Annotated in this window: 58 protein-coding genes, 1 tRNA gene and 2 pseudogenes (2 of these 61 cut by a window edge); 30 read left to right on the plus strand and 31 right to left on the minus strand. The window is 67.4% G+C overall.

Annotated elements, in window-relative coordinates:
* Positions 1-170 carry the start of a flavin reductase family protein gene (locus KXC42_RS02740; RefSeq protein ID WP_006551933.1) on the minus strand. The gene continues 349 nt to the left of window position 1, outside the view, so 170 of the gene's 519 nt are visible here — the first part of the coding sequence; the start codon lies at positions 168-170; the stop codon falls past the left edge of the window.
* Positions 171-426: 256 nt separating this feature from the next.
* On the opposite strand from KXC42_RS02740, the gene KXC42_RS02745 reads away from it, so the two are divergent.
* The gene (locus KXC42_RS02745; protein WP_373922192.1) at positions 427-1023 is read left to right on the plus strand and encodes a TetR family transcriptional regulator; all 597 of its coding nucleotides are present in this window, start codon (positions 427-429) and stop codon (positions 1021-1023) included.
* 70 nt (positions 1024-1093) lie between these two features.
* Here KXC42_RS02745 and KXC42_RS02750 read toward each other — a convergent pair whose 3' ends face one another.
* Genes KXC42_RS02750 through KXC42_RS02775 form a run of 6 tightly spaced genes read right to left on the minus strand, consistent with a single transcriptional unit; the run spans position 1094 to position 6044 of the window.
* The gene (locus tag KXC42_RS02750) at positions 1094-2224 is read right to left on the minus strand and encodes an acyl-CoA dehydrogenase family protein (protein ID WP_039585801.1); all 1131 of its coding nucleotides are present in this window, start codon (positions 2222-2224) and stop codon (positions 1094-1096) included.
* Between the two features lies 1 nt (position 2225).
* Positions 2226-3458 carry an acyl-CoA dehydrogenase family protein gene (locus KXC42_RS02755; RefSeq protein WP_033096888.1) on the minus strand — a complete coding sequence of 411 codons (1233 nt, stop codon included), beginning with the start codon at positions 3456-3458 and terminating at the stop codon, positions 2226-2228.
* A 39-nt stretch (positions 3459-3497) separates the two neighbouring features.
* Positions 3498-4682 carry a lipid-transfer protein gene (locus tag KXC42_RS02760; protein WP_033096887.1) on the minus strand — a complete coding sequence of 395 codons (1185 nt, stop codon included), beginning with the start codon at positions 4680-4682 and terminating at the stop codon, positions 3498-3500.
* On the minus strand, positions 4679-5089 hold the full coding sequence (locus tag KXC42_RS02765) for a MaoC/PaaZ C-terminal domain-containing protein (protein WP_200359366.1): 411 nt from the start codon (positions 5087-5089) through the stop codon (positions 4679-4681). Before KXC42_RS02765 ends, KXC42_RS02760 begins: the two co-directional genes overlap by 4 nt.
* Positions 5086-5493: a Zn-ribbon domain-containing OB-fold protein gene (locus tag KXC42_RS02770; protein WP_064061698.1), complete on the minus strand. Its 408-nt coding sequence runs from the start codon at positions 5491-5493 to the stop codon at positions 5086-5088. The genes KXC42_RS02765 and KXC42_RS02770 overlap by 4 nt, the downstream gene beginning before the upstream one ends.
* The gene (locus KXC42_RS02775) at positions 5490-6044 is read right to left on the minus strand and encodes a MaoC family dehydratase N-terminal domain-containing protein (RefSeq protein ID WP_064061699.1); all 555 of its coding nucleotides are present in this window, start codon (positions 6042-6044) and stop codon (positions 5490-5492) included. Before KXC42_RS02775 ends, KXC42_RS02770 begins: the two co-directional genes overlap by 4 nt.
* Before the next feature lie 194 nt (positions 6045-6238).
* Between KXC42_RS02775 and KXC42_RS02780 the strand changes: the two genes are divergently transcribed.
* On the plus strand, positions 6239-7015 hold the full coding sequence (locus KXC42_RS02780) for an SDR family oxidoreductase (RefSeq protein WP_006551924.1): 777 nt from the start codon (positions 6239-6241) through the stop codon (positions 7013-7015).
* Positions 7012-7926, plus strand: a complete 915-nt coding sequence (locus KXC42_RS02785) for an SDR family oxidoreductase (RefSeq protein ID WP_006551923.1) — start codon at positions 7012-7014, stop codon at positions 7924-7926. The genes KXC42_RS02780 and KXC42_RS02785 overlap by 4 nt, the downstream gene beginning before the upstream one ends.
* Positions 7927-7984: 58 nt before the next feature.
* Here the strand turns inward: KXC42_RS02785 and KXC42_RS02790 are convergent, their stop codons facing one another.
* From KXC42_RS02790 to KXC42_RS02800, 3 genes are all read right to left on the minus strand, one after another.
* Positions 7985-8644 (minus strand): GNAT family N-acetyltransferase, encoded by a 660-nt coding sequence (locus tag KXC42_RS02790; RefSeq protein ID WP_006551922.1) that lies wholly within the window; start codon positions 8642-8644, stop codon positions 7985-7987.
* A 90-nt stretch (positions 8645-8734) separates the two neighbouring features.
* Positions 8735-9208: a nitroreductase family deazaflavin-dependent oxidoreductase gene (locus KXC42_RS02795; RefSeq protein ID WP_006551921.1), complete on the minus strand. Its 474-nt coding sequence runs from the start codon at positions 9206-9208 to the stop codon at positions 8735-8737.
* Position 9209: 1 nt separating this feature from the next.
* The gene (locus tag KXC42_RS02800; protein WP_033096885.1) at positions 9210-10373 is read right to left on the minus strand and encodes a steroid 3-ketoacyl-CoA thiolase; all 1164 of its coding nucleotides are present in this window, start codon (positions 10371-10373) and stop codon (positions 9210-9212) included.
* A gap of 180 nt (positions 10374-10553) precedes the next feature.
* Between KXC42_RS02800 and KXC42_RS02805 the strand changes: the two genes are divergently transcribed.
* Positions 10554-11807 (plus strand): cytochrome P450, encoded by a 1254-nt coding sequence (locus tag KXC42_RS02805; protein ID WP_033096884.1) that lies wholly within the window; start codon positions 10554-10556, stop codon positions 11805-11807.
* An 82-nt stretch (positions 11808-11889) separates the two neighbouring features.
* Here KXC42_RS02805 and KXC42_RS02810 read toward each other — a convergent pair whose 3' ends face one another.
* Genes KXC42_RS02810 through KXC42_RS02840 form a run of 7 tightly spaced genes read right to left on the minus strand, consistent with a single transcriptional unit; the run spans position 11890 to position 18319 of the window.
* Positions 11890-13155: a hypothetical protein gene (locus KXC42_RS02810; RefSeq protein ID WP_064061701.1), complete on the minus strand. Its 1266-nt coding sequence runs from the start codon at positions 13153-13155 to the stop codon at positions 11890-11892.
* Between the two features lie 60 nt (positions 13156-13215).
* Positions 13216-13788 carry an NTP transferase domain-containing protein gene (locus tag KXC42_RS02815; RefSeq protein WP_016931884.1) on the minus strand — a complete coding sequence of 191 codons (573 nt, stop codon included), beginning with the start codon at positions 13786-13788 and terminating at the stop codon, positions 13216-13218.
* A 9-nt stretch (positions 13789-13797) separates the two neighbouring features.
* A complete protein-coding gene (locus KXC42_RS02820) occupies positions 13798-14211 on the minus strand; it encodes a nuclear transport factor 2 family protein (RefSeq protein ID WP_219129898.1) in 414 nt (137 codons plus the stop codon).
* Entirely contained in the window at positions 14208-15089 is an 882-nt protein-coding gene (locus KXC42_RS02825; RefSeq protein WP_006551915.1) for a TIGR03619 family F420-dependent LLM class oxidoreductase, read from the minus strand. Before KXC42_RS02825 ends, KXC42_RS02820 begins: the two co-directional genes overlap by 4 nt.
* Positions 15090-15097: 8 nt before the next feature.
* Positions 15098-16273 (minus strand): thiolase domain-containing protein, encoded by a 1176-nt coding sequence (locus tag KXC42_RS02830; protein ID WP_006551914.1) that lies wholly within the window; start codon positions 16271-16273, stop codon positions 15098-15100.
* A complete protein-coding gene (locus tag KXC42_RS02835; protein ID WP_006551913.1) occupies positions 16273-17334 on the minus strand; it encodes a thiolase domain-containing protein in 1062 nt (353 codons plus the stop codon). Before KXC42_RS02835 ends, KXC42_RS02830 begins: the two co-directional genes overlap by 1 nt.
* A 13-nt stretch (positions 17335-17347) precedes the next feature.
* The gene (locus KXC42_RS02840) at positions 17348-18319 is read right to left on the minus strand and encodes a Zn-ribbon domain-containing OB-fold protein (RefSeq protein ID WP_219129899.1); all 972 of its coding nucleotides are present in this window, start codon (positions 18317-18319) and stop codon (positions 17348-17350) included.
* 90 nt (positions 18320-18409) lie between these two features.
* On the opposite strand from KXC42_RS02840, the gene KXC42_RS02845 reads away from it, so the two are divergent.
* A complete protein-coding gene (locus tag KXC42_RS02845) occupies positions 18410-19447 on the plus strand; it encodes an LLM class F420-dependent oxidoreductase (protein ID WP_039585819.1) in 1038 nt (345 codons plus the stop codon).
* 75 nt (positions 19448-19522) lie between these two features.
* Here KXC42_RS02845 and KXC42_RS02850 read toward each other — a convergent pair whose 3' ends face one another.
* Entirely contained in the window at positions 19523-21052 is a 1530-nt protein-coding gene (locus tag KXC42_RS02850) for an AMP-binding protein (protein ID WP_006551910.1), read from the minus strand.
* Between the two features lie 141 nt (positions 21053-21193).
* Entirely contained in the window at positions 21194-22081 is an 888-nt protein-coding gene (locus KXC42_RS02855) for a crotonase/enoyl-CoA hydratase family protein (RefSeq protein ID WP_232333431.1), read from the minus strand.
* Positions 22082-22126: 45 nt separating this feature from the next.
* Between KXC42_RS02855 and KXC42_RS02860 the strand changes: the two genes are divergently transcribed.
* From KXC42_RS02860 to KXC42_RS02875, 4 genes and pseudogenes are all read left to right on the plus strand, one after another.
* The gene (locus tag KXC42_RS02860) at positions 22127-23794 is read left to right on the plus strand and encodes an acyl-CoA synthetase (RefSeq protein ID WP_019290099.1); all 1668 of its coding nucleotides are present in this window, start codon (positions 22127-22129) and stop codon (positions 23792-23794) included.
* A gap of 8 nt (positions 23795-23802) precedes the next feature.
* On the plus strand, positions 23803-24915 hold the full coding sequence (locus KXC42_RS02865; RefSeq protein WP_019290098.1) for a nitronate monooxygenase family protein: 1113 nt from the start codon (positions 23803-23805) through the stop codon (positions 24913-24915).
* A 275-nt stretch (positions 24916-25190) separates the two neighbouring features.
* A complete protein-coding gene (locus KXC42_RS02870; protein WP_094979489.1) occupies positions 25191-26411 on the plus strand; it encodes a CaiB/BaiF CoA-transferase family protein in 1221 nt (406 codons plus the stop codon).
* A gap of 93 nt (positions 26412-26504) precedes the next feature.
* A pseudogene (locus KXC42_RS02875) lies at positions 26505-26732 on the plus strand (nitronate monooxygenase); the annotation flags it as partial.
* Here the strand turns inward: KXC42_RS02875 and KXC42_RS02880 are convergent.
* The 4 genes from KXC42_RS02880 to KXC42_RS02895 form a co-directional block, all read right to left on the minus strand.
* Positions 26698-27219, minus strand: a complete 522-nt coding sequence (locus KXC42_RS02880) for a DUF3253 domain-containing protein (protein WP_039585826.1) — start codon at positions 27217-27219, stop codon at positions 26698-26700. The pseudogene KXC42_RS02875 and the gene KXC42_RS02880 overlap by 35 nt on opposite strands.
* A gap of 118 nt (positions 27220-27337) precedes the next feature.
* Positions 27338-28972, minus strand: coding sequence for a long-chain-fatty-acid--CoA ligase (locus KXC42_RS02885; protein ID WP_219129900.1), 1635 nt, complete (start codon positions 28970-28972; stop codon positions 27338-27340).
* Between the two features lie 4 nt (positions 28973-28976).
* Positions 28977-30092, minus strand: coding sequence for an acyl-CoA dehydrogenase family protein (locus KXC42_RS02890; protein WP_019290094.1), 1116 nt, complete (start codon positions 30090-30092; stop codon positions 28977-28979).
* 15 nt (positions 30093-30107) lie between these two features.
* Entirely contained in the window at positions 30108-31292 is a 1185-nt protein-coding gene (locus tag KXC42_RS02895; RefSeq protein ID WP_006551901.1) for an acyl-CoA dehydrogenase family protein, read from the minus strand.
* A 132-nt stretch (positions 31293-31424) separates the two neighbouring features.
* Between KXC42_RS02895 and KXC42_RS02900 the strand changes: the two genes are divergently transcribed.
* The 12 genes from KXC42_RS02900 (at position 31425) to KXC42_RS02955 (ending at position 43121) form a co-directional block, all read left to right on the plus strand.
* Entirely contained in the window at positions 31425-31610 is a 186-nt protein-coding gene (locus tag KXC42_RS02900) for a ferredoxin (protein ID WP_006551900.1), read from the plus strand.
* A gap of 133 nt (positions 31611-31743) precedes the next feature.
* A complete protein-coding gene (locus tag KXC42_RS02905) occupies positions 31744-32670 on the plus strand; it encodes a 3-oxoacyl-ACP reductase (RefSeq protein ID WP_006551899.1) in 927 nt (308 codons plus the stop codon).
* 469 nt (positions 32671-33139) lie between these two features.
* Complete coding sequence (locus KXC42_RS02910; protein ID WP_006551898.1) at positions 33140-33904, plus strand: ABC transporter permease; 765 nt, start codon at positions 33140-33142, stop codon at positions 33902-33904.
* Positions 33905-33920: 16 nt separating this feature from the next.
* Positions 33921-34769: an ABC transporter permease gene (locus tag KXC42_RS02915; protein ID WP_024102955.1), complete on the plus strand. Its 849-nt coding sequence runs from the start codon at positions 33921-33923 to the stop codon at positions 34767-34769.
* 10 nt (positions 34770-34779) lie between these two features.
* A complete protein-coding gene (locus KXC42_RS02920; protein WP_039585834.1) occupies positions 34780-35958 on the plus strand; it encodes an MCE family protein in 1179 nt (392 codons plus the stop codon).
* A 2-nt stretch (positions 35959-35960) separates the two neighbouring features.
* Positions 35961-36980: an MCE family protein gene (locus tag KXC42_RS02925; protein WP_024102956.1), complete on the plus strand. Its 1020-nt coding sequence runs from the start codon at positions 35961-35963 to the stop codon at positions 36978-36980.
* Complete coding sequence (locus KXC42_RS02930) at positions 36977-38035, plus strand: MCE family protein (RefSeq protein ID WP_019290089.1); 1059 nt, start codon at positions 36977-36979, stop codon at positions 38033-38035. The genes KXC42_RS02925 and KXC42_RS02930 overlap by 4 nt, the downstream gene beginning before the upstream one ends.
* The gene (locus KXC42_RS02935; RefSeq protein WP_019290088.1) at positions 38032-39360 is read left to right on the plus strand and encodes an MCE family protein; all 1329 of its coding nucleotides are present in this window, start codon (positions 38032-38034) and stop codon (positions 39358-39360) included. Before KXC42_RS02930 ends, KXC42_RS02935 begins: the two co-directional genes overlap by 4 nt.
* Entirely contained in the window at positions 39357-40574 is a 1218-nt protein-coding gene (locus KXC42_RS02940; protein ID WP_024102958.1) for an MCE family protein, read from the plus strand. Before KXC42_RS02935 ends, KXC42_RS02940 begins: the two co-directional genes overlap by 4 nt.
* Entirely contained in the window at positions 40571-41983 is a 1413-nt protein-coding gene (locus KXC42_RS02945) for an MCE family protein (RefSeq protein ID WP_219129901.1), read from the plus strand. Before KXC42_RS02940 ends, KXC42_RS02945 begins: the two co-directional genes overlap by 4 nt.
* On the plus strand, positions 41983-42495 hold the full coding sequence (locus KXC42_RS02950) for a hypothetical protein (protein WP_019290085.1): 513 nt from the start codon (positions 41983-41985) through the stop codon (positions 42493-42495). The genes KXC42_RS02945 and KXC42_RS02950 overlap by 1 nt, the downstream gene beginning before the upstream one ends.
* Positions 42492-43121 carry a twin-arginine translocation pathway signal gene (locus KXC42_RS02955; RefSeq protein ID WP_219129902.1) on the plus strand — a complete coding sequence of 210 codons (630 nt, stop codon included), beginning with the start codon at positions 42492-42494 and terminating at the stop codon, positions 43119-43121. The genes KXC42_RS02950 and KXC42_RS02955 overlap by 4 nt, the downstream gene beginning before the upstream one ends.
* A gap of 10 nt (positions 43122-43131) precedes the next feature.
* Here the strand turns inward: KXC42_RS02955 and KXC42_RS02960 are convergent, their stop codons facing one another.
* Both KXC42_RS02960 and KXC42_RS02965 read right to left on the minus strand, forming a co-directional pair.
* The gene (locus KXC42_RS02960; RefSeq protein WP_006551888.1) at positions 43132-44643 is read right to left on the minus strand and encodes a trehalose-6-phosphate synthase; all 1512 of its coding nucleotides are present in this window, start codon (positions 44641-44643) and stop codon (positions 43132-43134) included.
* Between the two features lie 85 nt (positions 44644-44728).
* Positions 44729-44938 carry a hypothetical protein gene (locus tag KXC42_RS02965; RefSeq protein ID WP_016692417.1) on the minus strand — a complete coding sequence of 70 codons (210 nt, stop codon included), beginning with the start codon at positions 44936-44938 and terminating at the stop codon, positions 44729-44731.
* A gap of 195 nt (positions 44939-45133) precedes the next feature.
* Between KXC42_RS02965 and KXC42_RS02970 the strand changes: the two genes are divergently transcribed.
* From KXC42_RS02970 to KXC42_RS02980, 3 genes are all read left to right on the plus strand, one after another.
* The gene (locus tag KXC42_RS02970; RefSeq protein WP_006551886.1) at positions 45134-45934 is read left to right on the plus strand and encodes an alpha/beta fold hydrolase; all 801 of its coding nucleotides are present in this window, start codon (positions 45134-45136) and stop codon (positions 45932-45934) included.
* A gap of 234 nt (positions 45935-46168) precedes the next feature.
* Positions 46169-47560 (plus strand): lysine N(6)-hydroxylase/L-ornithine N(5)-oxygenase family protein, encoded by a 1392-nt coding sequence (locus tag KXC42_RS02975; protein WP_219129903.1) that lies wholly within the window; start codon positions 46169-46171, stop codon positions 47558-47560.
* On the plus strand, positions 47557-47793 hold the full coding sequence (locus KXC42_RS02980; protein ID WP_006551884.1) for an MbtH family protein: 237 nt from the start codon (positions 47557-47559) through the stop codon (positions 47791-47793). Before KXC42_RS02975 ends, KXC42_RS02980 begins: the two co-directional genes overlap by 4 nt.
* Before the next feature lie 351 nt (positions 47794-48144).
* Here the strand turns inward: KXC42_RS02980 and KXC42_RS02985 are convergent.
* Positions 48145-49542: pseudogene (locus tag KXC42_RS02985) on the minus strand (threonine/serine exporter ThrE family protein); the annotation flags it as partial.
* Positions 49543-49687: 145 nt separating this feature from the next.
* Between KXC42_RS02985 and KXC42_RS02990 the strand changes: the two are divergent.
* Positions 49688-49762, plus strand: a tRNA-Thr gene (locus tag KXC42_RS02990).
* 32 nt (positions 49763-49794) lie between these two features.
* Here the strand turns inward: KXC42_RS02990 and KXC42_RS02995 are convergent.
* The 4 genes from KXC42_RS02995 to KXC42_RS03010 all read right to left on the minus strand — a co-directional run bounded on the left by KXC42_RS02995 (position 49795) and on the right by KXC42_RS03010 (position 51403).
* Positions 49795-50082, minus strand: a complete 288-nt coding sequence (locus tag KXC42_RS02995) for a hypothetical protein (protein ID WP_006551882.1) — start codon at positions 50080-50082, stop codon at positions 49795-49797.
* An 85-nt stretch (positions 50083-50167) separates the two neighbouring features.
* Positions 50168-50383 (minus strand): hypothetical protein, encoded by a 216-nt coding sequence (locus KXC42_RS03000; RefSeq protein WP_219129905.1) that lies wholly within the window; start codon positions 50381-50383, stop codon positions 50168-50170.
* Between the two features lie 122 nt (positions 50384-50505).
* Positions 50506-50748 (minus strand): hypothetical protein, encoded by a 243-nt coding sequence (locus tag KXC42_RS03005; protein WP_024102965.1) that lies wholly within the window; start codon positions 50746-50748, stop codon positions 50506-50508.
* 181 nt (positions 50749-50929) lie between these two features.
* Positions 50930-51403, minus strand: coding sequence for a general stress protein (locus tag KXC42_RS03010; protein WP_006551879.1), 474 nt, complete (start codon positions 51401-51403; stop codon positions 50930-50932).
* Between the two features lie 134 nt (positions 51404-51537).
* Here KXC42_RS03010 and KXC42_RS03015 point away from each other — a divergent pair, with 134 nt between their 5' ends.
* On the plus strand, positions 51538-52149 hold the full coding sequence (locus tag KXC42_RS03015) for a TetR/AcrR family transcriptional regulator (protein ID WP_219129906.1): 612 nt from the start codon (positions 51538-51540) through the stop codon (positions 52147-52149).
* A gap of 72 nt (positions 52150-52221) precedes the next feature.
* Positions 52222-53091 (plus strand): ribokinase, encoded by an 870-nt coding sequence (locus KXC42_RS03020; RefSeq protein WP_219129907.1) that lies wholly within the window; start codon positions 52222-52224, stop codon positions 53089-53091.
* A gap of 117 nt (positions 53092-53208) precedes the next feature.
* Here KXC42_RS03020 and KXC42_RS03025 read toward each other — a convergent pair whose 3' ends face one another.
* Positions 53209-53757, minus strand: a complete 549-nt coding sequence (locus KXC42_RS03025; RefSeq protein WP_257606016.1) for a TetR/AcrR family transcriptional regulator — start codon at positions 53755-53757, stop codon at positions 53209-53211.
* A gap of 37 nt (positions 53758-53794) precedes the next feature.
* Here KXC42_RS03025 and KXC42_RS03030 point away from each other — a divergent pair, with 37 nt between their 5' ends.
* The 3 genes from KXC42_RS03030 to KXC42_RS03040 form a co-directional block, all read left to right on the plus strand.
* Positions 53795-54490: a 1-acyl-sn-glycerol-3-phosphate acyltransferase gene (locus KXC42_RS03030; RefSeq protein WP_219129908.1), complete on the plus strand. Its 696-nt coding sequence runs from the start codon at positions 53795-53797 to the stop codon at positions 54488-54490.
* 50 nt (positions 54491-54540) lie between these two features.
* Positions 54541-55423 (plus strand): IS5 family transposase gene (locus tag KXC42_RS03035; protein WP_257606017.1). Its coding sequence is split into 2 segments (ribosomal slippage): positions 54541-54870 and positions 54872-55423, totalling 882 coding nucleotides; the frame shifts between segments, so codons are not numbered across the junction.
* Positions 55424-55497: 74 nt separating this feature from the next.
* Positions 55498-55924, plus strand: partial view of an IS701 family transposase gene (locus KXC42_RS03040; protein ID WP_039584526.1) — the 5' portion only. It continues 830 nt past the right edge of the window; 427 of the gene's 1257 nt are visible here — the first part of the coding sequence; the start codon lies at positions 55498-55500; its stop codon lies off the right edge, out of view.

Genomic DNA, 55924 nt, shown 5'->3' on the forward strand with positions numbered 1-55924 from the left:
AGCGAGACCGACGCGAACGACTGGCATGCGAAGCCGGTGGGCCCGTCCTCGTCGAGACCGGTCACGACGGTGACGCCGCTCGCGAACCGTCCCATGGCACGTCGCATCTCGTCGGGGCCCGGCAGTTCGATCCTGTGGTCGGTGTCGCGGGTCGGTATCCGGGTCTGCATGTGGCTCACTCCGATTCGATCGTGGAGGTCGACTCCGACCGTCCTTCTCCGACTCCGACGTTACGGCCCGAGAAAGTCGGGACGGACCGGCTTCTCGCTCAGTGGACGCTCGGATCCGATGCCGTCCCAGCACGACGTCCGGTGCCCGTGCTCCCACCGTTCGGGACCGTGGACGATCCGCGATGCGACAATCTGCCGGGCGGTTCGGTGCAGAATCGACGGGTCGTCATCGTGGAAAGGGGGACCGGTGCCCAGAATCGGTAAGGCGCGGGACGGAGCCGAGCCGACCTCGGTCGAACAACGGCGACGCCATGTGCGGATCCTCGAGGCTGCAGCGCGGCTGGGGTCCGAGCACGAATTGGCCCGCGTGCAGATGACCGAGGTGGCGAAGAACGCCGAGGTCGCGATCGGCACCCTGTACCGGTACTTTCCGTCGAAGACGCACCTGTTCGTGGCGTTGCTGCTCCACCGGCTCGAGCTCGGCGCCGACCGGTTGCCCGAACGGAAACCGGGGACGAGCGCGCGCGAGGCGATCACCGAGACGCTCGTCGAGATGACCCGCCGGTTCGTCGACCGACCACGCCTGGCCTCCGCGATGTTGCTGTCCAACAGCACCGCCCCGGCCTCGGTGGTTCCGGACTCCACCGAGGTGAGGCGGACGTTCCACCGAATCCTGTTCGAGAGGGCAGGCCTCGACGAGCCGACAGAGGAGGATCGCAACGCCGTGCGGCTGCTGTCGATGTTGTGGTCCGGACTGCTGGTGACCTATCTCAACGGCGGAGCGACCCTCGAGGAGACCGAGGCCGATGTGCGGAGGAGCTGCGACCTGCTGCTCGCGCACCTGTCGGAGTAGGGCACCGGAAACGACGCGAGTCCCCCTCCGCGGTCTGCGGAGAAGGACTCACGTCATCGGTGCGAGAAGACTATCCGGCCGCACCGATCGGGGGTGCGGTGTCCAGGACGTCCCCGAGGGCAGCTGCCGTCGCGTCGGCGCCGCCGAAGGTGAACGCAAGCTGCCGGCCCCACAGGAAGTAGCGGTGGATGGGGTAGTCGATGTCGGCGCCGATGCCGCCGTGCAGGTGCTGGCCGGTCAAGCCCACCCGCACACCGCCGCGGGACGCCCACCACTTGGCGACCAGGGCCGCGGAGTCGGCTTCGTCCTCGCGTCCGACGTCGATCAACCACGCGGCCTTCCGCACCGTGAGTCGGATCGCTTCGGTGTCGAGGTAGGCATCGGCCGCGCGCAATGCGACAGCCTGATTCGTCGACAGCGGGCGGCCGAACTGTACGCGCGCGGACGTGTACTTCGCCGTTGCCCGCAGCGTCTCCTCGCACACCCCGAGCTGAACGGCTGCCAGAGCGATGCGGATACGACGACGGGTCCAGGTCGCGATCTCCTCACCGTCACCGGGCAGGACGTCCTCGGCTCCGATGTGCACGTCCGTGAAGCGCACCGCGGCTTCGGCGCCACGTCCGGTCACGGCGACCGGGACGGCCTCGACGCCGGTCGCGTCCACCGGTGCGACCACCACGGCGACCGAGTCGTCGTCGCAGCGGACCGGGACGACGACGCCGGCGATGATGGGAGCCCACGGAACTGACGGAATCTCACCGCTGATGACGAGATCGTCGCCCTTGCGGATCGCTGTCACCGTGGGGCTCGCGCCGGGGGTGTCGTCGAATGCGCCGGTCAGGACGACCGACCCGTCGATGAGCTTCGGAACGTAACGCTCGACCTGGGTTTCCGTGCCGAACTGTGCGAGCGGAAGAGCCGCACCGGCCACGGTGGACCACACGGGAACGGGTGCGACGCGGCGGCCCTGCTGCTGCAGGATCGTCGTGAGCCCGAGCATGCCCATGCCGGCGCCGCCGACGGACTCGGGCAGAGCGAGTCCGAGGATCCCGGCGTCGGCGAGTGCCTGCCACAGGGTGGCGTCGAAACCGCCCTCCTTGCGCTCCACCTCGACCACACGCTCGACCTTGGCCAGCGAACCGAAGACCTGCGACGCGAGGTCCTCGACCGCGATCAGGTCGTCATCGAGTTCGAATTCCATGTCAGCTCCTCGTCTCGGCCGGCGTCTTCACCGCAGCCTGTGCCGTCGCGTCGGGGCGCCTACGGGCGCCCAGGGTCATTCCGAGGGTCTTCGCCGCCACGATCTCGCGCATCACCTCGTTGCTGCCACCACCGAAGGTGTTGTTCTGCGCGCGTCGACCGAGCGCTTCGACGCGGCCTTCGATCACGGCGCCGTGGCTACCGGGACGCAGCAGACCGCGGGCGCCGAGCACCTCCTGCAACATTCCGTAGGCCGCGACGACACCCTCGGTTCCGAACACCTTCGCTGCGGCGGAGTCGCCACCGTCGAGGGTGTTGGCCGCGATGTCCGACACCAGGCGCAGGTTCACGAGGTCGGCTGCCGACAGCAGCGCGTAGACCTCGGCGAGAGTCGAACGCACCCACGGGACGTCGAACAGCACACCGGGGCCGAAGGGCTCCTGCTTCGCCCAGGCGAGGACCTCGTCGTACATCTCGTTGGCGATGCCACCGCGGGCGGCCAGCGCGACACGCTCGTGGTTGAGCTGGCTCGTGATGAGGGTCCAGCCGCCGTTGAGCTCGCCGACGACGTTGCTCAGGGGAACGCGGATGTTCTCGTAGTACGTGACCGCTGTGCTGATTCCGCCGACGGTCTGGATCTCGGTGGCGGAGAAGCCCGGCGACGAGGTCGGCACGAGCACGACCGAGATCCCCTTGTGGCGAGGCGCGTCCGGATCGGTGCGCACGGCGAGCCAGATCCAGTCGGCGAAGATGGCCGAACTCGTGAACAGCTTGTTGCCGTCGATGACGAGTTCGTCACCGTAGATGCGTGCCCGCGTCTGAAGTGCAGCGAGGTCGGTGCCGGCACCGGGCTCGGTGTACCCGATTGCGAACTTCAGTTCACCCGTGAGGATCTTGGGAAGGAAGAAGTCCTTCTGCTCCTGCGTGCCGTACTTCATCAGTGCGGGGGCGACGGTGTTGAGCGTGACCAGCGAGACCGGCGCGCCGGCGCGGATCGTCTCGTCGTAGAAGACGTACAGCGCCTCGGGATCCTCCCCGCGTCCGCCGTACTCCTCGGGCCACCCCAGACCGAGCCAGCCGTCGGCGCCCATCTGCCGGTAGATCTTGTCGAAGACCGGTCCACCCTCGGTCTGATCGACCAGGGCGCGTCGATCGTCGTCGTCGATGATGCGGGCGAAATACTCCCGCAGTTCGGTGCGCAGCCGCCGTGACTTGTCGGACAGCTCGGGATGCATGTGGTCTCCTGAGAGGTGGTCGGGGCCCGGGTTGCGGGCCTAACGGTCGGCCGAGAGGACGATCGCGCTGTGCGGCACCGGCGATCCGCCCGTGACGAGCACGTTGTCGAGTGTCTTCGCCGGCTGGTTCACGGAGGTGCCGCGGATGAGCCGGACGCCTTCGGCGATGCCGTTGACGCCGTGGATGTAGCCTTCGCCGAGCTGACCGCCGTGGGTGTTGATCGGCAGTCGCCCGTCCACCTCGAGGTTGCCGTCGGCGATGAAGTCCTTCGCCTCACCGTGACCGCAGAAGCCGTACTCCTCGAGCTGGAGCAGGACCATCGGGGTGAAGGCGTCGTACAGGATCGCGGCGTCGATACCTTCGGGACCGAAGCCGGCCTGTGCCCACATCTGCCGGGCGACGAGTTCGACCTCGGGCATCGCGTCGATGTCCTCGCGGTAGTAGCTGCTCATCGAGATCTGCTGAGGACCGACACCCTGCGCTGCAGCGGTGATGATCGCCGGCGGGTGCGGAAGATCCCGTGCGCGTCCGGCACTCACGATGACCAGTGCCTGTCCGCCGTCGCTCTCCTGGCAGCAGTCCAGCAGACGCAGCGGGTCGGCGAGCATCCGCGAGTTCTGGTGGTCGTCGAGAGTGATGGGCCGCTCGTAGAACCAGGCCTTGGGGTTGTTCGCCGCGTGCTTGCGCGAGAGCACCGAGATCTGCCCGAAGTCCGCGCTGGTCGCCCCGTACTTGTGCATGTAGGTGCGGGCCAGGAAGGCCTCCTGCTGAGCGGGAGTGAGCAGGCCGTACGGGTTGATCCAGTTCCGGTATTCCTGGTCGGTGTTCGAGTTGTATGCGAAGGGCGGCGGCCCGGCGCCGAAACGGTGACCCGAGCGCTCGTTGAAGGCGCGGTAGACGACCACGACGTCGGCGACACCGCTCGAGACGGCCAGTGCGGCTTGCTGCACGGGTGCGCAGGCGCCGCCACCGCCGTGCGGGATCCGGCTGAAGAACTTCAATTCCGGGATGCCGAGCGCGCGGGCGACGGCGATCTCGGGGTTGGTCTCCATGGTGAACAGCGCGAAGCCGTCGACCTCTTCGACGCCGATCTGCGCGTCATCGAGAGCGGCGAGGACCGACTCGCACGCGAGTTGCCATTCGCTGCGGCCGGAGTTCTTGGAGAACTCGGTGGCTCCGATACCGGCGATAGCGGCGGCTCCGGAGAAGCCCTTGACGGTCATCGGCTCTTCCTCTCGTACGGCTCCACCACGACCTCCGCGGTGACGTGGACGCCTCTGCTGTTGCGGCCCTGCACCTTCAGGGTGACGGTCGCGCCGTCGACGGCGGTCACCTCACCGTTCATGTGCATGGGGTCGCCGGGGAAGCAGGGCACGCCCAGGCGCAGCGACGCGCGGCGCACCCGCGCCGACGGTCCGGTCCAGTCGGTGACGTACCGGTCGACGAAACCGTTGGTGGCATTGATACTCATGAAGACGTCCGGTGTGCCGCGTCCGAGTGCGGCGTCCGGGTCGTGGTGCACATCCTCGAAATCCTGCGAGGCGATCGCGGTAGCCACGATGGTGGTGCGATCCATAGGCAGGGCGAGTTGGGGAAGTTCCTGTCCGACAGTGCATTCGGCGAGGTTCATGCGTCTCCTCCGGGCTTGCGCAGCTGAGGCAGGATCTCGCCGTGTGCGTGCTCGGAGAATCCCACCTCGAGTTCCATGCCGATCTCGAGGGTGTCGTGGTCGGCGCCCGCGATGTCGGCGACGATGCGGATCCCCTCGTCGAGGTCGATCAGTCCGACGGCGAGCGGGTACTCGAAGGCCGGATCCTGCGGGTGGTGAATGACAGTCCAGCTGTGAAGCGTTCCGCGCCGTGAGGATTCGACGGTCTTCCATTCGAACGAGCGGCACGCGGGGCATGCCGGACCCGGAGGATGGCGCAGAGTGCCGCACTCGCTGCACTGCTGGATCTCGAGTCGGCCCTCACGGACGGCGTCGAACCAGAACTGGTTGTCCTGGGTGATGGTGAGCCGGGGGACGGCGGTCATCGCGTCTCCTTGTCGGTGTTCGGGTTGAACCGGAGCATCCGGAAGCGTTCCTCGGCGACGACTTCGCCGTTCTGGTCCTCGTAGCGCTTGTACAGTGTGAAGAATCGGCCGTGGCCGAGACCCGTTCGCTTGACCTCGGATACGGACTCGATCGTGTAGTGGGCGGTGATGTGGTCGCCCGGGACGAGTTCGCGGTGGTAGTCCTGCTCGACGTTCGTCGCGACGACGGAGGTGAAACCCTCCCGATCGAGGTCGGCAAGCATCCGGGAGTATGCGAAGTCCTCCACGACGCCCTCGGCGCGCTTGCGCTGCACGTCACGCCAGCGGCGGTAGCCGGCCATGATCCAGGTGGAGATCATGGCGGGCGGGCACACGACGGAGTCGCGTCCGGTCTCGCGCGCGGCTTCGGCGTCGACGTAGATCGGGTTGAAGTCGTCGTGGGCCTCGACCCAGTTGCGGATCATGGCGTCGTTGACGGCGTATCGGGCCACGCGGGGTGGTTCGGCCACCTGCCCGACGTACTTCTCGTAATCCTGCTCGACGGTCTGCATGGCCCAGTCACTCCTCTTCGACGCGCGCGTTCGTCGTCACGCTAAGTGGGGCCGACAAGCGAGTTCCCGTGATTCCCACTGAGCAGGAGCAGTGGCGGGGTGAGGGGGAGCCGGTACCGAACCAAGCGATTGCTTGGTAAGTTGTCGACGTGAGACCCGCGCATCCCGCGGGATGAATGACGTGGAGGCAGCGAATGGATCTGGGACTCGACGGCGCGGTCGTGCTCGTCACCGGGGGAATACGGGGAGTCGGTGCAGGCATCACCAGGGTGTTCCTGCGTGCCGGTGCGACCGTCGTGACGTGCGCTCGCAACGAGCCCGAACAGCCTCTCGAGGTGGACGGGCGGACCGCGGAGTTCCTGACGTGCGACGTCCGCGATGCCGATCAGGTGGCCGCGCTGATCGAGACCATCGTCGACCGCCACGGGCGGCTCGACGCCGTGGTGAACAATGCCGGCGGGTCACCGTACGCGCTGGCGGCCGATGCCAGCCCGAAGTTCCACGCCAAGATCGTGGAACTGAACCTGCTGTCCCCGCTGCTGGTCGCGCAGGCCGCCAACGCGGTGATGCAGAAGCAGGACACCGGCGGCTCGATCGTCAACATCTCGAGCGTGAGCGGATCCCGCCCCTCGCCGGGCACCGCGGCATATGGTGCGGCCAAGGCAGGCGTCGACAGCCTCGCACAGTCGCTCGCCGTCGAGTGGGCCCCGAAGGTACGGGTGAACTCGGTGGTGGTCGGCCTGGTCGAAACCGAACAGTCGCACCTGTTCTACGGAGACAAGGCCGGCGTCGCAGCAGTCGGCGAGACCGTTCCGCTGGGACGGCTGGCCCAGCCCGAAGATATCGGCCACTGCGCCGCATTCCTGGCCTCTCCGCTGTCGGCCTACGTCAGCGGATCGACATTGACCGTCCACGGCGGCGGTGAACGCCCTGCCTACATGGCAGCGGCCGAAACGAAGGAGACGAAGTGAGTGGACTGCTGGACGGGCGCGTCGTCATCGTGACCGGCGCCGGACGAGGACTGGGTCGCGCCCACGCCCTCGCCTTCGCCGCGGAGGGTGCGAAGGTCGTCGTCAACGACATCGGTGTCGGCAGTGACGGAACCGCCACGGGGGAGAGCCCCGGTGAGCTGGTCGTCGAGGAGATCCGTGCGGCCGGGGGAGAGGCCGCCGTCAACGGCGACGACGTCGCCGACTGGGCCGGCGCCGAGAACCTCGTCAGGACCGCCCTCGACAACTTCGGCCGGCTCGACGTGCTCGTCAACAACGCCGGATTCCTGCGCGACCGCATGCTCGCCAACATGAGCGAAGAGGAGTGGGACGCGGTCATCCGCGTGCACCTCAAGGGGCACTTCGCGCCGATGCGTCACGCCATGACCTACTGGCGCGCCGAGGCCAAGGCCGGCAACCCCGTCGACGCCCGCATCATCAACACCAGCTCGGGTGCCGGCCTGATGGGCAGCATCGGCCAGGGCAACTACGCCGCCGCCAAGGCCGGTATCGCGACGCTCACGATCCAGGCCGCAGCCGAATTCGGCCGCTACGGGGTAACCGTCAACGCGATCGCACCCTCGGCACGCACCCGCATGACCGTCGGGGCCGGTGGCGCGATGGCCGAGATGATGGCCGCACCCGAAGAGGGTTTCGACGCCATGGCGCCGGAGAACGTCTCGCCGCTGGTCGTGTGGCTCGGCAGTGCCGAAGCGAAGGACGTGACCGGTCGCGTGTTCGAGGCCGAGGGCGGCAAGGTGTCGCTGGCCGACGGGTGGCGCCACGGTGAGGCGATCGACAAGGGCGACCGTTGGGATCCGAAGGAACTCGGTCCCGTCGTCGAGAAGCTGATCGCAGCGTCGCAGCCGCCGACGCCGGTCTACGGAGCGTGATGTCCCCGCGCGTTTCCGGTGGTAATCACCGGAAACGCGCACGGACGGCGTCGCCGCTCTAGGCGGGCGTGCGGACGATGAGGGTGGAGCCGGGGAAGTAGGCAGCGAGTTCGGAACGTGCCTGCTTGAGCGTGGCGGTGCCGTAACCCTGCTTGCGGAACTCGGGATGCACCCAGATCCGCACCTCGACCTCGTTGCCGGTCAGCTCGCCGAACGCGAACCCGATGGCCTTCGGCTCGTCGCCCGAAAGATCTTCGGCCACAAGCCACATGCCGGACTCGTCGTCCATCAGCTCGCTGCCGCGCTGCCGCTCGGATTCGACCTGTTCGTCGCTGTCGTCACCCAGCTGGTCGGCGCAGCGCTGCTTGAACAGCGCCGTGTCGGCCGCGCTGTGGGAAATGGGCCGCAACCGGAAATGCGCGCCGGTCGCGTACGGACGCGCCGCCGTCGTCCACTGCAGCACCGCATCGAGATCGTCGAGTTCTTCACGGATCTTCTTCCGCTCCGCCTGGGTCAGACGGCGGAACGGAAGGTTCAGCACGGCCTCCGCGCAGAACTCGTCGGTGTCGAGCAGCGAGGCGAGCTTCGCGACCGCGTCGCCCCGATCCTTGCTCTCGACGATCACGTCGAGCACCTCGTGGCGTCGTTCGAGCGCCCGGAGCAGCGCGGCCGCGATTTCCCGCCGGTCGAGCACCTTGTCGTGATCGGTGGTTTCCATCGTGCGACATCCCTTCGTCGAGAACCTGGACGTACGAGACTCAGTATTCCCGCACGGGACCGTCCCGGCGAGCCGTGCCGGGAGGGACGCTCACTCGCACACGACGACGGGAATCACACGGTCGGTCCACGACTGGTAGTTGTCGAAGTCCGGGTACATCGCCGTCAGACGTGGCCAGTAGGCCGCTCGTTCCTCGTCGCTCGCGACCCGCGCCCGCATGGTCCGGATGCGCGACTTGATCTGCACCGTGGTCTCCGGGTTCGCCTGGATGTTGCGGAACCACAAGGGGTGCTTGGGCAGTCCTCCCTGGGAGGCGACGAGGACCACCTTGTCGCCGTCCTCGAGGAACAGCAGCGGGACCGTTCGCGGTTGCCCGGTCTTCCGCCCGATCGTGGTCACCAGGCACACCGGGATGCCCCACGGGAAGGCGCTTCCCACGCGCCACTTCCCGCCGATGCGACCGCCGGTCGCCCGGTACGCCGCGACGTTGAACCGCGACATCCACTTGATGATCGAGATCGTGGCCTTCGAGTCGAGGCCCTTCGGCGCCGCTTCGGTGCCCATGTCAGATGCGCTCGATGATGGTGCCCGTCGCCAGCGCTCCACCGGCGCACATCGAGATCAGAGCGGTCGACGCGTCACGCCGCTCGAGCTCGTGCAGCGCGGTGGTGATGAGGCGGGAGCCGGTGGATCCGACGGGGTGGCCGAGCGCGATCGCGCCACCGTTGACGTTGACCTTGTCCATGTCGGGTCCGTGCACCTGGGCCCAGGACAGCAGCACCGACGCGAACGCCTCGTTGACCTCGAACAGGTCGAGATCGCCGACGCTCATGCCCGCCTTCTCGAGAACCTTCGCGGTGGCCTGGACCGGGCCGTCGAGGTGGAACTCGGGTTCGGCGCCGACGAGAGCCTGCGCGACGATCCGCGCCCGCGGCTTCAGTCCGAGTGCCTTCGCGCGGTCGGAATCCATGAGCAGCACGGCCGCGGCTCCGTCGGAGATCTGCGACGAGGTGCCGGCGGTGTGGATGCCACCCTCGAGCACGGGCTTCAGCTTCGCCAGCGACTCGGCCGACGTCTCGCGCAGACCCTGGTCGCGGGTGACGGTCGCCTTCTCGCCGGTGCGGTTGCCCTCCTTGTCGACGACGGGTGCGACGACCGGCAGCACCTCGCGGTCGAACCGGCCCTCGTCCCAGGCCTGCTTCGCGAGCTGCTGTGAGCGCACGCCGAGTGCGTCGACGTCCTCGCGGGTGATGCCGCGGCGCCGCGCGATGCGTTCGGCGGCCTCGAACTGGTTGGGCATGTCGATGCTCCAGGACTCCGGCCGGCGCGGGCCCGCCTGGTCGCCGACGTTGGCGCCGAGGGGCACCTGGGTCATCGCCTCGATGCCGCAGGCGATGCCCACGTCGATGGCGCCGGTGGCGATGAGGCCTGCGATGAGGTGATTGGCCTGCTGCGCCGATCCGCACTGGGCGTCGATGGTGGTCGCGCCGACCTGCCAGGGCAGCCCCGCGTTGAGCCATGCGGTGCGGGTGATGTTGTTGGACTGGGCGCCCGCCTGGGTGACGCAGCCACCGATGACCTGTTCGACGAGCTCGGCGTCGATGCCGGCGCGTTCGACGAGTCCGGCCTGGACGGCGCCCAGGATCTCGGCAGCGTGCAGGCCCGCGAGCCATCCACCCCGCTTGCCGATCGGGGTCCGTGCGGCCTCGACGATGACTGGTGTGCCCACTTCGGGCTCCTTTCTCCTACGTTCTTCGCAAAATAGAACAGGTTTCTCCGAGAGGCAACAGAACTCGATTATCCACGGGACGTGCAGATCTCTTGGTCGCGCGGCGCGCCTGTGTTTGAATGGTTCTAGAACGTGTTACAAATCACGCGAGCGGTACTCGCCAGGGCAGGAGAGATATCAGTGGCGCAGCCGAACATCCCCGAAGACATCGACTTCACCGACCCCGATCTGTACGCAGACCGTATGCCGTTCGAAGAGTTCGCGGAACTGCGTAAGACGGCACCGGTGTGGTGGAACAAGAAGTCTCCCGACGTCGGTGGTTTCCACGACGAGGGTTTCTGGGTTGTCTCCCGGCACGAGGAGGTCCGAGAGGTCTCCCGCCGGAGCGACGTGTTCTCCAACTGGGAGAACACTGCGATTCCGCGGTTCAACGACGACATTCCTCGTGAGGCCGTCGAGCTGCAACGTCACGTCCTGCTCAACAAGGACGCCCCCGAGCACACCAAGCTGCGCAAACTCGTCGCCCGAGGCTTCACGCCCCGTGCGATCAACGGCCTGCGCGACGAGCTCGACCGTCGCTCCAAGATGATCGTCCAGGAGGCCTGCCAGGCCGGTCGGGGCGACTTCGTCACGCAGATCGCCGCGGAACTGCCGCTGCAGGCCATCGCCGACCTCATCGGTGTGCCGCAGGAGGATCGCGCCAAGCTCTTCGAGTGGTCCAACCAGATGACGGGCTACGACGATCCGGACAACACCGCCGATCCGGCGGCAGCGTCCATGGAAGTCCTCGGGTACGCCTACCAGATGGCCGCGGCCCGCAAGGAGAACCCGGCCGACGACATCGTCACCACCCTCATCGAGGCCGACATCGACGGTGACGAACTCGCTCCCGAGGAGTTCGGCTTCTTCTTCATCGTGCTCGCGGTGGCCGGCAACGAGACCACCCGCAACGCGATCACCCACGGCATGGCGGCGTTCCTCGACAATCCGGAGCAGTGGGAGATCTTCAAGCGCGACCGGCCGAAGACCGCCGCCGACGAGATCATCCGCTGGGCCACCCCGGTCACGTCGTTCCAGCGCACCGCCCTCGAGGACACCGAACTCGGCGGGCAGACGATCAAGAAGGGCGATCGCGTCGTCATGCTGTACGCGTCGGCCAACAACGACGAAGAAGTGTTCGACAACCCCCGCGAGTTCGACATCCTTCGTGATCCCAACCCGCACCTGGCATTCGGTGGAACGGGCGCGCACTACTGCCTGGGCGCGAACCTCGCACGTATGGAGATCGACCTGATCTTCAACGCGATCGCCGATCACATCCCGGACATCACGAAGATCGGCGACCCGCACCGTCTGCGGTCGGGCTGGCTCAACGGCATCAAGGAATTCCAGGTCGACTACAAGACCTCGGGTGGGTGCCCGGTCCAGCACTGACCGAACCGAACACCGACCGAACCGAACATCGAGGTCCCCGGCCGCCCCTGCGCGCCCGGGGACCTCGCACATCCCGTGTCGTCTACAGGACCTCGGACCTGCGGCCGATCCACCACATCGCGGCCCCCGCCGCGAGCACACCGGCTACCGATACACCGGTCGTGAGAACCGTCCACGAGTCCGGCGTCCACCCGGACGGAGAATCGGTGAGAGGCGTGTAGGCGGTCCATCCGAATCGGGTGAGCAGAGGCAACGCCATCACGGCGGGCAGCGAGAAGGACGCGGCGGTGACCGCGCTCGTCGACGGTAGTGCCGCGCTGATCGTGTACGCGGCTGCCACCGGAAGAACGAAGAAGGTCGCCAGGAGGTGGACGTTGTCCCAGGGCGCACGAGTGAAGATCGCCGTGATCGTGACGAACGCGAGCACGCCCACTCCGGCCGTCGGCCTCGGCGCGCGACGGCCCAGCCACGCGCCGACGGCGGCGAGCACGACCATCACGGCCGGCAGGAACCATCCGCCGGGAATCCACGAGGGAGCGGTACCCGCGGCGACGGCCACCGCGAAGGCGGCGAGCAGGACCGCTCCGCTTCTCTCGCGCAGCCACAGGGCAGCACCGATCACGAGTGGGACAGCGACGATGCCCCACAGCCATCGCCCGTTCCCGCCGGGACTCGCATCCGGAGACCACACGGCACTGTGAAGAGACCGATACAGCACGACGGCGACGAGCGGTAGGCCGATACCGACCACCGTTTCCCTCACATCCCATCGTCGTTCGTCGACCGAATCGGGAGCACCGGCACGCATCACGAGAGCCGCTGTTGCCACCGCGATGACAGTCACCGAGAGAACCGTCCACACTGTGTTGGCGGGCTGCGCCGACACCTCGAGGTACACGGCGCTTCCGGACGAGGAGGCCGCGAACTCCCGGTATTCCGCGACGGGTTCCGCGGTGAGCAGCGCGGCAACGACGCCACCGGTCATCACCGCGGGGAGCCGGGTGCCCGCAGTTCGGGCGCAGCAGACGACGAGGGCACCGAGCACCAGGCCTGCACCGACCGCCGAGACGTACATGTCGAACCGCCACGCACCCGGCAGGGCGACGACCGCCACGAGTGCGGCTCCGGCCACGACGGCGCCGAGCGCGCCCACCCGGTGGCGTAACCACAGCGCGATCGACGCGGCGACGAGCGCTCCCGTGGCAGACGCGGTGATACCCGAAGTCTCCACGGCACCGAAACCGAACCCGGTATCGAGTGGATAGGTGTCGACGCTCGGCGCGGCGAGGACGGTTCCGGCGGTGAAACTGCCGACGGCTGCGAGTGCGTAGAGAATCCAGGAGGGCACCCCCTACCTTCTCCGAGCGGTCACCGGGACGCGGCGCCGACACGCCGGGCGACGATGCGATCAGGTCAGGCGGCGAAGATCCTCGGGGGTATCGACGTCTCCGGGGTCGGCGAGCCCGGTGCAGTCGAGACGCCGCACGCGTTCACGATTGCGGGCGAGGAAGGACCGCGCGCCCTCGTCGCCGGTGGCGTCGGCGGCGGCGCCCAGCGCATCGGCGATGTCGAAGACCACCGGGTGACCGGGGTGATCTCCGAAGACGGGGAGCGTCACCGTCCCCGTGTGGTGCACATCCAGGAGATGGCGGACCAATTCGGCTGTGATGCCGGGAAAATCGACGACGGTGAGCGCAACCCTCTGGTGGGCTCGTGCCGCGTCGACCCCGCGGCGCAGGGATGTCGACATGCCGACGGTCCAGTCGGGGTTGTAGACCGTTGTCGCTCCGGTAGGGCACGCGGCGGCCACATCGTCGCCGAATGCGCCCACGACCACGATCACGTCGTCACAACCACCTTCGAGCAGTGCCTCGACGACGGTATGCAGCAGGGGACGGCCGCGGTGGGGGAGCAGCGCTTTCGCCCGTCCGCCCAGTCGCGAGCCGTCCCCTGCCGCAAGAACGATCCCGGCTGTGCCCATGGCCCGACTCTACGAGACGGGGCGCACGGTTTTCATCGCGCGGTCCACTTCCCAGAACGCACGCAGCGAGACGATCCTCCCGTCGTCGTCCACGCGGTAGACGAACACGCCCTCCGCATCGATCAGATTGCCTGCCATCGTCGTACGGATAGTGCCGATGTTGACGCATTCGTCGCCGCAGACCAGCACGTCGTCGACGAGGAACTCGAGCTTGTCGGTGTTCGCGATGGTCATGTCGTAGAACTTCGCGATCGCCTCGGCACCGTGATGCCCCTTGCCCTCCGGATCGAAGCCGGACGGACCCACCGGATCCTCGATGCACGCGTTCTCCGCGAACAGCGCGAGCCACTCGTCCTTGCGTTTCCCGCTCGCCGCCGCCTGCGACGCCTTCGCTGCGATACGCGCCGGGTGTTCCTCGCTCATGCGGCATCCCTTCCGGGAATGTACTTGTCGGCGAACTTCCGCAGCGATTCCTGCTTCGCCTCGAGCGGGGAGTCGAAACCGTGGCCGTCGAAGATCCACGGCACCACGATGATGTCGGTGACCCCGGCGTCGGCCAGTTCGGCGTAACCGGAACCACCGAACCTGTCGACACACACCGTCTGGATCTCGAACGGCAGGTTGCTGCGGCCGTACTCGGCCCGCAATTCGCGCAGTCGGGTGATGACCCCGACCAGATCGTCGAACCCGATCATCGCCGACGTCCAACCGTCACCGACCCGGGCCGCACGACGCAGTGCCACCTCGGTGTGCCCACCGACGTAGAGCGGTACCGGTGCGGTGGGCGCGGGACTCATCTGCAGCCGGTCGAAGTCGTAGAACTCGCCGTGATGTTCGACCATGCCGCCGTCGAGGATCAGCTTCAGAACGTCGATCATCTCGTCGACGCGCTTGCCGCGCTTCGCGTAGGGCACACCGCACCACTCGAATTCTTCCGGCGCCCAGCCGATTCCGACACCCAGTCCGAACCGGTTCCCGGTGAGGTTCGCAACGGATCCGACCTGCCGCGCCAGCAGCACCGGATTGCGGGAGCCGAGCTTGAGCACCTGGGTGTAGAACCGGATCGTCGACGTGCTCGCCGCCATCGACGCCGCGGCGATGAGCGGATCCACCCAGGGGGTGTCGGGCGTCCACATCCGCGAACCGTCGGGGGTGTACGGATAGTCGACCGTCTGCTTCTCCATGTAGAACAGGGAGTCGGGCAGTGCGATCGAGGTGTATCCGCACTCCTCGGCGGTCTGCGCGATGCCGGTGAGCTGGTCGAGTGGGGTCATCGCGACCCCGACGGTGAACGAGACCATGATGCCTCCTAATTCGTGGGCCGGTCGGAGCCCACCACCCACATGGAGAAGTACTGGGATCCACCGCCGTAGGCATGTCCGAGTGCCTTGCGGGCGCCGTCGACCTGGTGATCTCCCGCCGTGCCCATCACCTGGATCGCGGCTTCGGCGAACCGGATCATGCCCGATGCCCCGATGGGGTTGGAGCAGAGCACGCCGCCGGACATGTTGACCGGAAGCCGACCGCCGATCGCCGTCTCGCCGGCCTCGGTGAGTTTCCACCCCGACCCCTCGGACGCGAAACCGAGGTTCTCGAGCCACATCGGCTCGAACCACGAGAACGGCACGTAGATCTCGGCGCAGTCGATCTCGCCGAGCGGATCGGTGATACCGGCCTGCTTCCACAGTGCTGCGGCAGCGACCCGTCCGGCCTCCGGATTCACCTGATCGCGCCCGGCGTAGGTGGTGGGTTCGGTGCGCATCGCCGTGGCATGGATCCACGCCACCCGGCGGCCGGCCTGCTCGGCGGCCTTCGCGGTGTCCTCGTCGCCGAGCACGACCGCGCACGCACCGTCGGACGACGGGCACGTCTCGTCGTACCGGATCGGATCCCACAGCATCTGCGAGGCCTGCACCTTCTCGAGGGTGATCTCGGGCTGCTTCAGATGCGCGTACGGATTCTTCGCGCCGTTGAGGCGGTCCTTGACCGCGACCATCGCCCCGATGTGCTCGGGCGCACCGGACCGGCGGATGTACGAACGGACGTGCGGCGCGAAGTAGCCGCCCGCGCCGGCACCGACCGGCATGGTGAACGGGACCGGTGTGGACAGCGCCCACATCGCGTTCGACTCGGACTGCTTCTCCCAGGCCACCGCGAGTACCCGGCGGTGCACGCCGGCCTGGACGAGGCTTGCCGCGACGTTCGCCGTCGAGCCCCCGACGGACCCGGCGGTGTGCACGCGCAGCATCGGCTTGCCCGTGGCGCCGATGGCGTCGACCATCGACAGTTCGGGCATCATGACGCCCTCGAACAGGTCGGGGGCCTTGCCGATCACCACGGCGTCGATGTCGTCCCAGCCCACCTGGGCGTCCGTCATGGCGCGGTCGATCGCCTCGCGGACGAGGCCGGACATCGACACGTCGTGCCGCTTGGCGACGTAATGGGTCTGCCCGGTTCCGAGGACAGCTGCGGGTTGCTTCGCCATCAGTTGCGTCCCTCCAGAACGGCTACCAGATTCTGTTGCAGCACAGCACCGCTCGTCGCGTGCGCGAGTGCACGTCCGGCCGTGCCGTCCATGATCGCCTGCGCTGCGTAACCGATGCGCTCGAGACCGCCGGAGAACATCGGGTTGCCCGTCAGCGGCCCACCGGACGGGTTGATCGTCGTCGACTCGCCCAGGCCGATCGCCTCGCGCAGGATGAGTTCCTGGTGCGTGAACGGTGCATGCAACTCGGCGACGTCGAAGGCGGTGTCCCCGCCGGTGACGGCCTGCGCTGCGGCCCGGGTCGAGGGTGAGACGGTCAGATCGAGTGCGCCGAAGTTCGGTGAATCGGTGCGATGCTCGATCCCGGTGATCCACGCCGGGTTCTCGCACAGCTCGCGCGCCCGGTCGCCGGTCGCGAGGACGATCGCGGCCGCGCCGTCGGTGACGGGGGCGCAGTCGTGCTTACGCAACGGGTCGGCGATGTACGGCTGCGAGAGCAGGCCCTCGATGTCGAGATCGCCCGAGAGCTGGGCTTTCGGATTGTTCTTCGCGGCCGCGCGACTGCGCACCGCGACCTCGGCCATCTCGCGATCGCTCCACTTGCCGGAGTCGAGACCCATGCGGGCCTGCAGACCGGCGAGCGAGACGGAGTCGACGCCGAGCGGTGCCACGAGGTACGGATCGAGCTGCAGGGACAGGGTTCGGCGCAGAGTGCCGGCCGAGGACTTGCCGAAGCCGTACACGAGGGCGGTGTCGACCTCACCCGTGATGAGCTTGACCCACGCCTCGTAGAGCGCCCAGGCCGCATCCATCTCGACGTGCGATTCGTTGATGGGCGGGACGGCGCCGATCGCATCGATCGCCGAGATGAACGAGAATGCTCGTCCGGCAAGGTAATCGGAGGAACCCGAACACCAGAAACCGATGTCGGACTTGGTGATGCCGAGCTTGCCGTACAGCTCCTGGAAACACGGGACGAGCATCTCGACGCCGTTGGTGGTGCCGAACGTCTCGCGCACGTGCGGAGCGTGCGCGAAGCCGACGACTGCGATGTCTGTCATGTGTCCGCCGCTCTCAGAGGTGGTGTTCGAAGGTGTCGTAGTCGGCGTCGGGTTCGCCGGTGGGACGGAAGTACTCGATGTTGCGCAGCGTGTGATCCCACTCCTCGCGAGGACGCCATTTCGCTTCGACACGCATGCCCATCCGCACCTCGGACGCATCGCATTCGAGGATCAGGTGCAGGAACGGGATGTCGGCACCGTCGAGCAGTACGTAGGCGGCGACATAGGGCGGCTCGATCTGCTGGCCGAGGAACGGCACGTTCACGATGCAGAAGGTGGTGACGATGCCCTTGTCGGACACTTCCACGGGTTCCTTCGTCGGTACACCGTCGGTGGGGCTCGCACCGCGCGGGGGCACGTAGACCTTCCCGCCCGGGCCGGTGCGGCCACCGATGATCCTGCCGTCCTTCAACCCTCGCAGGTACCAGGATTCCTCGGGGGAGGCGGAGTGCCGGTAGTCCAGGTCGACGGGAGTGGTGATCATGGTGACCGGTTCACCCTCGGCCGCTTCCACGGTGAGGGTCGACTCGCCGGGTTCGAATGCCTCGATGTCGTGGATCGCGCCGGTGCGCTCGGCCGCCCAGCGCACGCGCACACGCAGACCCGTCGCGATCTCGTCCGGCGACGCGACGTCGACCGCGTGTAGCAGCGTCGTGTCGGCTCCGTCGAGGCGGATCAGCGCCCATGCGAACGGCCGGTCGAAGGGCTGTCCGGGCAACGGCTCGGCGTTCCACGTCCAGCTCACCACGGTGCCGGTCTGCCCGACCTCGACGACATCGGTGAGCGGTTCATGGGTGACCGCGTCGAATTCGGGGGGCGGGACGAGGGTCCGTCCGTCGGATCCGCGCGCGCCGAGAATGCGGCCGTCGCGCAGCCCGGTGACGAAGGCTCCGACGGTCGGCCCGGTGGATCGTGTGTAGTCGAACTTCAGATTCAGCGGTGCGCTCAGCGGTGGCTCGGCAACCGCGCTCTTTCCCAGGCTCACAATTTCGAGTAGAACAGGTTCTAGTGGTGCTGGCAAGAGCGGCACGCGAACTGCACCTCGCCACAATTCGTCCGACAGGAAAGGCGTCCAATGAAACTGGGACTGCAACTCGGTTACTGGGGTGCCCAGCCACCTCCGAACGCGCCGGAACTTGTTGCTGCGGCCGAGGCCGAAGGATTCGACGCCGTCTTCGCTGCCGAATCGTGGGGGTCCGACGCATTCACTCCTCTCGCCTGGTGGGGTTCGTCCACCGAACGGGTGCGGCTCGGCACGTCCGTCGTGCAGATCTCCGCGCGTACTCCGACGAGTTGCGCGATGCACGCGCTCACGCTCGATCACCTCTCGGGTGGCCGGCACATCCTCGGCCTCGGCGTCTCGGGGCCACAGGTGGTGGAGGGCTGGTACGGGCAACCGTTCGCCAAGCCCCTCGCACGGACCCGCGAGTACGTCGACGTGATCCGCAAGGTGCTCGCGCGCGAAGCGCCGGTGACCGGCGACGGACCGCACTTCCCGCTGCCCTACGCAGGCACCGGATCAACCGGGCTCGGTAAACCGCTCAAGCCCATCACGCATCCGCTGCGGTCGGACATCCCGATCTGGATCGGTGCCGAAGGTCCGAAGAACGTCGCGCTCACCGCCGAGATCGCCGACGGCTGGCTCGCGATCTACTACACCCCGCGCCTGGCGCCGATGTACGACGAGTGGCTCGACGAGGGGTTCGCCCGGCCGGGCGCCCGGCGCACCCGCGAGGACTTCGAGATCGCGGCGACCTGCCAGGTGGTGATCACGGACGACCGCGCAGGGACGATCGCGGCGATGAAACCGGTGACGGCACTGTACGTCGGGGGAATGGGCGCGCCGGAGTTGAACTTCCACGCGCAGGTCTACCGGCGGATGGGATACGAGGCCGTGGTCGACGAGGTGACCGCGCTGTTCCGTGCCGGCCGTAAGGACGAAGCGGCGGCAGCGATCCCGGACGAGATGGTCACCGAGACGATGATCGTCGGCAATGCCGACGAGGTACGCGAAGGCGTGAAGCGGTGGGAGGAGGCCGGCGTGACGATGCTCCTGGCCGGATGCCGTGACGTCGACCAGGTGCGCACGATCGCCGAGGTGGTGTTGCGCTAGACCGTGGTACTGGGCCAACGCCACGGCGGGCGGAAACCGTTCCGTGAGGACGGCTTCCGCCCGCCGCGTGTGGCGTCAGGAGGCGTAGGCCGCCTTCAGCTTGCCCTTCACCAGCTTGCCCGTGGGGGTGCGGGGCAGTTCGTCGACGAAGTCCACCGACCGCGGCACCTTGAAGTGGGCGACCCGCTCGCGGACGTACGCGATGAGGTCGTCGGCGAGATCGGGTGATGTGGTGGCACCGGACGACACCTGCACGACGGCCTTGACCTCCTCGCCCATCTCCGGATGGGGTACGCCGATGACGGCGACGTCCTCGACGGCCGGGTGCAGGGCGAGCACGTTCTCGATCTCCTGCGGATAGATGTTCACTCCGCCGGAGATGATCGTGAACGACTTGCGGTCGGTCAGATACAGATAACCGTCCTCGTCGAGGTAACCGAGGTCGCCGACCGTGGTCCATGTGGGATGCTCGGGATGCTGCGACGCCGCGGTCTTCTCGGGATCGTTGTGGTACGAGAACGGAACCTTCTCGTACTCGAGGTAGATGGTCCCCACCTCACCGGCCGGGAGTTCCCGCCCTTCCTCGTCGCAGATGTGCGCGGGCCCGAGCACGCTCTTGCCGACCGAACCCGGGTGTTCGAGCCATTCCTGGCTGTTGATGAACGTGATCCCGTTGGCCTCGGTGGAGCTGTAGTACTCGTAGATCACCGGTCCGAGCCAGTCGATCATCGACCGCTTGACCTCCGGCGGGCACGGCGCGGCGGCGTGGACGAGCACGCGCAGACTCGACAGGTCGTGGCGGGCACGGATCTCGTCGTCGAGCTTGAGCATGCGGACGAACATCGTCGGCACCATCTGCCCGGCGGTGATCTTGTGCTCCTCGATGTGCCGGAGCGCGGTCTCGGCGTCGAACTTCTCGGCCAGGACCACCGTGCCGCCGAGCGCGTGGATCGCCCCACCCCAGCGCAGAGGCGCTGCGTGATAGATCGGGGCGGGGGAGTAGTAGACGTCGGAGTCGGTGAGGCCGAAGAGGAACTGCGCCACCGTCACCAGCGGCTCACCGGGTTCGTCGACGCGACGTTCCGGGAGATCCGGCTGGATTCCCTTGGGGAAGCCCGTGGTTCCGGACGAGTACAGCATGATGGCGCCGCACGGTTCCTCCTCGAGCCGCGGACCGGCCCCGGCGAGGGCGTCCTCGTACGACTCGAAACCGCGCACGGCGCCGCCGAACGCGAGTCGCGCGGAACCGATCGTGACCTTCTCGCCGACCTGTTCGGAAAGCTCACCCAGCGTCGTCGAGACGATCAGGGCCTTCGCGCCGCTGTCCTCGACGATGTACGCCACCTCGCCGGCGGTGAGGTGGCTGTTGACCGCCGTGATGTACAGCCCGGACCGCATTGCGGCCCAGAACACCTCGAATGCCTCCGGCCGGTTGTCGGTGAGGAGGGCGACGACGTCGCCGGGGCGGAGCCCGGCATCGTGCAGCACTCGGGCGAGCGCCGCTGACCGGTCGTCGAGTTCGCGGTAGGTCAGGCTCCGGCCACTGTCGGCCAGGACGACGGCGAGTTTGTCCGGGGCGGTTCGGGCGTGCACTCCTGGATACATGGGGGCTCCTCATTGCCTCGACATCGCCTCGACGAACACTGTGATCTTGTGGTCTGGATCACGGCCGACAATGTAGCAGAGCTAAGGAGATGGTTGTGACCGTGCTCTCACGGGTGGGAGTGCGGTCCACAGTGGCGCAGGTCAGGAACCCGAGAACTTCGGGGCACGCTTCTCCGCGAACGCCCGCGGCCCCTCCTTGGCGTCGGCGCTCTTGAAGACGGCGGCGCCCAGTTCGGCGTCGATCCGGAACGCCTCCTCCTCGTGCAGACCTTCCGCGTCGCGGATGGTCCGGAGGATGGCCTGCACGGCGACCGGGCCGTTGTTCGCGATCGTCTCGGCGATCTCGAGGGCCTTGTCGAGTGCGGTGCCGTCGGGGACGACGTAGCCGATGAGCCCGATCTCCTTGGCCTCGGCGGCCTTGATGTGGCGGCCCGTGAGCAGGATGTCGGCGGCGATCGTGTACGGGATCTGCCGGACGAGGCGCACGGCGGATCCGCCGAGCGGGAACAATCCCCACTTCGCCTCGGAGACGCCGAATTTCGCGCTCTCGCCGGCGACACGGATGTCGGTGCCCTGCAGGATCTCGGTGCCACCGGCGATGGCGGCACCCTCGACGGCCGCGATGAGTGGCTTCGTCAGACGGCGGCCCTTCAGTAGTGCGGGGAGCCGACTGAGATCCCACCCACCGCCGTTGCTCCGCTCGCCCTGCTCGAACTTGTCTCCGGGAGGCGCTGCATTCATGGCCTTGAGATCGGCACCCGCGCAGAACGCTCCACCGGCGCCGGTGAGGATCGCGACGCGGATCTCGGGATCGTTGTCGACGCGATCCCAGGCCTCGTTCATGATCGCCATCATTTCGCCGGACAGCGCATTTCGTGCCTCGGGGCGGTTGAGAGTGACGATCAGAACGTGGCCGCGTTGCTCGACGAGGCAATGCGGTGCGCGGGACGAAATGTCCGAATCGGCTGCGCCGGGGGCTTCGGTAGCGGACACTGGCGGGACTCCTCGCAGGATTGTGAACTGGATCATATTCAGGTCTTGTCAGAAACGGTAACACGTTCTACTTTTGTCAGCGTGGCCCTAAACATCGCAGACCTCGTCGAACACGCAATCGACCTCGTTCCCGAGCGCGTCGCGCTGGCCTCGGACGGACGTGAGGTCACCTACGCACAGCTGGAGGAACGAGCCAACCGACTTGCTCATTACCTGCGCGAACAAGGTGTGAAGCCGGGCGACAAGGTCGGCATCTACTCGCGCAACACCATCGAGGCCGTAGAGGCGATGATCGCGGTCTTCAAGATCCGCGCGATCATGATCAACGTCAACTACCGCTATGTCGAGAACGAGTTGCAGTACATCTTCGACAACTCCGACATGGTCGCGCTCGTCCACGAACGTCGCTACTCCGACAAGGTCGCGAACGTCCTGCCGAACACTCCGCTGGTGAAGACCGTCGTGGTGGTCGAGGACGGCACCGACGTCGACTTCTCGGCCTATAGCGGCATCGAATACGAAGCGGCACTGGCGCAGAGCAACCCGGAACGCGACTTCGAAGACCGCAGCGCCGACGACATCTACATGCTCTACACCGGCGGCACCACCGGTCACCCCAAGGGCGTGATGTGGCGTCACGAGGACGTGTGGCGCGTCCTCGGCGGCGGTATCAACTTCATGACCGGGGAATGGGTCAAGGACGAATGGCAGCTGGCGAAGGAGGGCGCCGAGAATCCCGGTCTCGTGCGCTATCCCATCCCGCCGATGATCCACGGTGGCGCCCAGTGGGCGCTGTTCCAGTCATTGTTCAGCGGCGGCAAGGTCGTCATGCACCCCGAGTTCTCGGGCCACGAGGTGTGGCGCATCATCGACGACCACAAGGTCAACGTCATCTTCATCACCGGCGACGCCATGGCCCGCCCCATGCTCGACGCACTGGAGGAGGGCAACCCGGCCACCGGTCAGCCCTACGACCTCTCGACCCTGTTCGCCATGGCATCGAGTGCGGCCCTGTTCTCCCCGTCCATCAAGGACCGTTTCCTCGACCTGCTGCCCGGCAAGATCATCACCGACTCCATCGGCTCGTCCGAGACCGGCTTCGGTGGCATCGGCATCGCCGAGAAGGGCAAGACCCTCGGCGGCGGCCCCACGGTGAAGATCGACGAGTCGACCACCGTCCTCGACGACGACGGCAACCCGATCGAACCGGGTTCCGGAAAGGTCGGCATGGTCGCGCGCACCGGCAACATCCCGCTCGGCTACTACAAGGACGAAGCCAAGACCAAGGCGACCTTCCGCGAGTACAACGGGATCCGCTACTCGATCCCCGGTGACTACGCGCGCGTCGAGGGTGACGGCACCGTCACAATGCTCGGCCGCGGTTCGGTCTCGATCAACAGCGGCGGCGAGAAGGTCTACCCCGAAGAGGTCGAGGGCGCACTCAAGCAGCACCCGGCGGTCTTCGACGCCCTGGTGGTCGGTGTGCCGGACGAGCGCTTCGGCGAGCGGGTCTGCGCCGTCGTCGCCCTGCGCGAGGGCGAGCAGACGACGCTCGACGAACTCATGACGACGGCACGGTCGAAGATCGCAGGGTACAAGGTGCCGCGCGCGGTGTGGTTCGTCGACGAGATCAAGCGGTCGCCGGCCGGCAAGCCCGACTACCGGTGGGCCAAGGACCAGACCGGATTGCGTCCGGCCGACGAGGTCTACAACAACGGCGACGGCAACGGCGCCGCGGCGACGGGATAGAAGGACGCATGCAGACCGGCCTCAACAAGAAGTTCGGTATCGAGTATCCGATCTTCGGATTCACGCCTTCCGAACACGTCGCGGCGGCGATCAGCCGCGCGGGTGGACTCGGTGTCCTCGGGTGTGTGCGGTTCAACGACCCGGAGGAACTCGACGCCGTCCTGACCTGGATGGACGAGAACACCGACGGCAAACCGTACGGCGTCGACATCGTGATGCCCGCCAAGGTGCCCACCGAAGGCACCGCGGTGGACCTCGACAAACTGATCCCCGCCGAACACCGTGCCTTCGTCAACCGCACGCTCGAAGAACTCGGTGTGCCGCCGCTGTCCGACGACGTCGGCAAGGCGAGCGGTGTTCTGGGCTGGCTGCATTCGGTCGCGCGTTCGCACGTCGACGTGGCACTCGCACACCGGCCCGCCCTGATCGCCAACGCCCTGGGGTCGCCGCCGAAGGACGTCATCGACCTCGCGCACGAGAAGGGAGTGCCGGTCGCGGCACTCGCGGGTGCGGTCGAGCACGCGAAGCGGCACGTCGAGAACGGTGTCGACATCGTGATCGCGCAGGGCTACGAGGCCGGCGGGCACACGGGTGAGATCGCATCGATGGTGCTGTGGCCCGAAATCGTCGACGCGCTCGGCGATTCCGCGGCAGTGCTCGCCGCCGGTGGTGTGGGATCGGGACGGCAGGTCGCGGCGGCGCTGGCCCTCGGCGCCTCCGGTGTGTGGATGGGTTCGTACTGGCTCACCACCTCGGAGTACAAGCTCGGGGCGGCCGCGCACGGTCCGTCGTCGATCCAGCGCGCGTTGCTCGGAGCGAGCTCGTCCGACACCGTGCGGTCGCGGATCTATTCGGGAAAGCCCGCGCGTCTGCTCAAGACCAAGTGGACGGAGGCGTGGTCGAAACCCGGTGCGCCCGAACCGCTGCCGATGCCGCTACAGAACATCCTGGTGAGCGAGGCGCATCAGCGCATGTCGGCGGCCGATGACCCCGAGGCCGTCGCGATGCCGGTCGGGCAGGTGGTGGGGCGGATGAACGAGATCCGTCCCGTCGCGGAGATCATGGCCGACCTCGTGCGGGGCTACGACGAGGCCGTCGATCGGCTGAACGAGGCGCGATAGGACCACAGTGGTGGGGTGGCAGGTGCCCGGGGTGGAGTGATCCGCCCCGGGCATCGTCCCTTTCCGGGATCTGCGTCGGCCGGGGTGTCGCCGGACAGGGGGCAGCGGCGGTCGGGGGTGGGGGTCGACGGCTGAGGTGTGCCCGATCCGGCACTACCCTGGGGGTGGACGTGACGCGAGCGGTACCGGTCGTGAACCGCACCGCAGCGGACTCGAAGCGTTCACCGAGGAGGAGGCCGTTCACCTCGGTTACCGAGCAGAGGACGGAAGACGCAGTGACACAGGCCGAGTCGCAGGCAACCGGAGCGCTCACGGACATCAGGGTGCTCGAACTGGGCACCCTGATCGCCGGGCCGTATGCAGGACGCCTGCTCGGCGACATGGGCGCCGACGTCATCAAGATCGAGGACCCGAAGCGGCCCGACCCGCTCCGCACCTGGGGGCAGGGCGAACGGGACGGGCACCGCTTCTTCTGGACGGTGCACGCCCGCAACAAGCGGTGCATCACCCTCGATCTGCGGGCGCCCGACGGGCAGGAACTGTTCCGGCGTCTCGTCGCCGAGTCCGACGTGGTGGTCGAGAACTTCCGTCCCGGCACGCTCGAGAAGTGGGGGCTCGGCTACGACCTGCTCTCCGAGATCAATCCGGGCATCGTGCTGGCTCGCGTCTCCGGATACGGGCAGACCGGTCCCAAGGCCGGGCAGGCCGGCTACGCGTCCGTGGCCGAGGCTGAGAGCGGTCTGCGGCACCTGAACGGCTATCCCGGGCAGGCGCCCCCGCGACTCGCGCTCTCCCTGGGCGACTCCCTCGCCGGGATGTTCGCCGTGCAGGGCATCCTCGCCGCGCTGCTCGGCCGCGAACGGACCGGACGCGGGCAGGTCGTCGACGTGGCGCTCACCGAGGCGTGCCTCGCGATCCAGGAATCGGTGATCCCCGACTACGACGTCGCAGGCGTCGTCCGCGGCCCCTCCGGCACCCGGCTCGAGGGCATCGCCCCGTCGAACCTGTACCGGACGTCCGACGACATGTGGATCGTCATCGCCGCCAACCAGGACACCGTCTTCCGTCGCCTGTGCGCGGCGATGGAGCGCCCCGAGCTCGCCGACGACCCGCGCTTCGCCGACCACCTCGCGCGCGGCGTGAACCAGGACGAGCTCGACGCCCTCATCGGCGAGTGGGCGGCGACGTGGACGCTCGACGACCTGCTGGCGCACTTGTCGTCGTCGGGTGTGGTGTCCGGGCCGGTGAACACCGTCGCGGAGGTCGTCGCCGATCCGCAGTTCCGGGCACGGGACATGATCGTTCCGCATCACGACGAGCGCACCGGCGCAGACGTACTCGGCCCCGGTGTGGTGCCGACGCTCACCGGGACGCCGGGTTCGGTGCGTCGTGCCGGCCCGCCCGTCGCGGGATACGACAACGCGGCGGTCTACGGCGAGATCCTCGGACTGAGCGACATCGAGCAGAAGGAACTGCGCGAGCGCGGAATCATCTGAGGTACGCAACGCGAGGCGAACGCTCGCAACGTCGGCAGTCACTACCGGTGTTGCGAGCCTTCGTCCGTTGTTGCGTACCTTCCGCGCAAGGTCACCCCGCAGGTGGAGGTGGCGCTGCAGCATCCGAAGGTCACGCTCATCGCCAACGCACTCGGCACCCCGCCGGCCGACATGATCGAGCACATCCACAAAGCCGGTCGCAAGGTCGCGGCGCTGTGCGGTTCGCCGAAGCAGGCCCGCAAGCACGCCGACGCCGGTGTCGACATCATCATCGCTCGGATTCGTCTCACGGGGAGGGACGAGGGTGCTCGAGGTTCGGTCCGGGTGCAATCCGGATCGGACCTCGTGCCGTCTCCATGTCCACCGGCTCGCCCTTCTGCGTGATCACCACGTGTTCGCTGCGTTCGAGTTCGGCGGCCACCGAGCGTGCGGCGTCCATGAGGTCGCGCCACGAGTCGCCACCCGCGACCCGCGCGGCGTCGCTGGGACAGATGGTGGACGGATCCCGTTCCCGGAGCAGCGCGCAGATCGTGGCCGCCAGCCGTTCACGATCCGCATACTCGTCGCGTGGTTCCCACCACGGATGCCCGCGTTCACCGAGCGCGACCTTCGCGTCCTGGACGCGGTGCCGTGCGGAGTCGCCGTCGCTCTTCACGAGACGCCGAGCGCGCATCAACTCCGCCACGAGTTGCTTTTGCAACGGTTCAGGAATCGTGGGATCGGTGGCACGCCAGCGCCGCCCGTTCACCACCACATATCTGCCGTCCGGCGTGCGCTCCGCCCCTCCGGATGACCCGTCGGTGTCCATCGGTCCCGCCCGTCACTCGACTCGACGGCGACGGAAGTCCTTCCGGACTTGTCGCCGAACAACCACCGTCGCGGCACAACTGTACGCGCGGGAGCGCGTCGGCCGAGGGGCGACGACGCTATCGCGCAGAAGTGCCGAGGGAGGCCGGTTCGAGAAGCTGCGCCAGTTCGTCCGACAACAGCCGGAATTCGGAATCGCCACGTTCCCGAATCCAGACCGGATCGGTGCAGGACCAGCGTTCGGCGGCCAGAGAACGGGTCAGGACCTTGAAGGTCGCGGTGCGGGGGAATTCGCGGCAGATACGGATCAGACCGGGCATCTGCTTGGGGCCGAGATCGGTCTGTGCATCGAGGAAACGCGCGAACGCGACCGGGTCGAAGTCGGAATCCGCAGCGGGAATCACGGCGGCCATCACGCGGTCGCCGACCTGCCGGTCGGGCACCCCGTACACCGCGACCTGAACGAAGCCCTCATACCGCATCAGGATTCGCTCGATGGGCGCCGCACCGAGATTCTCACCGTCCACCCGGAGCCAGCCCGAACTGCGCCCGGCGAAGTACACGAAACCGTTCTCGTCCTGGTAGGCGAGGTCGCCGCTGTGATAGCGCCCGTCGCGGAGGCGTTCGGCGTCGGCCTCGGGATTGTTGTAGTAGCCGTCGAACAGACCGGCACCGCGCACGTTGACGAGCTCGCCCGTCGCGGCGTCGGCGTTGGTGATCCTGCCGTTCGCGTCGAACACCGCTGCCGGGCAGCGTTGCCCCGTCTCGGGATCGAGGATCTCGATGCCCTCGGGAAGTCTGCCGAGGGATCCGGCCGGGGCGTCGGGAGCCGAGGCGATCGCGATGCCGCCCTCGGTCGAGCCGAAGCCGTCGACCACCCGCGCGCCGAAACGGCGGGTGAACTCGGCGACGGCGGTGGCAGACGCCTCGTTGCCGTACATGATGCGCAGCGGGTTGTCGTGGTCGTCGGGGTGTTCGGGTGTCGCCACGATGTACGACAGTGGTTTGCCGACGTAGTTCGCGAAGGTCACGCCGTAACGGCGGACGTCGGGAAGGAAACCCGACGCCGAGAACCGGCGACGCAGAGCGATGCTGCCGCGCGCGGCGAGTCCGATCGACCAGCCGGCGATCATCGCGTTGGAGTGGAACAGGGGCATCGACACGTACACGGTGTCGTCGGAGCCGAGACCGAACCGCGTGGCGAGCATCGTCGCGGGATCGGTGAACTTGCGGTGCGTGCACCGCACGGCCTTCGGGTCGCCGCTCGTGCCCGACGTGAAGATCAGCATGAACAGGTCGTCGGGGGAATGCGCGGCAGTCTCCACGACCGTGCCGGCGAACGGGGCGAGCATCGCCGTCCACTCGGGGGAGTCGACGTCGATCACCCGCACGTCGCCGAGATCCACACCGTCGAGCAGGGACGCATGTGCGGCCTCGGTGAACACGACCAGGCAGTCGGCGAGCGCGATGTCGCGGGCGAGCGCCGCACCGCGCCGGGTCGTGTTCAGGCCCACCACCACCGAACCGGAGAAGGCCGCGGCGCCGAGCAGCAACGAAAACTCCGGGACGTTGTCCATGAGGATCCCGATGTGCTTCGGTGCCGGGCCGTCGAGCAGGTCGCGCAGCAATGCGGCGCGTCGCCGGGACTGTGCGACGTGTTCGCGCCAGGACAGTTCGGTCTCCTCGAAGCGCAGTCCTCGATCGTCGACGTCGGCGAGTCGTTCGAGCAGTTCGGTGACGGTGAAGGCGGTCATGCGATCAGGCCGGGACGTCGGCGAGTTCGCGTCCGAGCGCGCGCAACTGGTCGGTGGCGGAGCCGAGCAGGAACTCGTGGTGCTTGGCCGCGAGGAAGTAGCGGTGCACCGGATGGTCCTCGTCGAGTCCGACACCGCCGTGCACGTGCACGGTGGTGTGCGCGACACGGTGTCCCGCATCGGCAGCCCAGAAGGCCGCGGTGCGCAGGGCGTCGTCGTGACGCTCACCCGAAACCATGCGGAAGGCGGCCTGCCACAACGTCAGACGCACCGCCTTGACGTCGATATAGGCGTCGGCGAGTCGCTGGGAGACGGCCTGGAAACTGCCGATCGGGCGGTCGAACTGGACGCGTTCGCGCGCGTACTGCGCGGTGAGCTCGAGCGCCTGCTCGAGGACGCCGCACTGGTAGGCGGCGGAGCCGAGCAGGCTGCGGTCGCGCAACCACGTCGCCACGGCGAGGCCGTCGGTGCCGAGGACACGATCGGCCGGGAGCGCGACCTGCTCGAGGGTGACGATGCCGCGACTGTCGAAGTCGGTGGTCTGCTGACGGGTGATCGAGACACCCGGATCGTCGGGTCGCACGAGGAAGACCGACACCGAGTCGCCGATGGTGGCCGGGACGAGGAAACCGTCGGCGACCGGCGCCGAGTCGACGACGATCTTCACGCCGTCGAGCACGTGACCGTCGCCCGTGGCCTGCGCCCGGGTCGCCGGGGTCGTGGGATCGGGGTTCAGTTCCTCGGCGAGCGCGGCGGAGAGGATCTGCTCGCCGGTCGCCGCAGGGCGTCCCCACTCGGCCTGCTGCTCGGCGGCGCCGAACTCCGCGATCGCCGACGCGCACGCGGCGATCGAGCCGATGTACGGGACGGCGGCGACGCCGCGGCCGAGTTCGCGCAGGATGCTCGCCTGCTCGAGCGGGCCGTAACCGTCTCCGCCCAGCGACTCGGGAAGAGCGGCGCCGAGCACGCCCGACGATGCGAGCGTGTCCCACAGGGTGCGGTCGAGGCGGTCCTCGGAGGCGTCGAGTGTGCGCAGGTGCTCGTTGGTGACGATGTCCGCGACGATGCTGCGGGTCAGTTCTGCGAGATCCTGCTGGGCCTCGGTAAGGGTGAAGTCCACGGTGCGCGTCCTTTTCTAACGCTTGGCGGGCGGCTGGCCGAGAGCGGTCATCGCGATGATGTCGCGCTGGACCTCGTTGGTGCCGCCACCGAAGGTGAGGATGAGGGAACTGCGGTGCATGCGTTCGATCCGTCCGCGGAGCAGCGCGCCGGCCGAGTTCTGCCGTACAGTCGCCGCGGGTCCGAGGACCTCCATGAGCAACCGGTAGGCCTCGGTCGCGAATTCGGTTCCGAACACCTTGTTGGCGGAGGCGGCCTCCGGGCCGAGCGGGGTCGTGCCGGCGCTCGAGGCGATGTCCCAGTTCATCAGCTGCAGGTATTCGGCCTCGGCGTGGACGCGTGCCAGGTTGATCTGGACCCATTCCTGGTCGATCACCCGTCGCCCGTCGGGCAGATGCGTCTCCTGCGCCCAGCGCCGGACCTCGGTCAGTGCGGTGCGCACGGGGCCGGCGGAGGTGAGCGCGACCCGTTCGTGGTTGAGCTGGTTGGTGATGAGCGCCCAGCCGCCGTCGACCTCGCCGACGAGTGCGGACGCCGGGACGCGTACGTCCTGGTAGTAGGTGGCGCTGGTGTCCGGACCGGCCATGGTGTGCACGGGGGTGTACGAGAATCCGGGAGTGTCGGTCGGCACGATGAAGACGCTGATCCCCTTGTGCTTCTTGACATCCGGGTTGGTGCGCGCGGCGAGCCAGACGTAGTCGGCGTAGGCGATCAGGCTCGTCCACATCTTCTGCCCGTTGATGACCCACTCGTCGCCGTCGCGCACCGCGGTGGTGCGCAGGGAGGCGAGGTCGGTGCCGGCGCCCGGCTCGGAGTAGCCGATCGAGAAGTGCAGTTCGCCCGCGGAGATGCGGGGGAGGAAGAACTCCTTCTGCTCGTCCGTGCCGTAATGCATGATCGTCGGCGCGACGGAATCGATGGTGAGGAACGGGACGGGCGCGCCGGCGATGGCCGCCTCGTCGGTGAAGATCAGTTGGTCCATCGCGGAACGGTTCTGGCCGCCGTACTCCTCGGGCCAGCCGAGGGTGAGCCATCCGTCCTTGCCCATCTGCTGCACGACCTCGCGGTACACGTTGCCGACGCCGTACTCCCCGGTCGTGGCCGCGAGCGCCTCGCGGCGCTCGGGTGTCATGATCTGTGCGAAATAGGCCCGCAATTCCTCGCGGAGGGCTTGTTGCCCGGGGGTGTAGGAGATGTCCACGAACGCTCCGTTTCGTCGCTGCGTGTCCCCGCGAATCGTCTCTGTGGGATCATCGCGAATCATTGCACAGAATTGGAACGCGTTCTAGTCTGGACTCGATCGGTCGGCGCGAATGTGAAGCGAGGTCCCGGAATGGATGTCAAGGTCGACTTCGACCGCTGTGAAGCGAACGGCGTGTGCGTCGGGCTGGCGCCCGACGTCTTCGATCTCAACGACGACGACGAGCTGATCGTCACGCATCCCGTACCCGAGGGTAGCGAGGACGTCGTCCGCGAGGCCGTCGCCCAGTGCCCGCGTGCGGCCCTCGCCGAGGCATGAGCGTCGGACGGTGACCGGCACCGACCCTTGTCGGGAAAAATAACAAGTTCTACATTCTCGGTGCCCCCGGGTCCTGGTGGGGAGAGTACCGGCGTGCGGCCGGCAATCGGCCCGAATCTCGAGGAGTACGTGGATGAGTGCGGACGCCAACGGTGGCGCGGAGAACGACGATCGGGTGTCTCTCGAAGGGCGGGTCGCCGTCGTCACGGGAGCCGGAGCGGGACTCGGACGTGCCGAGGCGCTCGCGCTCGCGCGGGCCGGAGCATCGGTGGTGGTCAACGATCTCGTGGAGAACGACGCGGTGGAGGACACCCTCGCGCGGATCCGCGATCTCGGTGCCGAGGCGGAGTTCGTGCCCGGCAGCGTCGCCGAGCGTGAGACGGCCGATGCGATGCTCGCCGCGGCGCACGGCAAGTTCGGTGGTCTCGACATCGTCGTCAACAATGCAGGCATCACGCGGGATCGGATGCTGCCCAACATGTCCGACGACGAGTGGGATTCGGTGGTCGCCGTGCACCTGCGTGGTCACTTCCTGTTGTCCCGCAATGCCGCGGCCTACTGGCGCGACCGGTCGAAGCAGGAGGGTGGCCCCGTCTACGGGCGTCTGGTCAACACGTCCTCGGAGGCCGGTCTGCTCGGGCCGCCCGGGCAACCCAACTACGGTGCCGCCAAAGCCGGCATCACCGCGCTCACCCTCTCGGCCGCCCGGGGTCTCGAGCGGTACGGGGTCCGGGCGAACGTGATCTGCCCCCGCGCGCGCACGTCGATGACCGAGGCGGTCTTCGGCGACGCGCCGGACGACGGCATCGATCCGCTCTCGCCCGACCACGTCGCGAATCTGGTCGCCTATCTCGCCTCCCCGGCGGCCGATCGCGTCAACGGGCAGGTCTTCATCGTCTACGGGCCCATGGTGGCCCTGATGGCCGCGCCGGTCGTCGAGCAGCGTTTCGACGCCGACGGGCAGTGGACCCCCGCAGCGCTCGCCGACGAGCTCGGCGGTTACTTCGCCGATCGTGATCCGGGCCGGACATTCTCGGCCTCGGCGGCTCTCGATCTGTAGTTCCGGCATCCCCTGCTGTTCCTTTTCGGGGACAGCAGGGGATGCCGTGTCTTCGTCTCCGGGCCGGGATCCTGCAACTACGGGTGACGGACACCGGGGTTCCGGTAGCGTCACGCCCACTCGGGCCGTTCCTCCGGCTCTCGTCCGGCCCCGCGTTTTGGCCTGGTACGTGTTCTAATTTTTTCCCCTCCTGCGACGACCCGATCGGGCCGTGACGGCCTCTCGTGCCGAGGTGATCGAGCTCGGGCCCGGCGTCGAGAATCTCACCGAAATCCCAGGGTAAAACCACTTATGAGCGTGTCGATGCGCGTCGGTCGACGCCCGTGTGTCCGTCCGGACGGAAATGGATCGAGATGCCCCTCGACGGATCTTTGACAGGTGAACACGTTCTAGTTACTATGACCCGGGTCACAGCACACGCCATCGATCGGCCGCGCGCCGACGACGTGAGGATCGAAGGGGGTACACGATGGTAGACCTCCTCGAGGTTCCCTTACGGGCCGTCGGCGGACTGTTCGCCATGACCGGCGAGACCGCCCGGGCGGCCTTCCGTCGCCCCTTCCAACGGCGCGAGTTCATCGACCAGGCATGGTTCGTCGCACGCGTCTCGCTCGTGCCCACCGTGCTCGTCGCGGTGCCGTTCACGGTTCTGGTGAGCTTCACCCTCAACATCCTGCTCCGGGAGATCGGCGCGGCCGACCTCAGCGGAGCGGGTGCGGCCCTCGGCGCGGTGACGCAGGTGGGTCCCATGGTCACGGTGCTCATCGTCGCCGGTGCCGGCGCCACCGCGATCTGCGCCGATCTCGCGGCGCGCACCATCCGCGAGGAGATCGACGCGATGCGTGTGCTCGGCATCGATCCGATCCAGCGTCTCGTCGTGCCCCGGGTGCTCGCGTCCACCGTCGTTGCCCTACTGCTCAACGGTCTCGTGTGCACGATCGGCATCCTCGGCGGGTTCGCCTTCTCGGTCTTCCTCCAGGACGTCAACCCCGGCGCGTTCATCAACGGCATCACCCTGCTCACCGGCTTCGGAGAACTGATGATCTCCCAGGTCAAGGCGGGGCTGTTCGGCATGATCGCGGGGCTGGTCGCGTCCTATCTCGGTCTCAATGTCAAAGGTGGAGCGAAGAGTGTCGGCGACGCCGTCAACCAGACGGTCGTGTTCGCGTTCATGGCGCTGTTCGTGGTCAACCTCCTCGTCACGGCCGTCGGCATCAAGCTGACCGCGGGATGAGGGGAGCGGAGATTTCATGGCAGTGATGTCCTGGCGCTTCCCCCGTGCGGTTCGGCGCATGACACGTGCGTCGTCCACGGTGGACCGGGTGGGGGAGCAGGCGCTGTTCTTCGGGCGCGCCCTCGCGACGGTCCCCCGGGCGCTGATGCACTACCCCAAGGAGACGGTGCGTCTGGTCGCCGAGATCAGCATGGGCACCGGCGCACTCGCCGTCATCGGCGGCACCGTCGTGATCGTCGGCTTCCTGACGCTCTTCACCGGCGGCATCATCGCCGTGCAGGGCTTCAGCTCACTCGGCAACATCGGTGTCGAAGCGCTCACCGGCTTCTTCGCGGCCTTCATCAACGTGCGTATCGCGGCCCCGACGATCGCCGGCATCGGGCTGGCGGCCACCATCGGCGCCGGCTCCACCGCCCAGCTCGGCGCCATGCGTGTCTCCGAGGAGATCGACGCGCTCGAGACCATGGCGATCCCGTCCATCCCGTATCTGGTGTCCACGCGCGTGCTCGCCGGGATGATCGCGATCGTCCCGCTGTACTCGCTCGCCGTGATCGCCTCGTTCGTCGCGAGCCGCTTCGCGACGGTGGTGCTCTACGGCCAGTCGGCGGGCGTGTACGACCACTACTTCACGACCTTCCTGATACCCACCGACATCCTGTGGTCGTTCGTCCAGGCCATCGTGATGGCGATCGCCGTGATGCTCATCCACACCTACTACGGTTTCACCGCAGGTGGCGGCCCCGTCGGTGTGGGTGTCGCGGTCGGCAACGCGGTGCGGGCCTCGCTCGTCGCGGTCGTCACCGTCACCCTGCTCATCTCGCTCGCCGTCTACGGCGCGACCGGCAACTTCAACCTGTCGGGGTAGGGCGCGCGACATGGACACTCCTTCGTGGAAGAAGAAGTTCGCCGCCTTCGGTCTCGTGGGCGGCCTCGCCGCGATCGTCGCGGTGGCACTGACGATGTTCGCCGGTGGGTTCACCTCGACGGTCCCGCTCACCGTCACCTCGACCCGGTCGGGTCTGGTGATGGAACCCGACGCCAAGGTGACGATGCGCGGCGTCGAGGTGGGCCGCGTGGCGTCGATCGAGCACACACCGGCCGGTGCGGTCCTGCATCTCGACATGCAGCCCGGGCAGATGCAGCTCATCCCGTCGAACGCACGGGTGGCGATCGAATCCACCACCGTCTTCGGTGCCAAGTTCGTCGACATCGTCGTCCCCGACGATCCGTCCTCTGTTCCGATGCAGGAAGGCGCCGTAATCGCGGCCGACAACGTCACCGTCGAGTTCAACACGGTCTTCGAGCACCTGTCCGACGTGCTCGCCCAGATCCAGCCCGAGAAGCTCAACGCCACCCTCGGCGCGCTGTCGGAAGCGCTCAACGGACGCGGCGACGCCCTCGGTGCCGCCCTGGCCGAGGCCGATGCGTATCTCGCCGAGATGAATCCGTCGCTGCCGCAACTGCAGGCCGACCTCGTCTCGGCTGCGCAGGTGACCGACGTCTACGCCGACACGGCCCCCGACCTCATGACCACGATCGGCAACGCCACCGACGTCGGCAACACCGTCGTCGACGAACAACAGCAACTCGATCTGCTACTGATGAACCTCACCGGTCTCGCGAACACCGGACGGGACGTCCTGGGGGAGAACGAAACACAGTTGACCACCGCACTCGACAGCCTGAGCCGCACCACCGGTCTGCTCGGTGAGTACTCGCCGCAATTGACCTGCTTCATCGTCGGTCTCAACGACGCCCGGGTGGCGTTCGAACCGATGGCCGGCACCGGGGAGTACGCCGCGCTGATGCTGAGCACCAGCTTCATGGGTGGCGCGACGCCGTACAACGACGCCCAGGATCTGCCCGTGGTCGGCGCGACCGGCGGACCGAACTGCTGGGGCCTGCCGAACTTCGACCCGCGCCGCGACGGTCACGCGCCGTTCGTCGTGTCGAACACCGGCGAAACGCCCTACAAGCCCGCAACGGAAGCCTGGATCCGCTACCCGACGATCTTCCAGTACCTGTTCGGCGACCATCTCGCGGGCGGGCGGTGACCATGAGAGCGACCACCGTCAAGTTCCTGATCTTCGCCGTCACGATGACGTTGATCTTCGCCGGGCTGGCCGTCGTGTTCAGCCAGGCGCGGTTCACCGGCACCGAGAACTACCGGGCCACCTTCACGGACGTCTCCGGTCTCGGTGCCGGCGACAAGGTCCGCATCGCCGGGGTGCAGGTCGGTTCGGTGAAGAAGGTCGACATCGGCCGCGACAACACCGCCGAGATCGAGTTCGACGTGGACGCGAAACACACGTTGTTCACCGGCACCCGCGCCACCGTGCGATACGAGAACCTCGTCGGCGACCGGTATCTCGAACTGCTCGAAGGTGCCGGCAGCGTCGACGTCCTGCCCGCCGGTGGCAACATCCCGATCGAGCAGACCGAACCCGCCCTCGATCTCGACCTGCTCCTCGGCGGGTTCAAGCCGCTGTTGCAGGGCCTCGACGCGCAGCAGGTCAACGACCTCTCCGGAGCTCTGTTGCAGGTCTTCCAGGGGCAGGGCGACACGCTCGTGTCGCTGCTGGGGAACACCAACTCGTTCACCAACTCACTCGCCGACCGCGACCAGCTGATCGGCGACGTCATCGACAACCTCAACGCCGTCCTCGGCACGATCGACGATCACGACCGCGAGTTCGAGAACACGATCGAACAGCTGCACACCCTGGTGGGCGGGCTGTCCGCCGATCGTGATCCCATCGGCGCGTCGATCCCGCCGATCGCCTCCGGCACCGCGGATCTCGCCGCGCTGTTGCAGAACAACCGGCCCGACTTGCAGACGGTCATCGCCGAGACGAACCGCACCATGACCCAGCTCGACCTCGGCAAGGATGACATCAACCGCACGCTCGAACGCCTGCCCTCCGACTACAAGAAACTCATCCGCGTGGGTGCATACGGAAACTTCTTCCAATTCTTCCTCTGTGCCAATACTTTCAAGTTCTCCGGACCGGACGGCACCACCATCCGGTACACCACGGCGAACCACGACACGGGAAGGTGTGCGAAGGTCGAATGAGTGCACCCCGTGACCCCAACTACATCCGCACGGGCATCATCGGCCTGGCCGTGTCCGCCGCGATCGTTCTCGCCGGTCTGCAGTACGACCAGCTGCACTTCCTCTCCGGGGGCCTGAGCTACTCGGCGCGCTTCCAGGACGCCGGCGGTCTGGTGCCCGGCGACGACGTCATGCTCGCCGGCGTGAACGTCGGCGACGTCACCGAGGTGCGCCTCGACGGTCAGGCCGTGCTGGTGAGTTTCCGCATCCGGGACGGTATCGGGCTCGGCGACACCACCGGAGCCGACATCAAGACCAACACCGTGCTCGGCCGGAAATCGCTGGCGCTGCGCCCCGGTGGCGACGGTGTGATGCGCCCGAACTCGATCATCGGTATCGAGCACACCAATTCGCCGTACTCACTGACCGACGCACTCGGCGATCTCACGACGACCGTCTCCGAACTCGACACCGATCGCATCAACGACTCGCTCGACGCGCTGTCGCAAACCCTCGAGAACACCCCGCCCGAGATCCAGGGCGCCCTGGAGGGCATGACCCGCCTGTCGCAGTCGATCAACGCCCGCGACGAGTCGTTGCACCAACTGCTCGAGCGTGCCGAGAGCGTGACGGGCATCCTGGCCGAGCGCAGCGACCAGGTCAACGCGCTCATCGTCGACGCGAACGCCCTGTTCGGCGAACTGAGCCTGCGCCGCGACGCCATCACCGAACTGATCGCGAACATCTCCTCCGTCTCACGTCAGCTCACCGGGCTCGTGCAGGACAACCAGGCGCAGATGGCACCGACACTCGAGAAGCTCAACCTCGTGACGGCCAACCTGCAGGCGAACAAGGAGAACATCGCCGGGGCGCTCGACGGCCTGGGCCCGTACATCAGCGCACTCGGGGAATCCGTCGCCAGCGGACCGTTCTTCAACGCCTACGTGTCCAACATCCTGCCGGCGCCGTGGTGGAAGGCCATCGTGGACAGCCAGGTCGCGCCCGATCTTCTCCCCGAGGATCTCCAGGACGTGATCCCGGACGGGCCCCCGACTATCAAGAGGGACGGCGAATGAGTACCGATACCGCCCCGACGACCGCCCGCCGTCGCCCACCCCTGCTGGTGCCGGTGATCATCGGCGCCGTCGTCGTGCTCGTGCTCGGCGCCCTCGCCGTGTTCGTCCTGCCGGACCTCGGCAAACGCACGATCCACGCCGAATTCGCGTCCACCAGCGGCCTGTACGAGGGCGACGACGTACGGGTGCTCGGCGTCTCGGTGGGGCGCATCAGCGACATCGAACCCCGCGACGACCTCGTACAGGTGACGATGAAGGTCGACGACGGCGTCGAGATCCCGTCCGATGCGAGTGCCGTCGTCATCGCGCAGAGTCTCGTCTCGGCGCGCTTCGTCCAGCTCACCCCTGTGTACTCGGGTGGCCCGACGATCGAGGACGGCGCGACGATCCCGATGCAGCGCACGGCCTCTCCCGTGGAGTGGGACCAGATCAAGACCGAACTGATGCGATTGTCCGAAGCGCTCGGTCCCGAGGAACTCGATCCGCAGGGATCTCTCGGCCGGTTCATCGACACCGCGGCCGAGAATCTCGAGGGCAACGGGCAGACCGTGCGCGAGGCCCTTCGGGAGCTGTCGGACACGATGCGCACGCTCTCGGAGGGACGCACCGATCTGTTCTCGACGATCCGCAACCTGCAGACCTTCGTGTCGGTCCTCTCGTCGAGCAACGAACAGATCGTGCAGTTCGGCGGTCGTCTCGCGTCGGTCTCGGACGTGCTCGCGCAGAGCTCCGACCAGCTCGGTGTCTCCTTGTCCGAGTTGAACATCGCCGTCGGCGACGTACAGCGGTTCGTGCAGGACAACCGGGCCGAGCTCACCGAATCGGTGGAGCGGCTGGCCGATGCGACCGAGGTGCTGGTCCGCAAACGTCCCGAGATCGAGCGGGTGCTGCACTCGGGCCCGACCTCCCTCGCGAACTTCTACAACATCTACAAGCCGGCGCAGGGGTCGCTCACGGGCGCGCTCGCGATCAACAACCTCGCCAACCCCGTCGAGTGGATGTGCGGGTCGGTCGCGGCCGCCGCGAACGCGACCTCCGAGCGCAGCGAGGAACTGTGCCGCCAGCAACTCGGCCCGGTGCTGTCGTCCATCAACGCCAACTACCTTCCGCTGCTGGTCAATCCGCTCGCCGGTGTGCAGGCCTTCCCCGACGACATCGTCTACACCGAAACCTGGCTCGAGGAGGCGTCGGCAGGTCGTGGCACCGCGCCCGAGCCGTCGTCCTCGGAGACCGCGTCGCCGGTCGACGGGATCCTCGGTGGCCTGCCGTCGCTGCAGGTCCCGCAGGATCTGGGTTCTCTGCTGCAGCCGGGAGGAGTGCGATGACCGGCCGCTCGATGTTCCGCCGCCTGGGCGTCGCGGCCACCGCGGTCGCGGTGAGCACGACGCTCACCGCCTGCGAGTGGGACGGACTCAACTCGATTCCCATGCCCGGCAGCGCCGGCCGCGGGGAGGGTGCCTACGAGGTGCAGATCGAGATGCCCAACGTGACGACCCTGACCCAGAACTCGCCCGTGCGGGTCGACGACGTCACTGTGGGGTCGATCTCGGGGATCGAACTCGACGGCTGGCACGCGCTCGTGACGGTTTCGCTCGACGAAGGCGTGATCGTTCCGGCCAACTCGCTCGCCCGGATCGGGCAGACGAGTCTGCTCGGGTCGCAACACCTCGAACTGATCCCGCCCGTCGGCGAACCCCCGCAGGGCCGGCTCGAGGACGGCGACGTCATCCCGCTCGAACGCGCCGGTGCGTATCCGACCACCGAACAGACACTCTCGTCGCTGTCGGTGGTGCTCAACGGTGGTGGACTCGCGCAGATCAACGACATCACCACCGAACTGAACGCGGCGCTCGTCGGCCGGGAGGACTCGATCCGGAATCTGCTCCCGCGCCTGGACGAACTGGTGTCCACCCTCGACACGCAGCGCGGCGACATCATCGCGGCGCTGGAGGGCATGGACCGGCTGGCCGCGACCGTCGACGACCAGAACGCGACACTCGTCCGCGCCCTCGAGGAGTTGCCACCCGCGCTGGAGGTGCTCTCGGATCAGCGTTCGAACCTCACCGCCGCGATGAGTTCGCTCGGTGAACTGAGCACCGTGGCGAGCCGGATCGTCGAGACCTCGAACGACGATCTGAAGGCGAATCTCGAAGGGCTCGCGCCGACGTTGAAGGCCCTGGCCGATTCGGGCAGTGCCCTGACCGAGGTGCTCGGTGTGCTGCTCACCTATCCCTTCCCGCAGGCGGGCATCAACAACATCATCCGCGGCGACTACGCGAACCTCGCGATGACGATCGACCTCACCCTCGACCGCCTCGACCTGAACTTCCTGTCCGGGACGCCGCTCGCGGGACGCCTCGCCGGCCCGGAAGGCATCCTCGGCCGCGACGCGGGACTCGCCGCACAGGCGACGGACCCGTTCCGCGCACCGCTCGAACCACCCCCGCCGCCGCCTCCCGGTCCCGAAGGGAAACTGACGATCCCCGGCATCGGTGAGATCACCATTCCCGGCCTGCCCCTGGGGGTGCCCGCACCATGATGCTCACGCGGTTCGTCCGCATCCAGCTCACGATCTTCGCGATCCTCACGGTCGTCGGACTCGTCGTGATGTCGCTGATGTACGTGAAGTTGCCGGCGCTGTTCGGGATCGGACGGTACGAGATCGTCGTCGAACTGCAGTCGACCGGCGGTCTGTATCCGCACTCGAACGTCACCTATCGCGGAAACACCGTCGGCACCGTGCGGAGCGTCGCCCTGTCGCCGACAGGGGTCGAGGCGTTGCTGTCCATCGACAGCGACGCGAAGATTCCCGCCGATGTGGACGCGGCGGTGCGCAGCGTCTCGGCTGTCGGCGAACAGTACATCGATCTCGTTCCCCGAGCCGACGGTTCGGGCGGCGAACGCCTGGCCGACGGCGACGTGATCCCGATCGACCGCACGAGCGTGCCGCAGGAGGTCGGTGCCCTGCTCGACCAGGCCGACGTGTTGCTCGCCTCGATCAGCGACACCCGGCTGCAGACCGTGGTGGACGAGGCGTTCGACGCGTTCAACGGCTCCGGACCCGAACTGCAGGAACTGATCGACTCGACGCGCCTGTTCGTGCAGGAGGCCTCGGCGAACAGTGCCGAGACACGGCAGTTGATCGACCAGATCGGTCCGCTGCTCGACACGCAGGTGGTCACGAGCGATGCGATCCGGTCGTGGACACGCGACATGGTCACCTTCACCGACCGCCTGCGCGAGAGCGACCCCGACCTGCGAGCCCTGCTCGACGTCGGACCGGGTGCCGCTGCCGAAACCGAATCCCTGTTGCAGGAACTGAAACCGACCCTGCCGTTGCTGCTTGCGAATCTGGTGAGCGTCGGCGAGGTGGGTGTGGTCTACAACGCCGGCATCGAGCAGATCCTGGTGCTGTACCCGCCGATGACGACGGCCCTGATCACCGCGGCCGGCGCCGGCCCGCCCGAGGACGGTGCCGTGGTGGACTTCCACCTGCAGGTCAACGATCCGCCGCCGTGCCTGGCAGGCTTCGTGCCGCCGGAGCAGTGGCGCAGTCCGGCCGATACCTCCGTGGTCGACACACCCGGCGACATCTTCTGTCAACTGCCACAGGACTATCCGAACGCGGTCCGCGGCGCCCGGAACGTACCGTGCATGGAGTACCCGGGCCGTCGCGCACCGACGCCCGACACGTGCCGCACCGGGTACAGCCCTACCTATTCGGACAATCCGTGGACCGGACCGCCGACACCGGTGGCCTCGGAGAACGTCGCACCCACACCCGCTTCCTACGGTGAGCGCGGCGACACGGCTCCCGCCGGGGTCGCGGCGCGACGGATCGATCCGCAGACCGGGACGTACATTGGTCCCGACGGCACCGTGTACACGCACGCCGATCTCGGTGGAGATCGGAGCTTGGAGAGTTACATGAAGGCGCAGCAGGGCTGATGGCAGACGAGATCGACAAGAAGACGAAGCCGGCATGGGCCAAGCCGGTCGCGATCATCGCGTCCGTACTGGTCATCGCGCTCGTCGCGGCCGGTGCCTGGCTCATCGTCGACAGGCAGTCCGCGAACGAACGCGACGAGAAGCGGGAGGCGTACCTGCAGGCCGCGCGGCAGACGGTGCTCAACCTGACCACCATCAACGCCGATACCGCCGGCGCCGACGTCGCACGTCTGCTCGAAGGCGCGACGGGCGATTTCAAGGCCGAGTTCGAGGGCCGCGAAGGGCCTTTCGTGGAGGTCGTGCAACAGGCCGGCGTCGACACCACCGGTGAGGTCCTCGAAGCGGGGATCCAGAACGAGGACGGCACGTGCGCGTCGTCGCTCGTCGCCTCCCGCGCGATGGTGAGCAACGCCGACCAGACCGAACCGGAAGCACGCGACTTCCGTCTGCGGGTGACGATCTGCGACGAGAACGGCAGATTGCTGGCGTCGAAGGTGGAGTTCGTGCCGTGACCGACGAGAAGGACGATCGCGTGACGCTCGACAAGACGACCGACGACACTGTGGCCGGTGGGACCGCAGAGAAGGACGGATCCACCGCCGCCGAGACCTCGGCCGCCGACACCTCCGTCCCGGACGCGATTTCGGATACGAAGGCCTCGTACCTGCCACACATCGCGATCGGATTGTCTTTCGTGGCAGTGGTTTTCGCGGTCCTGGTGGGATGGCTCGCCTACGGCACCGTCCAGCAGTCCGCCGCCGAGACGGCACGGACGGAGGCAAGGGTCGCTGCGGAGGAACAGGCGGTCGCGATGCTCGCCTACACCCACGACCAGGTTGACGCGCAGACCGACGCCGCCGCGGAGGGTCTCACCGGCGACTTCCGCGACGAGTACACGAATCTGATGAAGAACATCATCGCGCCGGGCGCCAAGGAGAAAGCGATCAGCGTGCAGGTGAGCGTGCAGGCGTCGTCGGTGGTCTCCGCCGACGCCGACAACGCTGTGACCCTGCTGTTCCTCAACCAGATCACGACGAGTTCGGAGAACCCCGAAGCGGTGAGCAGCGGCAGCCGGGTGCGCGTCGAACTCGAAAAGCAGGACGGGCGTTGGCTCGTCAGCCGGTTGACCCCGATCTAGAAGAGAGCCGTCAGGTGGGGTCGGGTTCGCCGGCCTCACCCGGCGCGATCAGCGCGCGTCCGGCGGCGCCGGTGTTGGCGAGGGTGTCGAGGAACGAACGGGCCCAGCGATCCACATCGTGCGTGAGCACCTGACGGCGCAGCGCACGCATCCTCTTGCGGCCGTCCTCGCGCGGCACCTCGATCGCGGCCTGGATCTTGTCCTTGACGTCCTCGAGGTCGTGCGGATTGCACTGGAACGACTGCCGCAGTTCGGCTGCGGCACCGGTGAACTCGCTGAGCACCAACGCGCCGCCGAGATCGCTGCGGCACGCGATGTACTCCTTGGCGACGAGGTTCATGCCGTCGCGCAAGGGGGTTACCAGCATGACGTCGGCCGCGACGAAGAACGCGATGAGCTCGTCGCGGGGGACCGGGCGGTGGATGTAGTGCACCACCGGACGCCCCACCTCGGCGTACTCACCGTTGATGCGACTGACCGTCCGCTCGATCTCGCCGCGCATGTGGACGTAGGAATCGACGCGCTCCCGGCTCGGGGTCGCGAGCTGCACCATCACGGTGTCCTTCGGGTCCATGCGACCCTCGGCGAGAAGTTCGTGCACCGCATCGAGCCGCACGTCGATGCCCTTGGTGTAGTCGAGGCGATCGACGCCGAGCAGAATCGTCTTCGGGTTGCCGAGTTCCTTGCGCAACGCCTTGGCGCGATCGCGGATGGCCTTGCTCCGCGACTGCTGGTCGAGCCGGCCCGATTCGATGGAGATGGGGAAAGCGCCGACGCGCACCGAGCGGAAGCCGACCTGGACCACGCCGAGCTTGGACCGGATGCCGATGTTACCGCGTGAGGTCTGGGCACCTGCCAGACGTCGGGCGAGATACAGGAAGTTCTGGGCACCCCCGGGAAGATGGAAGCCGATGAGGTCGGCGCCGAGGAGACCCTCCACGATCTCGGTGCGCCACGGCAGCTGCATGAACAGCTCGATCGGCGGGAACGGGATGTGCAGGAAGAAGCCGATCGTCAGATCGGGACGGAGCATCCGCAGCATCTTCGGCACCAGCTGCAGCTGGTAGTCCTGGATCCAGACGGTCGCGCCCTCCGAGGCGGCCTTCGCGGTCTCCTCGGCGAAGCGGCGGTTGATCTCGACGTAGGAGTTCCACCATTCGCGCCGGTACTCCGGACGCACGATCACGTCGTGGTAGAGCGGCCACAGCGTGGCGTTGGAGAACCCCTCGTAGTATTCGGCGATGTCCTCGGTGCTCAACCGCACCGAGTGCAGGGTCAGCCCGTCCTCGACGATGACGCCTGACTCGGCGTCGGCCACGCCGGCCCAGCCGACCCAGGCGCCGTTGTTCGAACGCAGGATCGGCTCGAGTGCGGTGACGAGCCCGCCCGGACTGCGCTTCCAGCGGGTGGTGCCGTCGCGAAGCCGTTCGAGGTCGACCGGCAGGCGATTGGCGACGACCACGAAGTCCGACCCGGCGTGCGAGTCGTGGTTCCCCGCTGCGTCCGCTTCGCCTGCTGTCACGCTGTGGTCCTCTTTCGGGGCCGGTGCCGTCGCCGGCCCGGCAGTGTGGGTGCCGACATCGGCACCGGGATGGGTGTCGAGCTCGTCAGTGCTTGTCGCTGGGACCGATGCCGAGCATCGACAGCAGCATGCGGCACTCGTCCGCGTTCTCTGCGTAGGCAGCGACGACTCGCTGCGCCTGTCGTGCGGTTTCGTCGGCGACGGGTTCGAGATCCTCGTCGGCGATGTCGTTCGCGGTGGTCGGGTCCGCGGCCATGATGTCCTCCCGGGGTCGCTGCTCTGTGCGAGCACGCATCGTCCTTCGACTCTAGGAGAATCGGACAGCTCGCCGCCACCCGCCTTCCGAGGGCGGTCCTGGCACGGTCCTGCACGTCTACGTCGCGGTACCGTAGGACGGTCGTGCAGTAGGTACACCGTGTGTGTTTCCGGCGCACGACGTCACAGCGCCGACCCGCGGCGCACAACCGCGCTCTCGTCGAGGAAGGTATTCATGCCCATTGCCACCGTGAACGGCATCCCGCTGAACTACCAGGTCAAGGGAACGGGCGATCTCGTCGTCCTCATCATGGGAACGGGTAGTCCGGGGCGCGTGTGGGATCTGCACCAGGTGCCCGCGCTCGTCGAGGCCGGCTACCGGGTCGCCACCTTCGACAACCGCGGCATCGCACCGTCGGGCGAGAGCCTCGGCGGCATGACCATCGACGACCTGGTGAAGGACACCGCCGGCCTGATCGAACTGCTCGGCGGCCCCGCCTACGTGATCGGCACGTCGATGGGTGCGCGTGTCGCGCAGGAGCTGACGCTCGCCCGTCCCGAACTCGTCCGCAAGGCCGTTTTCCTGGCCGGTCACGCCCGCATGGACCAGTTCCAGCTGACGCTCACCGAGGGCGAGCGGCAGCTCTACGACAGCGGCGTCGAACTGCCGCCGAAGTATCAGGCCGCCGTCACGGCCGTGATGAATCTGTCGCCGGCCTCGCTGGCCGACGAGCACACCGCCCGCGACTGGCTCGACGTCTTCGAGTTCAGCGGCGGAAAGGTGTCGGCGGGCGTGCGCGCGCAGCTCGGCATGGACCGGGAGTTCGATCGGCGCGCGGCCTACCGCGGCATCACCGTGCCGTGCCTGGCCGTCGGATTCGCCGACGACCGGATGATCCCGGCCTATCTGTCGCGCGAGGTGGCGGACGCCATTCCGGGTGCGCGCTACGAGGAGATCCCGGACGCGGGGCACTACGGCTATCTCGAGCGGCCCGAGGCGGTCAACAAGATCCTGGTGGACTTCCTGGCTTCCTAGAGGAGTCCCTTCACACGGGAAATCGGCAGGCGGGCGCGGTGGGATCGGCGACGATCCACCGCGCCCGCCGTCGTCGAAATGCGACGAAGGTCCCTGTGATCCGGGAGATCGGGACGTCCCGCGGACCGTCGGGCACTGGTACGCTCACCGAACAAAGGTTAGCCTGAGCTACCTTCGAGTCTCGTACGAACCGATCACGGGCCCCTCCGGACCCCCTAGTACGGAAGTTGAGTGATGACCGACCGTTCCAGCCTTGTCGCCGATGACGCGGGGAGGTCGGAGGGCAACTCGCAAGGAGACGTCTTCGACCTCGTCGGTATCGGTTTCGGCCCCTCGAACCTGGCGCTCGCGATCGCCGTCGAGGAGCACAACACCGACAACCCCTCCTCGGCGATCCGGGCACGTTTCTTCGAACGTCGGTCGGCCTTCGCCTGGCACCCGGGCATGCTGCTCGAGGGCGCCACGATGCAGATCGCGTTCCCCAAAGATCTGGTCACCTTCCGCAACCCCGCGAGCTCGTACAGCTTCTTCTCCTACCTGCACGACCGTGGCCGTCTCGTGGACTTCGTCAACCACCAGACGTTCTTCCCCACACGTCACGAGTTCCAGGACTATCTGCAGTGGGCGGCCACGCGCGTCGACGCCGACGTCCGCTACGGAACCGAGGTCGTCTCGGTCGAGACCGTCCGCAACCACAACGGGGTCGCCGATCTGTTCGCCGTGCGGACCGCCGACGGCGCCGTCGTGTACGCGCACAGCGTCGTGGTCGGAGTCGGACTGCGTGCCCGGCTCCCGAAGTGGGCGACCGAGTCCGCCCGCTGCTTCCACAACCACCACTTCCTCTTCCACATCGAGGACATGCCGGAGCCGCAGCACCAGCGCTTCGTGGTGGTCGGTGCCGGGCAGAGCGCGGCCGAGGTCGTGCAGTACCTGCACACGCACTACCCGCAGGCCGAGGTCCACAACGTCTTCAACCGCTTCGGGTACAGCCCGGCCGACGACAGCCCGTACGCGAACCGCATCTTCGACCCGCAGGTCGTCGACGAACTGCACGCGGCCCCGCTGTCCGAGCGTGAGCGTCTGCTCGCCCTGCACCGCAGCACCAACTACTCGGTCGTCTCGCCCGAACTCATCGAGGCGCTCTACGCGACCGAATACCGCGAACGGGTGAGCGGTCGTCGCCGCTTGTTCATGCGTCGTGCCTCGGAGGTCGTGTCGGCGATCGAGAGCGAGGCGGGAGTCACCGTCGAGATCCGCGACAATCTCGAAGGCGACACCGAGACCCTCGAGTGCGATGCGGTGGTCCTCGCGACCGGCTTCGAGCCCACGCCTCTCGCGCCGCTGCTGGGTGATCTCGCGCCCGAGGCACCCGTTCTGTCCGTCGCCCGCGACTACCGTCTGCCGCTGCCCGAGAACGTCACGGCCGACGTCTACCTGCAGGGCGGAACCGAGAAGACACACGGTCTGACCGCGTCGTTGCTGTCCAACGCAGCGATCCGCGCGGGTGAGATCCTGACCTCGATCGTCGAACGCCGAGAGCTCCGTCTGCCCGGAGCCGGGGGAGGAATCGACGAGCTTGGTAGGATATCGGACCATCACACCTACGCAACAAGTGAGGCGAGATGAGCACGAATCCATTTGACGACGAAGACGGCCGCTTCTACGTCCTCATCAATGATGAGGAGCAGTACTCGCTGTGGCCGACCTTCGCCGAGGTTCCGCAGGGGTGGCGGGTGGTATTCGGCGAAGAGTCGCGCGCCGCTTGCGTCGAGTACGTCGAGCAGAATTGGACCGATATGCGTCCGAAGAGCCTTCGCGACGCAATGGAAGCCGACGAGAAGGCCCGCCAGGGCAGCTGAACGCTTCCGTCAGATCCGCCGAGAGTCACGCCCGCGCCGAAAGCGCAGCGTGGCTCTCGTCGTTTGTACGGACGATCCTGCCTCCCGGCCCGACGACGACCCGTGTGGGTCGAGAGGTATCGGGCCCGTGGCCAGGGGACCCGACGCGATCGGGCCCGTCGGTATCGGACCGGTGGTGATCGGACCGGTGGCGATCGGTCCCGTCGCGATGGGGCCCGTCGCGATGGGGCCCGTCCCGGGAGCTGTGGGTATCGGGCCGGTGTGCAGCGATCCCATCGGGATGGGACCCGTGGCGGGGCCGGGCGCCGGACGCCACACCGGGCGGTTCTTGTCGAGCCGGATCCGGGGGATCCGCCGCAGCTGCGGGCGACGCAGCGCGCCGACGCGGAGGACACCGCGCGGGTTGCGCGTGCGGCGGGCGAGCCATTCACCGAGCGTGACACCCGCGGCGAGCGCGCACCCGATACCGAACGCCGAGAACAGCGCCGTCATGCCGGTGGCCATCTGATTGCGGAGCATCGCGTACAGGCCGCGATAGAGGGCGAGACCGGGCAGCAGCGGCGTGATGCCGGCGACCGCGACGACCAGCGGTGGCGTGAGCGCGCGGCGGGCCATCAGACCACCGGCGAAACCGATGACGGTCGCGGCCAGCGCCGACGAGATGATCGGACCGAGCGACAACCCGAGCGCGAGCTGGTAGCCGAGGCTGCCGGTGGCGCCGGCGAGCGCGGCGACCGTGAGAGCGCGACGTTCGGCGTAGCAGGCGACGGCGTAGAACAACGCCGCCGCGGCACCGGCGAGGATCTTCGTCGGCAGCTGTGTGAGGTCGGGAAGTGCCTCGTAACTGATGAGAGGGAGTTCGGCGCCGAACACCGACGCGACCCGCAGGGTCGTCGCGACACCCGCGACGATGCCGCCCGTCATCATCAGCACTTCGAAGAAACGCGCCGACGCCGTGATGGGGGCCCCGGTGATGGCGTCCTGCACCGAACCCACGAGCGACAGACCGGACAGCAGCACCGTCACGCCGGCCGCGATGATCAGTCCCGGTGACACTTCGATCCCGATGGTCTCCCGTATCCCGTACAGCGTGATCGCCGGGGCTGTCGCGACGATGCCGCCCACCAGATGCTGGAAGAAGAACGGCAACCCGGCCGCGTTGAGTTTGCGGTTGACGCGGTCGATCACGAACGTCGAACCGAAGGCGACGAGCGCAACCAGCGCGTCGCCGCCGAGGAGCACGGAGATCGAGGCGGCCATCGCCGACCACGCGATCGTCGCCACCCAACGGTTGTACGGATGCGCCTTGGTGGTGATGGCGAGCAGTTCTTCGTGCGCCTGCGCCGGGGAGATCGCGTCGCGGCGGACGCGGCGGGTCAGACGGTCGACGGCCGCGAGCCGCGTGAAGTCCATCGAGCGGTAGTGCACCACCCGCATCGTGCTCGACGGCGGCATGGTCGGTCCGCGATAGGCCGACAGCACGATCGAGTTGTAGGTGACGTCGACGTCGCACTGCGCCAGACCATAGGTGGCAGCGACGAACCGCACCTGTTCGGCGGTGTCGATCGCGCCGGTGCCCGAGGCGAGCAGGACCTCACCGACACGCACGGCGACGTCGAGCGCCTCGGCGACCACTGCATCGTCGGTCAGATCGATCGGCTGCAGTGGCGCCGGCGCCTCGGTGACCGCGTCGATGGTCGCGCGGCGGGTACCGAGAACCCGATCGAGGAAGTCGTCGAAGCGGCTCACCGTCCGCGGCCTCCGGTACGGCTGGGGGAAACGGGGAGGGTGGGCATGCAATCCACCGTAACGAAGGCGGGTGGGTGCGCGCCGAGAGTGTGACGCGCTATATGATGGCGTCGCTCACGCGTCGTCCGCGACCGTCGAGTTCTGTGCCTCCTTAGCTCAGTGGTAGAGCACTCGCCTTGTAAGCGAGCGGTCGTCAGTTCAATCCTGACAGGGGGCTCCAGTAGGGCCCGTCGCGTACCGCGCGGGCCTGTTTCATCCGGTGCTGCTGTGAACCGCTGCGAAGACCACGAACACGGCGAACAGTGCCGCGACGCCGAGGCACGCACCGATCAGAGCTTCGCGGCGATGCGTCGCCGTGCCCCTGTCGACCCGTTCGAGACCGATCCATCCGCACACCACTGCGACCAGACCTGCGGGGATCGCGACGAAGTCGCCGATGACGGGTACGAAGGCGAAGACGAGCGCGACGATCCCTGCGGTCAGTGCCGTGTTTCCGGCGCCGTTGCGGGGCGGGACCGGGGTGAAGCGGTCTGCGGTCATCGTCCCTCGATCCGGGAGGCACACATGCACGGGCGGGTGTTCGCCCGGACCGGATCCCTGTCCCGTCGAAGGCGAGAAGGACAATTTACATCGGAAGACGGGGCTCCGGGAGGGTTGCCGGGCCGTTGCCGTCCTGATGTTCACCGAGGCGGAGTGCTCGGCGCTCGGACAGGTCGATCACCGGCGCAATCGTGTGCGGCGCCTCGTGGAGGTCGTGCGCCGCGGCGACGCGCCCGAATACGAGGGCGACCACCGGGGATGCGGTGAGCCATCCGAGCAGCGGCCAACCGATCCAGGTCATATCCGGAGAACGGTTCGGGCGCACGGAGCGTCAACGGATCCGCCGCAGTTCACCCGGTTGTTCACCCTCCGCATGTCACTGCAGGGGCGTGTGAATACGGAAGTGACGAAATGGATCGGATATCAGGACTTCGAGGATTCGAATGCGTCCATATCGACGAATATCAGCCGTCCGTCGTCGAGTGCCACAGCCCAGCGGCGCACGCGCGCCCAGTCGCGACCCAGCTTGTCGCCCACGGCTTCCTGTGCTGGACCGAAGTCTTCGACGATCGTGCCGGGACAGGCCTTGGTGCCCGCGACACCCGCGCGTACGACGACCTTCGAGCCCACAGCAGGCTTCGGGGGAGTATTCGACGATCCGGCCATAACTCGAATCATGCCATCAGTGGAAAGAATTGACCGGGCAAACACGGATTATCCGCATCGGACGAATGTGGCGATTCGGGTGGAATACCCCTTTCGTGTTGTTCTTTCCCACCAGAAACGACTTCGCCCACGCCGGTCGGCGTGGGCGAAGAGGTTCTCGAATCGGAGAAACAATGGCCGGTCAGCGCAGTGCGAGCTTCTCGCGCGCCTGATCGACGAACTCGGAATCGACCATGAGGTCGTAGCGCGAGGCCTCGATGCTCTTTCTCGAGACGAAGTCGCGGCGTCCCCCGGTGCTCCAGTGGGTGAAGAAGCCGAGTGATCCGCCCCACACCGCGCCGAAGACGACAGCGGTGAGGATCACGGTGGCCATGCCGGTGGCAGGCAGGAGCAGTGCCAGGAGCAGACCGAAGAGCAGGCCCGTCCAGACGCCTGCGGCGGCGCCGCGAAGGGCGGCCTTGCCGTTGGTCATGCGGCCTTCGATGTGCTCGACGGTGGTGACTCCCTGGCCCACGACCCGCAGGTACTCGACGGGAAAGCCTTCGTCGGACAGGTGGTCGATGGCCCTCTCGACGGCGTCGTAGGTGCGGTAGCTCTCGAGGACGGTTTCGGATTCGGTGTAGTGCCCGGGTGTCGGTGCGTAGATATCTGTCATGCGTTCCCCTTCGTCGACGATTGGAACGATACGCTCATCGTAGCGTATCGTTTCGTAGTGTTTGATTCGGGGTCGCCTTGTCGGGGAGACTCGGGAATCCTGCGGGTGTATGCCCGCGCGAGGAGGATGTAGACATGGTGGGCGAGGTCGAGACGGAATCCGCGGCCCTGACGTCGCGGCGCCCCGTCAAGGAGCGTGCCGGGACCGACGCACGCATCGTGAAGGCCGCGCTCGAGATCCTGCGGCTTCACGGGCCCAACCGCGTCACCGTCGAGGCGGTCGCGGCGCTGTCGGGCGTCGCGAAGACGACGATCTACCGGCGCTACGCGAACCGTGAGGAGATCCTCGACGCGGCATTGCACTCGCAGGTCGCCTCACCGTGCGTGCCCGACGGGCTGTGCGTCTACGACCGCGTCAAATGGACCCTCGAGCTGATCCGTCGCGGACTGTCGAACGAAGTGGGCATGGGCAGTGTCGGCGCACTGCTCACCGACCAGGAACCCGAGTTCACCGAGTCGATCCGCGAGATCATCAATGCCCGGAGCGAGGTCGTCGCCGACGTGCTCCGCACCGCGATCGAGTCGGGCGCGATCCGCAAGGACATCGACGTCGACACCGCCGTCTCGATGCTCGTCGGCGCGTATCTCGGCGCCTACCTGCGTCACGGCGAGGTGGGGGAGTCCTGGGCGGACGAGGTCGTCCACATCGTCTGCCCCGAACTGGAACCGGACCCGCAGGGGCAGTGATCGTAGGCCCGCCCTTCGCGGTCGATCGATCGTAGGCCCGCCCCGCGGGTCGATCGGTCGTAGGCTCGACCCGTGACCGAGTCGAGTCGATGCGTGGTGGCGGTCGTGGGATCGCTGAACCTCGACCTGACGGTCGTCGTGGCACGTGCTCCCGAAGAAGGTGAGACGGTACTCGGCCGGCATCTGCGCACCTATCCGGGAGGCAAGGGCGCGAACCAGGCCATCGGTGCTGCCCGCCTGGCTCCCACCGCCATCGTCGGCGCGGTGGGCAGCGATCATGCCGCTGACGTACTGCGCGGCGTGCAACAGAGGGCAGGGGTCGACACCTCCCATCTGCGAACCACACCGGGCCCGACCGGCCGGGCCGTCATCCTCGTCTCCGGCGACGGGCAGAACCGGATCGTCGTCGTACCCGAGGCCAATTCGTTGCTCGAGGCCGAGGACGTGACCGCAGCACTCGATGCCCTCGATCCCGCGGTGGTGCTCACCCAACTCGAGCTGCTCCCCGCAGTGACCTGGGCCGCCGCCCAGTGGGCGCGCGATCACGACCGCCGGTTCGTGCTCAATCCGAGCCCGGTGATCGACCTGGACGAATACGTCCTCGCCGGCGCCGATCCGCTCGTACTCAACGAGCAGGAAGCCCTGCACTACGCGGGTCTTCCCGCAGGGACCCCCTTCGACGCGATCGTGACCCGCCTGCTCGAACAGGTGCGCACCGTGGTGATCACCCGTGGTGGGGAGGACGTCGTGGTCGGAACCGAGGACGCGATCGAACATCTGCGGGTCCCGCAGGTCGACGTCGTCGACACGACGGGGGCGGGCGATCATTTCGCCGGCACGCTCGCCGCGTTGCTCGGCACGGGGGAGGACCTGTTCGCGGCAGCGCGCCGGGCATCGGCCGACGCTGCCCGGCTGGTCGCATCCCGCCGCTCCGATCGCTGACACGGCGAGGAACTAGGGCGTGTCTGACAATGTGTCGCCGCCGACAGGCTGATCGAGGCGACCAACCCTCGCCAATGAACGCATCAAATGTCCTGGGGCCACCGTAGCCGCGAGCGATCACCGGAGGCTGTCGTCCACAACACGCTCGATCAACTCGTTCTCGTTCACCCCGGAGGTCGCGAGTTGCAGTGACCCGGTCGACGAGAGCATCGCGATTCCGTGGATGCCCACCCACAGGGCGGCGGCTGCACCCGCCGGGTCCGACGTGGCCGTTGACTGCTGAACCAGGTCGACGAGCCAGGAGAACAGAGGCCTCGACATCGTCCGTAGTTCAGTCCCGGATCCTTCGAGCAGGTCGTGTCGGAAGATCAGCGTGAACATCGCCGGCCGGCAGCGGGCGAATTCGACGTAGGCGTGGGCCACGTCCGTGATGGCGCGCTCTGACGTTTCTGCTGCGGCAGCCAGGGCGTCGGTGAGGTCGTGCAGACCCTGTTCTGCGATCGCGGCAAGAAGGTTGCGGTGAGTCGGGAACCATCGCCGTGGCGCTCCATGGGAGACACCCGCCCGCCGTGCGATTGCGCGTAGGCCGATGTCCGCTGAGCCGGTCTCCTCGAGCAGGTCGATGCCGGCTCGCACCAGTGCCGATCTCGTGTCATTCACTGTCACGTAGACAGTGTCTCCGATAGTTGTGTAGACACTGTCTATGCCTCTTGGGAATGCGTGCGTCTATCGACTGTGTCGACACGTCGTGATCGGTCCGACGTTGTACCTACTGGGACGCCCGAAGATCATCGGGCGCCGCAACCTTCCGCGGCGTGGGCCGGTCATCGTGGCAGCCAACCATCTCGCGGTCCTCGACTCCTTCTATCTGACCCTCGCAGCCAGAAGGCAGATCACGTTCCTGGCGAAAGGTGACTACTTCGACCGCGGCGGGCTCACCGGTCGGCTTCAACGCTGGTTCTTCACCGCGGTCGGTCAGATCCCGGTCGACCGTCGGGGCGGGAGCGCAGCGACATTGGCACTCGAGGCCGCGACCCGAATTGTCGAGCACGGAGGCGTCTGGGGCATCCACCCGGAGGGGACCCGGTCACCGGACGGTCGCCTCTATCGAGGACGAACGGGTGCGGTCCGCGTCGCGATGGACACCGGCGCACCACTCGTGCCGGTCGCGATCACCGGCACCAAGCCCGATCGCGGTGTGCCGTGGTGGCGTCGCCGGGTGGTGATCGAGATCCTCGAACCGTTGGATCTGGCACCCTTCCGGAACGCGAAGGGCGACGACGTGCGCGCAGCCACGGATGCCCTGATGGCTGCGATCCGGTCCCGTACAGGCCAGGAGTACGTCGACACCTACTCCAAAGTATGGGTGTCGTCGACTACCGGATCTGAAGCGGCGTGACCTTCATGGAAGCCGTTACGAGTGAATCTGTTCCAAGGGCGAGGCGGCGAATGTTATCGGATGATCAGTGGGCGATGATCGCGGACCTGCTGCCGGTGCGGACGGGTCGGCGCGGCCGGCCATTCTCCGACGCTCGGGCAATGGTCGAGGGCATCGTTTACCGCTACCGGTGCGGCATTGCGTGGCGGGACGTGCCGGAGGTGTTCGGGCCGTGGCAGACCATCTGGACCTGGCACCGCCGCCTGGCAGGCGACGGCACCTGGGACCGGATCCTCGAACGACTACTCGCCCACGCTGACGCGGCCGGGATCGTCGACTGGGCAGTGTCGGTGGACTCGACCATAGTCCGCGCTCATCAGCACGCCACGAACACCACCCGCCACACAGGGGGATACACCGAATTACACGAATCCTTCGGTCGAGCCGCCTGACCATGCGATCGGCCGGTCCCGCGGTGGCCTGTCGACGAAGATCCATCACCTCGTCGACGGTCACGGGCTGCCCCTCGTGGTGCTTGTCTCGCCCGGTCAGTCCGGTGATAGTCCCGCGTTTCCGCACCTGCTCGACCAGTTGCGCGTTCCCCGGATCGGGAGTGGACGGCCGCGGACCCGACCGGACCGGGTCCGCGGCGACAAGGCGTACTCGTCCCGCGTGAACCGGGAGTTGCTGCGCCGCCGCAGGATCGGCGCTGTGATTGCCGAGCCATCCGATCAGGCCGGTCACCGTCGTCGTCGCGGAACGCGCGGTGGCCGACCGCCGGCATTCGACGCTGTCGACTACCGCGGCCGCAACGTCGTCGAACGACGCTTCTCCCACTTGAAGCAGTGGCGAGGAATGGCCACCCGCTACGACAAACTGGCGATCGTCTACCGCGCAGCCGCCGTCCTCAACGCGGTCATCGCTTGGACGCGCGAATTGTCAGACATGCCCTAGTAGTACTTTGTTAGGTTCACCACTTCTTGTTGCGGGGCCTCGAGTTTCGGCGGGATGTCCGAGACGATGACCGGGTGGATGCCGCAGCCCTGATCGATGTCGGTGAACGTCTCGACGTGTTCGTCGACGAGGTGTTCTCCTCGCTCAAACGCAAGGACCAGCGAGCAACGGCAGGGGTATATGCGCGGGGATTGATGCTCGACGGGCGCCGCAAGTCGATGCAACCGATGGCCGACCGGCTCGGGATCGATCACCAACGCCTGCAGCAGTTCGTCACCACCTCACCATGGGATCCGGTACCGGTCCGGAAAACGCTGTCCCGCAGGGCGTGTGATCTGATCGTCCCGGATGCGTGGGTGATCGACGACACCGGATTCGCCAAGGACGGCGACGCCTCCCCATGCGTGGCCCGGCAGTATTCGGGCACCTTGGGCAAGGTCGGGAACTGCCAGGTCGCGGTCAGTGTGCACGCCGCCACCGATTCCGCGTCCGCGCCGTTGG

Origin of the sequence: Rhodococcus sp. LW-XY12, from assembly GCF_019317345.1 — a bacterium.
Classification (GTDB): domain Bacteria; phylum Actinomycetota; class Actinomycetes; order Mycobacteriales; family Mycobacteriaceae; genus Rhodococcus; species Rhodococcus pyridinivorans.

Excerpts from the sequence above, each read along its gene's own strand:
- KXC42_RS02765 (WP_200359366.1), bottom strand. The coding sequence starts at position 5,089 with ATGAACCTCGCCGAATGCACTGTCGGACAGGAACTTCCCCAACTCGCC.
- KXC42_RS03015 (WP_219129906.1), top strand. The coding sequence starts at position 51,538 with ATGGTGGGCGAGGTCGAGACGGAATCCGCGGCCCTGACGTCGCGGCGC.
- KXC42_RS02815 (WP_016931884.1), bottom strand. The coding sequence starts at position 13,788 with ATGGGCACAGCCGGGATCGTTCTTGCGGCAGGGGACGGCTCGCGACTG.
- KXC42_RS02845 (WP_039585819.1), top strand. The coding sequence starts at position 18,410 with ATGAAACTGGGACTGCAACTCGGTTACTGGGGTGCCCAGCCACCTCCG.
- KXC42_RS02755 (WP_033096888.1), bottom strand. The coding sequence starts at position 3,458 with ATGCATCCCGAGCTGTCCGACAAGTCACGGCGGCTGCGCACCGAACTG.
- KXC42_RS02850 (WP_006551910.1), bottom strand. The coding sequence starts at position 21,052 with ATGTATCCAGGAGTGCACGCCCGAACCGCCCCGGACAAACTCGCCGTC.
- KXC42_RS03030 (WP_219129908.1), top strand. The coding sequence starts at position 53,795 with ATGCCTCTTGGGAATGCGTGCGTCTATCGACTGTGTCGACACGTCGTG.
- KXC42_RS02915 (WP_024102955.1), top strand. The coding sequence starts at position 33,921 with ATGGCAGTGATGTCCTGGCGCTTCCCCCGTGCGGTTCGGCGCATGACA.
- KXC42_RS02880 (WP_039585826.1), bottom strand. The coding sequence starts at position 27,219 with ATGGACACCGACGGGTCATCCGGAGGGGCGGAGCGCACGCCGGACGGC.
- KXC42_RS02970 (WP_006551886.1), top strand. The coding sequence starts at position 45,134 with ATGCCCATTGCCACCGTGAACGGCATCCCGCTGAACTACCAGGTCAAG.
- KXC42_RS02935 (WP_019290088.1), top strand. The coding sequence starts at position 38,032 with ATGAGTACCGATACCGCCCCGACGACCGCCCGCCGTCGCCCACCCCTG.
- KXC42_RS02830 (WP_006551914.1), bottom strand. The coding sequence starts at position 16,273 with ATGGCGAAGCAACCCGCAGCTGTCCTCGGAACCGGGCAGACCCATTAC.
- KXC42_RS02925 (WP_024102956.1), top strand. The coding sequence starts at position 35,961 with ATGAGAGCGACCACCGTCAAGTTCCTGATCTTCGCCGTCACGATGACG.
- KXC42_RS02885 (WP_219129900.1), bottom strand. The coding sequence starts at position 28,972 with ATGACCGCCTTCACCGTCACCGAACTGCTCGAACGACTCGCCGACGTC.
- KXC42_RS02790 (WP_006551922.1), bottom strand. The coding sequence starts at position 8,644 with ATGGAAACCACCGATCACGACAAGGTGCTCGACCGGCGGGAAATCGCG.
- KXC42_RS03000 (WP_219129905.1), bottom strand. The coding sequence starts at position 50,383 with ATGACCTGGATCGGTTGGCCGCTGCTCGGATGGCTCACCGCATCCCCG.
- KXC42_RS02940 (WP_024102958.1), top strand. The coding sequence starts at position 39,357 with ATGACCGGCCGCTCGATGTTCCGCCGCCTGGGCGTCGCGGCCACCGCG.
- KXC42_RS02965 (WP_016692417.1), bottom strand. The coding sequence starts at position 44,938 with ATGCGTGCTCGCACAGAGCAGCGACCCCGGGAGGACATCATGGCCGCG.
- KXC42_RS02945 (WP_219129901.1), top strand. The coding sequence starts at position 40,571 with ATGATGCTCACGCGGTTCGTCCGCATCCAGCTCACGATCTTCGCGATC.
- KXC42_RS02775 (WP_064061699.1), bottom strand. The coding sequence starts at position 6,044 with ATGCAGACCGTCGAGCAGGATTACGAGAAGTACGTCGGGCAGGTGGCC.
- KXC42_RS02900 (WP_006551900.1), top strand. The coding sequence starts at position 31,425 with ATGGATGTCAAGGTCGACTTCGACCGCTGTGAAGCGAACGGCGTGTGC.
- KXC42_RS02920 (WP_039585834.1), top strand. The coding sequence starts at position 34,780 with ATGGACACTCCTTCGTGGAAGAAGAAGTTCGCCGCCTTCGGTCTCGTG.
- KXC42_RS02930 (WP_019290089.1), top strand. The coding sequence starts at position 36,977 with ATGAGTGCACCCCGTGACCCCAACTACATCCGCACGGGCATCATCGGC.
- KXC42_RS02855 (WP_232333431.1), bottom strand. The coding sequence starts at position 22,081 with ATGATCCAGTTCACAATCCTGCGAGGAGTCCCGCCAGTGTCCGCTACC.
- KXC42_RS02795 (WP_006551921.1), bottom strand. The coding sequence starts at position 9,208 with ATGGGCACCGAAGCGGCGCCGAAGGGCCTCGACTCGAAGGCCACGATC.
- KXC42_RS02975 (WP_219129903.1), top strand. The coding sequence starts at position 46,169 with ATGACCGACCGTTCCAGCCTTGTCGCCGATGACGCGGGGAGGTCGGAG.
- KXC42_RS02910 (WP_006551898.1), top strand. The coding sequence starts at position 33,140 with ATGGTAGACCTCCTCGAGGTTCCCTTACGGGCCGTCGGCGGACTGTTC.
- KXC42_RS02835 (WP_006551913.1), bottom strand. The coding sequence starts at position 17,334 with ATGACAGACATCGCAGTCGTCGGCTTCGCGCACGCTCCGCACGTGCGC.
- KXC42_RS03005 (WP_024102965.1), bottom strand. The coding sequence starts at position 50,748 with ATGGCCGGATCGTCGAATACTCCCCCGAAGCCTGCTGTGGGCTCGAAG.
- KXC42_RS02950 (WP_019290085.1), top strand. The coding sequence starts at position 41,983 with ATGGCAGACGAGATCGACAAGAAGACGAAGCCGGCATGGGCCAAGCCG.
- KXC42_RS02750 (WP_039585801.1), bottom strand. The coding sequence starts at position 2,224 with ATGGAATTCGAACTCGATGACGACCTGATCGCGGTCGAGGACCTCGCG.
- KXC42_RS02820 (WP_219129898.1), bottom strand. The coding sequence starts at position 14,211 with ATGAGCGAGGAACACCCGGCGCGTATCGCAGCGAAGGCGTCGCAGGCG.
- KXC42_RS02760 (WP_033096887.1), bottom strand. The coding sequence starts at position 4,682 with ATGACCGTCAAGGGCTTCTCCGGAGCCGCCGCTATCGCCGGTATCGGA.
- KXC42_RS02780 (WP_006551924.1), top strand. The coding sequence starts at position 6,239 with ATGGATCTGGGACTCGACGGCGCGGTCGTGCTCGTCACCGGGGGAATA.
- KXC42_RS02905 (WP_006551899.1), top strand. The coding sequence starts at position 31,744 with ATGAGTGCGGACGCCAACGGTGGCGCGGAGAACGACGATCGGGTGTCT.
- KXC42_RS02825 (WP_006551915.1), bottom strand. The coding sequence starts at position 15,089 with ATGGTCTCGTTCACCGTCGGGGTCGCGATGACCCCACTCGACCAGCTC.
- KXC42_RS02995 (WP_006551882.1), bottom strand. The coding sequence starts at position 50,082 with ATGACCGCAGACCGCTTCACCCCGGTCCCGCCCCGCAACGGCGCCGGA.
- KXC42_RS02865 (WP_019290098.1), top strand. The coding sequence starts at position 23,803 with ATGCAGACCGGCCTCAACAAGAAGTTCGGTATCGAGTATCCGATCTTC.
- KXC42_RS02980 (WP_006551884.1), top strand. The coding sequence starts at position 47,557 with ATGAGCACGAATCCATTTGACGACGAAGACGGCCGCTTCTACGTCCTC.
- KXC42_RS03010 (WP_006551879.1), bottom strand. The coding sequence starts at position 51,403 with ATGACAGATATCTACGCACCGACACCCGGGCACTACACCGAATCCGAA.
- KXC42_RS02770 (WP_064061698.1), bottom strand. The coding sequence starts at position 5,493 with ATGACCGCCGTCCCCCGGCTCACCATCACCCAGGACAACCAGTTCTGG.